General features: G+C 65.3%; 57 protein-coding genes (1 of these 57 running past the window's edge). 31 read left to right on the forward strand and 26 right to left on the reverse strand.

From position 1 onward, the window contains the following. Positions 1–768, forward strand: the 3' portion of a protein-coding gene (rnd, locus tag GDN70_RS22525) for a ribonuclease D (protein WP_038972944.1). Its footprint begins 381 nt before the window's first position; 768 of the gene's 1149 nt are visible here — the last part of the coding sequence; the start codon falls outside the window, past its left edge; its stop codon occupies positions 766–768. Between the two features lie 218 nt (positions 769–986). Here the strand turns inward: rnd and GDN70_RS22530 are convergent, their stop codons facing one another. The 5 genes from GDN70_RS22530 to GDN70_RS22545 form a co-directional block, all read right to left on the reverse strand. Continuing rightward, the gene (locus tag GDN70_RS22530) at positions 987–2369 is read right to left on the reverse strand and encodes an aspartate aminotransferase family protein (protein ID WP_028144979.1); all 1383 of its coding nucleotides are present in this window, start codon (positions 2367–2369) and stop codon (positions 987–989) included. Between the two features lie 233 nt (positions 2370–2602). After that, positions 2603–2773: a hypothetical protein gene (locus GDN70_RS35115; RefSeq protein WP_162832232.1), complete on the reverse strand. Its 171-nt coding sequence runs from the start codon at positions 2771–2773 to the stop codon at positions 2603–2605. A gap of 30 nt (positions 2774–2803) precedes the next feature. Continuing rightward, positions 2804–3367: an isochorismatase family protein gene (locus GDN70_RS22535; protein ID WP_152103055.1), complete on the reverse strand. Its 564-nt coding sequence runs from the start codon at positions 3365–3367 to the stop codon at positions 2804–2806. Between the two features lie 25 nt (positions 3368–3392). Continuing rightward, a complete protein-coding gene (locus tag GDN70_RS22540; protein ID WP_028144981.1) occupies positions 3393–4013 on the reverse strand; it encodes a GNAT family N-acetyltransferase in 621 nt (206 codons plus the stop codon). Continuing rightward, a complete protein-coding gene (locus GDN70_RS22545; protein ID WP_028144982.1) occupies positions 4000–4617 on the reverse strand; it encodes a hypothetical protein in 618 nt (205 codons plus the stop codon). Before GDN70_RS22545 ends, GDN70_RS22540 begins: the two co-directional genes overlap by 14 nt. A 70-nt stretch (positions 4618–4687) precedes the next feature. Between GDN70_RS22545 and GDN70_RS22550 the strand changes: the two genes are divergently transcribed. After that, positions 4688–5728, forward strand: coding sequence for a LysR family transcriptional regulator (locus tag GDN70_RS22550; protein WP_028144983.1), 1041 nt, complete (start codon positions 4688–4690; stop codon positions 5726–5728). A 10-nt stretch (positions 5729–5738) separates the two neighbouring features. On the opposite strand, the gene GDN70_RS22555 is transcribed toward GDN70_RS22550, so the two are convergent. Then, on the reverse strand, positions 5739–6872 hold the full coding sequence (locus GDN70_RS22555) for an autotransporter outer membrane beta-barrel domain-containing protein (RefSeq protein ID WP_173015854.1): 1134 nt from the start codon (positions 6870–6872) through the stop codon (positions 5739–5741). A gap of 379 nt (positions 6873–7251) precedes the next feature. Between GDN70_RS22555 and GDN70_RS22565 the strand changes: the two genes are divergently transcribed. Then, positions 7252–7458: a cold-shock protein gene (locus GDN70_RS22565; RefSeq protein ID WP_007591938.1), complete on the forward strand. Its 207-nt coding sequence runs from the start codon at positions 7252–7254 to the stop codon at positions 7456–7458. A 28-nt stretch (positions 7459–7486) separates the two neighbouring features. After that, complete coding sequence (locus GDN70_RS22570) at positions 7487–7771, forward strand: hypothetical protein (RefSeq protein WP_038972947.1); 285 nt, start codon at positions 7487–7489, stop codon at positions 7769–7771. 16 nt (positions 7772–7787) lie between these two features. Here the strand turns inward: GDN70_RS22570 and purN are convergent, their stop codons facing one another. After that, positions 7788–8441 (reverse strand): phosphoribosylglycinamide formyltransferase, encoded by a 654-nt coding sequence (gene purN, locus GDN70_RS22575; protein WP_038972949.1) that lies wholly within the window; start codon positions 8439–8441, stop codon positions 7788–7790. 14 nt (positions 8442–8455) lie between these two features. Then, a complete protein-coding gene (gene purM / locus GDN70_RS22580; RefSeq protein ID WP_095424291.1) occupies positions 8456–9529 on the reverse strand; it encodes a phosphoribosylformylglycinamidine cyclo-ligase in 1074 nt (357 codons plus the stop codon). A 157-nt stretch (positions 9530–9686) separates the two neighbouring features. Between purM and GDN70_RS22585 the strand changes: the two genes are divergently transcribed. The 4 genes from GDN70_RS22585 to ppx all read left to right on the forward strand — a co-directional run bounded on the left by GDN70_RS22585 (position 9687) and on the right by ppx (position 14887). Continuing rightward, entirely contained in the window at positions 9687–10229 is a 543-nt protein-coding gene (locus tag GDN70_RS22585; protein ID WP_025035876.1) for a CDP-alcohol phosphatidyltransferase family protein, read from the forward strand. Positions 10230–10340: 111 nt separating this feature from the next. Then, on the forward strand, positions 10341–11018 hold the full coding sequence (locus GDN70_RS22590; protein ID WP_038946540.1) for a DnaA ATPase domain-containing protein: 678 nt from the start codon (positions 10341–10343) through the stop codon (positions 11016–11018). A gap of 158 nt (positions 11019–11176) precedes the next feature. Continuing rightward, positions 11177–13369: an RNA degradosome polyphosphate kinase gene (locus GDN70_RS22595; protein ID WP_028144988.1), complete on the forward strand. Its 2193-nt coding sequence runs from the start codon at positions 11177–11179 to the stop codon at positions 13367–13369. Between the two features lie 15 nt (positions 13370–13384). Continuing rightward, positions 13385–14887 (forward strand): exopolyphosphatase, encoded by a 1503-nt coding sequence (gene ppx, locus GDN70_RS22600; RefSeq protein WP_152103057.1) that lies wholly within the window; start codon positions 13385–13387, stop codon positions 14885–14887. A gap of 106 nt (positions 14888–14993) precedes the next feature. Here the strand turns inward: ppx and GDN70_RS22605 are convergent, their stop codons facing one another. From GDN70_RS22605 to GDN70_RS22615, 3 genes are read right to left on the reverse strand one after another with little or no spacing between them, the layout of a single operon-like run. Beyond that, positions 14994–16373: a sensor histidine kinase gene (locus GDN70_RS22605; protein WP_152103058.1), complete on the reverse strand. Its 1380-nt coding sequence runs from the start codon at positions 16371–16373 to the stop codon at positions 14994–14996. Continuing rightward, entirely contained in the window at positions 16370–17035 is a 666-nt protein-coding gene (locus GDN70_RS22610; RefSeq protein WP_028144991.1) for a response regulator transcription factor, read from the reverse strand. Before GDN70_RS22610 ends, GDN70_RS22605 begins: the two co-directional genes overlap by 4 nt. Next, complete coding sequence (locus GDN70_RS22615; RefSeq protein WP_038946536.1) at positions 17035–17361, reverse strand: PepSY domain-containing protein; 327 nt, start codon at positions 17359–17361, stop codon at positions 17035–17037. The genes GDN70_RS22610 and GDN70_RS22615 overlap by 1 nt, the downstream gene beginning before the upstream one ends. Positions 17362–17494: 133 nt before the next feature. On the opposite strand from GDN70_RS22615, the gene GDN70_RS22620 reads away from it, so the two are divergent. The 5 genes from GDN70_RS22620 to GDN70_RS22640 all read left to right on the forward strand — a co-directional run bounded on the left by GDN70_RS22620 (position 17495) and on the right by GDN70_RS22640 (position 23587). Then, positions 17495–17770, forward strand: coding sequence for a PepSY domain-containing protein (locus GDN70_RS22620; RefSeq protein WP_028144993.1), 276 nt, complete (start codon positions 17495–17497; stop codon positions 17768–17770). Between the two features lie 11 nt (positions 17771–17781). Further along, positions 17782–18345 (forward strand): cytochrome b/b6 domain-containing protein, encoded by a 564-nt coding sequence (locus GDN70_RS22625; RefSeq protein WP_152103059.1) that lies wholly within the window; start codon positions 17782–17784, stop codon positions 18343–18345. A 725-nt stretch (positions 18346–19070) separates the two neighbouring features. Beyond that, a complete protein-coding gene (locus tag GDN70_RS22630) occupies positions 19071–20204 on the forward strand; it encodes an efflux RND transporter periplasmic adaptor subunit (protein WP_049806442.1) in 1134 nt (377 codons plus the stop codon). Further along, positions 20205–23279 (forward strand): efflux RND transporter permease subunit, encoded by a 3075-nt coding sequence (locus GDN70_RS22635; protein WP_152103060.1) that lies wholly within the window; start codon positions 20205–20207, stop codon positions 23277–23279. Beyond that, positions 23276–23587, forward strand: a complete 312-nt coding sequence (locus GDN70_RS22640; protein ID WP_028144997.1) for a DUF3240 family protein — start codon at positions 23276–23278, stop codon at positions 23585–23587. Before GDN70_RS22635 ends, GDN70_RS22640 begins: the two co-directional genes overlap by 4 nt. Positions 23588–23593: 6 nt before the next feature. Here the strand turns inward: GDN70_RS22640 and GDN70_RS22645 are convergent, their stop codons facing one another. Further along, a complete protein-coding gene (locus tag GDN70_RS22645; protein ID WP_028144998.1) occupies positions 23594–24454 on the reverse strand; it encodes a TerC family protein in 861 nt (286 codons plus the stop codon). Positions 24455–24498: 44 nt separating this feature from the next. Beyond that, positions 24499–24921: a nucleoside-diphosphate kinase gene (ndk, locus tag GDN70_RS22650; protein ID WP_018317541.1), complete on the reverse strand. Its 423-nt coding sequence runs from the start codon at positions 24919–24921 to the stop codon at positions 24499–24501. Between the two features lie 313 nt (positions 24922–25234). Here ndk and GDN70_RS22655 point away from each other — a divergent pair, with 313 nt between their 5' ends. From GDN70_RS22655 to GDN70_RS22660, 3 genes are all read left to right on the forward strand, one after another. Continuing rightward, entirely contained in the window at positions 25235–25492 is a 258-nt protein-coding gene (locus tag GDN70_RS22655) for a hypothetical protein (RefSeq protein WP_018317542.1), read from the forward strand. A 218-nt stretch (positions 25493–25710) separates the two neighbouring features. Next, positions 25711–25884 carry a hypothetical protein gene (locus GDN70_RS35120; protein WP_162832233.1) on the forward strand — a complete coding sequence of 58 codons (174 nt, stop codon included), beginning with the start codon at positions 25711–25713 and terminating at the stop codon, positions 25882–25884. A 110-nt stretch (positions 25885–25994) separates the two neighbouring features. Beyond that, positions 25995–27857, forward strand: coding sequence for an ABC-F family ATP-binding cassette domain-containing protein (locus GDN70_RS22660; protein WP_038972957.1), 1863 nt, complete (start codon positions 25995–25997; stop codon positions 27855–27857). 92 nt (positions 27858–27949) lie between these two features. On the opposite strand, the gene GDN70_RS22665 is transcribed toward GDN70_RS22660, so the two are convergent. After that, positions 27950–28918: a tripartite tricarboxylate transporter substrate-binding protein gene (locus tag GDN70_RS22665; protein ID WP_018317545.1), complete on the reverse strand. Its 969-nt coding sequence runs from the start codon at positions 28916–28918 to the stop codon at positions 27950–27952. A 161-nt stretch (positions 28919–29079) separates the two neighbouring features. Next, a complete protein-coding gene (locus GDN70_RS22670; protein WP_152103061.1) occupies positions 29080–29550 on the reverse strand; it encodes a MarR family winged helix-turn-helix transcriptional regulator in 471 nt (156 codons plus the stop codon). Between the two features lie 96 nt (positions 29551–29646). Here GDN70_RS22670 and GDN70_RS22675 point away from each other — a divergent pair, with 96 nt between their 5' ends. Next, positions 29647–30015: an antibiotic biosynthesis monooxygenase gene (locus GDN70_RS22675; protein WP_026201869.1), complete on the forward strand. Its 369-nt coding sequence runs from the start codon at positions 29647–29649 to the stop codon at positions 30013–30015. A gap of 26 nt (positions 30016–30041) precedes the next feature. Further along, positions 30042–30515 (forward strand): hypothetical protein, encoded by a 474-nt coding sequence (locus tag GDN70_RS22680; protein ID WP_038972960.1) that lies wholly within the window; start codon positions 30042–30044, stop codon positions 30513–30515. Positions 30516–30680: 165 nt separating this feature from the next. Here GDN70_RS22680 and GDN70_RS22685 read toward each other — a convergent pair whose 3' ends face one another. The 3 genes from GDN70_RS22685 to GDN70_RS22695 all read right to left on the reverse strand — a co-directional run bounded on the left by GDN70_RS22685 (position 30681) and on the right by GDN70_RS22695 (position 33291). Further along, a complete protein-coding gene (locus GDN70_RS22685) occupies positions 30681–31166 on the reverse strand; it encodes a hypothetical protein (protein WP_038946527.1) in 486 nt (161 codons plus the stop codon). A 166-nt stretch (positions 31167–31332) separates the two neighbouring features. Next, positions 31333–31785: a DNA polymerase III subunit chi gene (locus tag GDN70_RS22690; RefSeq protein WP_018317550.1), complete on the reverse strand. Its 453-nt coding sequence runs from the start codon at positions 31783–31785 to the stop codon at positions 31333–31335. 6 nt (positions 31786–31791) lie between these two features. Next, positions 31792–33291 carry a leucyl aminopeptidase gene (locus tag GDN70_RS22695; RefSeq protein ID WP_038972961.1) on the reverse strand — a complete coding sequence of 500 codons (1500 nt, stop codon included), beginning with the start codon at positions 33289–33291 and terminating at the stop codon, positions 31792–31794. A gap of 339 nt (positions 33292–33630) precedes the next feature. On the opposite strand from GDN70_RS22695, the gene lptF reads away from it, so the two are divergent. The 9 genes from lptF (at position 33631) to GDN70_RS22740 (ending at position 43727) form a co-directional block, all read left to right on the forward strand. After that, positions 33631–34800 carry an LPS export ABC transporter permease LptF gene (gene lptF, locus GDN70_RS22700; protein WP_028145004.1) on the forward strand — a complete coding sequence of 390 codons (1170 nt, stop codon included), beginning with the start codon at positions 33631–33633 and terminating at the stop codon, positions 34798–34800. Next, the gene (gene lptG, locus GDN70_RS22705) at positions 34797–35894 is read left to right on the forward strand and encodes an LPS export ABC transporter permease LptG (protein WP_038972962.1); all 1098 of its coding nucleotides are present in this window, start codon (positions 34797–34799) and stop codon (positions 35892–35894) included. The genes lptF and lptG overlap by 4 nt, the downstream gene beginning before the upstream one ends. Then, the gene (locus GDN70_RS22710) at positions 35894–38383 is read left to right on the forward strand and encodes an LPS-assembly protein LptD (protein WP_038946521.1); all 2490 of its coding nucleotides are present in this window, start codon (positions 35894–35896) and stop codon (positions 38381–38383) included. Before lptG ends, GDN70_RS22710 begins: the two co-directional genes overlap by 1 nt. Positions 38384–38452: 69 nt before the next feature. After that, a complete protein-coding gene (locus GDN70_RS22715; protein WP_028145007.1) occupies positions 38453–39388 on the forward strand; it encodes a SurA N-terminal domain-containing protein in 936 nt (311 codons plus the stop codon). Continuing rightward, complete coding sequence (pdxA, locus tag GDN70_RS22720) at positions 39388–40425, forward strand: 4-hydroxythreonine-4-phosphate dehydrogenase PdxA (protein ID WP_097668187.1); 1038 nt, start codon at positions 39388–39390, stop codon at positions 40423–40425. Before GDN70_RS22715 ends, pdxA begins: the two co-directional genes overlap by 1 nt. Then, entirely contained in the window at positions 40425–41285 is an 861-nt protein-coding gene (rsmA, locus tag GDN70_RS22725) for a 16S rRNA (adenine(1518)-N(6)/adenine(1519)-N(6))-dimethyltransferase RsmA (RefSeq protein ID WP_152103062.1), read from the forward strand. The genes pdxA and rsmA overlap by 1 nt, the downstream gene beginning before the upstream one ends. A 16-nt stretch (positions 41286–41301) precedes the next feature. Then, positions 41302–42360 (forward strand): alcohol dehydrogenase, encoded by a 1059-nt coding sequence (locus tag GDN70_RS22730; RefSeq protein ID WP_038972965.1) that lies wholly within the window; start codon positions 41302–41304, stop codon positions 42358–42360. Positions 42361–42434: 74 nt separating this feature from the next. Beyond that, complete coding sequence (locus tag GDN70_RS22735) at positions 42435–42671, forward strand: hypothetical protein (RefSeq protein ID WP_038972966.1); 237 nt, start codon at positions 42435–42437, stop codon at positions 42669–42671. Positions 42672–43007: 336 nt separating this feature from the next. Beyond that, positions 43008–43727 carry a Crp/Fnr family transcriptional regulator gene (locus GDN70_RS22740; protein ID WP_097668186.1) on the forward strand — a complete coding sequence of 240 codons (720 nt, stop codon included), beginning with the start codon at positions 43008–43010 and terminating at the stop codon, positions 43725–43727. Positions 43728–43840: 113 nt separating this feature from the next. Here the strand turns inward: GDN70_RS22740 and GDN70_RS22745 are convergent, their stop codons facing one another. Then, the gene (locus GDN70_RS22745; protein ID WP_038972967.1) at positions 43841–44578 is read right to left on the reverse strand and encodes a Crp/Fnr family transcriptional regulator; all 738 of its coding nucleotides are present in this window, start codon (positions 44576–44578) and stop codon (positions 43841–43843) included. A gap of 158 nt (positions 44579–44736) precedes the next feature. Between GDN70_RS22745 and GDN70_RS22750 the strand changes: the two genes are divergently transcribed. Together GDN70_RS22750 and GDN70_RS22755 are read left to right on the forward strand one after the other, a co-directional pair. Further along, on the forward strand, positions 44737–44970 hold the full coding sequence (locus GDN70_RS22750) for a hypothetical protein (RefSeq protein WP_028145014.1): 234 nt from the start codon (positions 44737–44739) through the stop codon (positions 44968–44970). 16 nt (positions 44971–44986) lie between these two features. Then, entirely contained in the window at positions 44987–45688 is a 702-nt protein-coding gene (locus GDN70_RS22755) for a Crp/Fnr family transcriptional regulator (RefSeq protein WP_038972968.1), read from the forward strand. Between the two features lie 50 nt (positions 45689–45738). On the opposite strand, the gene GDN70_RS22760 is transcribed toward GDN70_RS22755, so the two are convergent. Further along, positions 45739–46353, reverse strand: a complete 615-nt coding sequence (locus GDN70_RS22760) for a cupin (protein WP_097668185.1) — start codon at positions 46351–46353, stop codon at positions 45739–45741. A gap of 177 nt (positions 46354–46530) precedes the next feature. Further along, positions 46531–47811 (reverse strand): amidohydrolase family protein, encoded by a 1281-nt coding sequence (locus tag GDN70_RS22765; RefSeq protein ID WP_152103063.1) that lies wholly within the window; start codon positions 47809–47811, stop codon positions 46531–46533. A 1515-nt stretch (positions 47812–49326) separates the two neighbouring features. Between GDN70_RS22765 and GDN70_RS22780 the strand changes: the two genes are divergently transcribed. After that, on the forward strand, positions 49327–49623 hold the full coding sequence (locus tag GDN70_RS22780; protein ID WP_244429075.1) for a hypothetical protein: 297 nt from the start codon (positions 49327–49329) through the stop codon (positions 49621–49623). Between the two features lie 132 nt (positions 49624–49755). Continuing rightward, positions 49756–50985, forward strand: coding sequence for a hypothetical protein (locus GDN70_RS22785; protein WP_080670308.1), 1230 nt, complete (start codon positions 49756–49758; stop codon positions 50983–50985). Here GDN70_RS22785 and gmk read toward each other — a convergent pair. The 5 genes from gmk to GDN70_RS22810 all read right to left on the reverse strand — a co-directional run bounded on the left by gmk (position 50918) and on the right by GDN70_RS22810 (position 55597). Continuing rightward, positions 50918–51577, reverse strand: a complete 660-nt coding sequence (gene gmk / locus GDN70_RS22790; protein WP_028145020.1) for a guanylate kinase — start codon at positions 51575–51577, stop codon at positions 50918–50920. The two genes, GDN70_RS22785 and gmk, sit on opposite strands and share 68 nt — an antisense overlap. 3 nt (positions 51578–51580) lie before the next feature. Beyond that, positions 51581–52468, reverse strand: coding sequence for a YicC/YloC family endoribonuclease (locus GDN70_RS22795; RefSeq protein ID WP_038946510.1), 888 nt, complete (start codon positions 52466–52468; stop codon positions 51581–51583). 115 nt (positions 52469–52583) lie between these two features. Beyond that, complete coding sequence (gene mltG, locus GDN70_RS22800; RefSeq protein ID WP_028145022.1) at positions 52584–53858, reverse strand: endolytic transglycosylase MltG; 1275 nt, start codon at positions 53856–53858, stop codon at positions 52584–52586. A 125-nt stretch (positions 53859–53983) separates the two neighbouring features. Next, entirely contained in the window at positions 53984–55249 is a 1266-nt protein-coding gene (gene fabF, locus GDN70_RS22805) for a beta-ketoacyl-ACP synthase II (protein ID WP_028145023.1), read from the reverse strand. Between the two features lie 108 nt (positions 55250–55357). Next, the gene (locus GDN70_RS22810) at positions 55358–55597 is read right to left on the reverse strand and encodes an acyl carrier protein (RefSeq protein ID WP_008130699.1); all 240 of its coding nucleotides are present in this window, start codon (positions 55595–55597) and stop codon (positions 55358–55360) included. Positions 55598–55885: the final 288 nt, after the last annotated feature.

Genomic DNA, 55885 nt, shown 5'->3' on the forward strand with positions numbered 1-55885 from the left:
CGCCCCGACAAGACCCACCGCTTCACCGACTGGTCGCGCCGGCCGCTGACCAAGGAGCAGATGCATTACGCCGTGTCCGACGTCACGCATTTGCGCGACGTGTTCGCAGCGCTCGATGCCGACCTCAAGAAGCGCCGCCGCAGCGAATGGGTCTCCATCGAGATGGAGGTCCTGACCTCGCCCCGGACCTACGACTTCCACCCCGAGCGCGCCTGGGAGCGGCTGAAGACGCGCGTGCGCAAGCCGAAGGATCTCGCGGTCCTGATGGAGGTCGCCGCCTGGCGCGAGCAGGAAGCGCAGAGCCGCGACGTGCCGCGCGGCCGCGTGCTGCGCGACGAGGCCATCAGCGATATCGCGACCCACGCGCCGAACACGCTGGAGAAGCTCGCCCATCTGCGCTCGGTGCCGAAGGGTTTTGAGAAATCCAAATGGGGCGCGGACATCGTCGCCGCGGTCGAGCGCGGGCTGGCACGGGATTTTTCGACGTTGCCGAAGCTGGAGAAGCCGCGCAACAACAACAATGGCGCCGCCATCGTCGAGCTCTTGAAGGTGCTGCTGCGCATGACCGCGGAGCGGCATGCGGTCGCCAGCAAGGTGATCGCCACCGTCGACGATCTCGAAGAGATCGCAGCCGACGACGAAGCCGACGTCCCCGCCTTGCGCGGCTGGCGCCGCGAGCTGTTCGGCGATGCCGCCTTGAAGCTCAAGCGCGGCGAGTTGGCGCTGGCGATCGAGAAGGGCCGCGTGATCGGGGTGCAGCGGGCGTAAGGCTGCCGCCAGCTATCAACGCGGCATAATTCAGACCGTCATCCCCGCGCAACGGCGAAGCCGTTGTCTGCAAAGGCGTGCGATGCAAAGCATCGCACGGGGATCCTCGAAGGATGAGCGGCCACACTGCGAGCCAGCCGGGCCGTCGCCCTTCGAGGGCCGCTGAAGAAGCGGCCACCTCAGGGTGACGGTGTTAGATTGAGCGCCCAGACAAGAGCCTACGCCGGCGTCAGCTTCGCCACTTCCGCCTTCATGTCATTCAGCACGCCCGAAATGGCGGCGACGAGGTCGTCGATCTGCGCCTTGGTGACGATCAGCGGCGGGCAGATGGCGATGGCGTCCAGCATGTTGCGCGAGATCACGCCGCGCTCCTGGAGCATGCGGCTGGCGATGCCGCCGACGGCGCCCGGTGTCGCCGCTGCGGTCTTGCGCCCTTTGTCGAGCACGAGCTCGATCGCCGCGATCATGCCGACGCCGCGAACCTCGCCGACCAGCGGATGGCTGGTGAGCTCGCGCAGTCTGCCCTGCATGTAGGCGCCGAGCTCGGCGGCATGGGCGACCAGGCCGCGCTCCTCGATGATCTTGAGGTTTTCCAGCGCAACCGCCGATCCGACCGGATGACCGCCCGCGGTGAAGCCGTGGCCGAGCACGCCGATCTTGTTGCTCTCGTCCGCGATCGGCTCGAACATGCGATCGTTCATGATGATGGCCGAGAACGGGAAATAGCTCGAGGTAATCTGCTTGGAAACCACGAGCACGTCAGGCTTGATGCCGTAGGTCTCGCAGCCGAACATCTTGCCGGTCCGGCCGAAGCCGCAGATCACCTCGTCGGCGACGAGCAGGATGTCGTACTTGTTCAGGACCGCCTGGATCTTGTCCCAATAGGTCGCCGGCGGCACGATGACGCCGCCCGCGCCCATCACCGGCTCGCCGAAGAACGCCGCGATCGTATCGGGACCCTCCTTCTGGATCAGCGCGTCGAGCTCCTCGGCCCGGCGCGTCGCAAACGCTTCCTCGGTCTCGCCGGGGGCGCCGTCCTTGTAGAAATGCGGCGAGCCCGTGTGCAGGATGTTCGGCAGCGGCAGATCGAACGAGCGGTGGTTGTTCGGCAGGCCGGTGAGGCTCGCCGAGGCAATGGTGACGCCGTGATAGGCGCGCATCCGGCTGATCACCTTCTTGCGCTGGGGCTGGCCGAGCGCGTTGGAGCGATAGGCGATCAGCTTGAGGACGGTGTCGTTGGCTTCCGAGCCGGAATTGGTGAAGAATACCTTGCTCATCGGCACAGGCGCGAGCGCGACCAGTTTCTCGGCAAGGTCGATCGAGGGCCCGTGCGATTTGGCGGAGAACGTGTGATAGAACGGCAGCGCCAGCATCTGCTTGTGTGCAGCCTCGACCAGCCGCCTCTCGTTGAAGCCGAGCCCGACGCTCCACAGGCCGGCCATCGCCTCGAAATAGCGCTTGCCCGACGCATCGAAGACGTAGGGACCCTCGCCGCGCTCGATCACCAGGGGACCGGCCTGCTGATGGGTGCGCGCATTGGTGTAGGGATGGAGCTGATAGGCCACATCCCGGGCCTCTTGCGAATTGGGCAGCATGGACATTTGCGAGGATCCTTGAAAGCGTCACGTCGCAGGCACAGCCGGCGTCATCACTCGATGATCAAGTACCTTGGCTATTGCGACAGCGCAGAACTTGCAACGCCAATTCGTCGGCAGCAAGCGCTCAGCAGCGATGCACAAAGATGCACGCGAAAAAGCTGCACGTGACATTGCCGCACGTGACAAAGCCGCACGTGACAAATCCGCTCATGACGAAGCAACACGTGGAGCAGCTCTCATGCCGCGTCGTCGTCATGCCCGTCGTCAGTGCCGGCGGCGGCTTCCCTCACCTCCACCAGCGCCATCGAGAGCAGATAGACCGTCGTCGGCAAACCCAGCCCGCGCGCCCTCTCGGCCGCACGCGACAGATCGCTCGCCAGCTCCTTGAGCTCGTCTCCCCGTGACAATCTCTCACCCCATCCGCCGGTCGCGGCCGCCTACACCGCAACGGCGCCGCTGGTTCTGATCAGTTCGGCGCTGGACTGGATTGTAGCAAAATTCCCGATGACATTCACTACCGCATGCTTATAGGCGGCGGCATCGCCCGTACCCGGCTGCCGGCAAGCCGCGGCGTCAGCGACGACCTGGTAGCGATGGCTGCGGTGAAACCCATCAACGGCGGTGGCCAGGATGGTCTCGTCCAGGGAAAAACCGATCAGAATGCAGCGCACAGTGCGGATATTGGACATGTAGTCCACAAACCGCGACGAGCTGTAGGCCGACGGCAGCGGATGGTCGAACGTCATTTCTCCCGGCCGCGGCTTGGTCTTCGCGATCCAATCGGTCAGCCTCGATGCCGGATTGAACCACGCCGCCTGTGCGATGCGCTTCAGATGCATCACCGGCCAGAGATTGCCCCGCCACAAGGTCAGGAGTTCCAGGCAGCGCGCAGTGACGGCGTCGCCGTCGAGGACGACGTGGCGGCGCCCAGGGGTCAGATATTCGACCTGGAGATCCGCGCAGACCAGGATCGGCGGATCTTCGTGAATGGAAGCCAGCATTGTCTTGCGCAGAGCTGCACCAGTTTCAACGGTCGGCGAGCGCGAGATCCCGCAGCGGTGAGGTCACCGCCCGCCCCGCCGAAGCGTCGAGCACGCCCGGCCGGTCCCAATCGCCTTCGGGGCGGATGATCACGTAGGGATCGCTGTCCAGCGTGATCGCGTCCGGTCCCGGCTCGATCTCCAGCAGCATTTCCGTGTAGGAAAAATCCGAGAACGTGACCTTGCGATTGTGGCCGAGCGGCTTGGCGCCGAAATGGGCCCAGAAATCGACCAGCCTGTCCTGCGCCTGGCCGTAGATCTTGCGAAAACCCTTGCGCTTCACATAGTCGACGCTGGCCTGCACCAGCTTGAACGAGACGCGCGAGCGCCGGTATTGGTGGCGGACCGCGAGCCGCTCCACCTTGGCGAAATCGCCGAAGAAGCGCACCCGCAGGCAGCCTGCGGGCTCGTTGCCGACGAAGCCGATGAAATGGGCCGCGACCATGTCGTTGCCGTCGAACTCCTCCTCGAACGGACAATCCTGCTCGGCGAGATAGACCGCCGAGCGAATGGCAGTGACCAGCATGAGATCGCTTGGATCGCGCGCAAGGCGGATGGTGATGGCGCGGGAACAGGGCTTGGCGACGGGAATCCTAGTACCGTGCATCTGCAAAACTCCTTGCTTGGATGATCGCGCCTGGCATCCGCATCGGCTGCCGATGCCAGGGCCGCTCGTAGCACCAGAGGTCGGGCTGGAAGCTCGGGACCGGCGCAAAGCCGGTCGCCTTCATGATGTCGCGTCCGGCCACCGTTGACGGCTGCGCATAGCAATCGGCGCTGCGAAACCTTAGCTGTCGCAGATGTGCTGCAGCCTTGCCGAGACCGGCGATACCGCGTCCCGTCGCCGCGATCGCCCAGATGTAGATGGCAGCGACCTCTTCGTTCGCGGAAGCGAGATAGCGCGTCTCGGGCGCGGCGAGGCAGATCTCGTCGAGCAGCAGCGCATCGTGCCCGCGGTCATTGAGAAACAGGAAAGCCATGCCGCCGACGAGATCGCCTTTTCGGCGGAACGTCAGGATGCTCTGGGGATCGAACGTGAAGTAATGCGCAAGTTCGGCTGTCCCGATCCGCACGCCCGGCACCAGCCGGTGCGCCATCTGCGAAAGCGGTGCAATTTCGGACAATTGCGCGCAGCGGACATCCACATCCGAGCTCAGCGGCAAGGCATCGAAATCATGCCTTGCGGCAAACGAGCCCCTTTCCATAGCCATATCGCGCCTCTATCGTCCGGGCTTTCGTGCCCCGCTATGCCGACGAGCTTAGCGGCTGGGGATCAGGAGTATGCAGCAGTTATTGCACCGGGGTGCTGCTATGATGCAGCACCGTGAAGAAGCCCTGGGCGCGTCCTGGGACGATTTGAAACTGTTTTTAGCGTGCGCAAAATATAAAAGTTTTCGCAACGCCGCTGAGGAGCTCGGGCTCACCTCCACGACGCTGATGCGCCGGATCGACCGGCTCGAAGAGAGCATCGGCTGCAAGCTGTTCCTGCGCGACCAGAGCGGGCTCACGCTCAGCGATGAAGGCACCGCGATGATCGCCGACGTTGCGCATATGGAGCGTCATGCCTTCAACGTCTTCCGGCGCGCCTCGCGGTCGTCGAACGACACCTCAGGCACAGTGCGCGTCGCGGTGACGGAAGGCCCGGGCAATTTCTGGATCCTGCCGCGACTGATCGACTTCCAGAAGACCTACCGCAAGATCACCGTCGATCTGCGCTGCGCGATGGAGCAGGCCGACGTCGCACGGCTTGAATCGGACATCGCGATCCAGCTCGAGCCGCCGACCAATCCGGATCTGATCGTCGCCAAGCTCGGGCGTCTGCACATCTATCCCTTCGTCTCCAAGGAGTACGAAAATCTCTACGGCGTGCCGGCGACGCTGGCGGACCTGAAGAACCACCGCATCATCAAGCAGAGCGCGCCGCAGGTCGACGACGGCGCCTACGCGCGCGTGCTCGGACTGAAGTCGCTCGAGGGCATCGTCGGGATCAAGACCAACTCCTCGGTCGGCGTGCTCTATGCCGTCGAGCGCGGCGCCGGCATCGGCTTCCTGCCGACGGTCTCGATCGCGCTCGGCGCGCCGCTGATCGCCGTCGATCTCGGCGTCAGCCACCACGCCGATCTCTGGCTCACCTATCACCGGGAATTCCGCACCTCCGAGCGCCACAAGATCGTGGTCGACTGGCTGAAGAAGATCTTCGATGCCAAGACCTATCCCTGCTTCCGCGACGAGTTCATCCATCCGAACGCGCTGGTGCCGATGATGACGGCGGCGCGCGAGGGTTTTGGATTGACGGGATATGTCGCGGCGACGCCGACCTAGGAGGCTGCGCCTACCAGCGATATTCGAACCCGACCGTGCCCTGGTGCGAGGTCAGCTCGTTGCGAAACTTGCCGTCGTAATTGACGTAGAGCCGCGCGACGCTGGTCAGGCTGAGCGAAGCCGAGGCACCGGCATCCACGCCGTAACGGCTCTCGCCGATGCCGGGAACGACAATGTTCTGGGCGCCGAGGCTGACCTGGACCGATCCCAGATCCTGGTGGAAATTGTCAACGAACTTGCCGTAGCCGGACAGGTCCAGGATCTTCTGGTCGATGATGAAGTAGCGGCCGATCTCGGCCCCGATCATGATGCGTGCGCGTGAGAGCGCCGTCGAACCAACGTTGAGCGGGTCGAGGCCGCCGGCCTCCTGGAACGCCGCGCTGGTGGCGCGCACATATTCCAGTGCGCCCTTGGGCACGATGCGCATCTGGTCCTTGGTCCAGTAATAGCTGATCTCGGTCAGCGCGCCATCGACCGCGGCGCGATAGCCCGCGGTCGCAAGGCCAAGGCCGGTGTCGCGGCTGGAACGGACCTTGCCGAAACCGTGCACCACGGCAAAGGCCCAGGTCCATGGCCCCTTGTCGACCGAGCCGTTGAAGCCGATTTGCGTCAGGTCGAGCGTGGCCGACTGCAGCGCCAGCGGCACGTCGATGTCGGTGTGGCTCTGGTCGACCGAGAAGCCGAGATTGACGCCCGGGGCCACGCGCGCGCCGAAGCCTGCGACGCCGCCAACCGTCTTGCGCCTGTCGCCGACGAAGTCGCCTTGCGCATCGGTCCGGACCGAGATGCCGTAGCTCTCGAACCAGGTGCGGTAGCGCGGATCCTCGGTGCTGGCGGACGCGCCGCCGCCGCCGGGGTTGGTGCGGAACGTCCGGTTGAAACCGTTCGATGCCTGGTTGCCGAGCCGCTCCAGGAAATTCGAGCCGAGATCGAGCGCGGCGTTGCCGGCCGACGGGGACGGGATCGGGGTGGGCGACGGCGTGGGCGTCGGGGTCGGCGTAGGCGTCGGGCTTTGCGCGAAGACTGGCGACGTGGCCGACATCACGACGATCGCAAACGCCGTCGCGATCGCTGCCGCGACCCTGCGGACGCGGTCCAGCCCGATCGTCTGCCGTGTCCCGGAGGGCTGCGATGTGCAGCACATGACGACAAATCCCGAAGCAAATGGCGGCGCGCAAAAATGCAACACGCGCGGCGCACGCATGTCGCGATTTGTGCCGAACTGCCACGGAGGGTCAACCGCTTAGCCCGCGGTGACCGAGGCTATTGCCCTCGATTGTGGTTCCGCGGCCACAGGTCGGAAATTGCAGAACGGCACAATCCGCCCGCCCTTGAAATTTACGCGCAGCTTGCTAACGGGCGATTTTCATGTTGCAATGTTGGACACAATCGGAATTGGCCGCTCGGCTGTGCGTTTCGCGACATTGAGACTCAAGACTCGAACAGACTCCCGGAAGCCCGTTTGTGGCGTGGCACGCGAAAAGCGGCCGCGTCTTTTTTATATCTAGTGGAGGAGACTAGCGATGCCGCAAAAGGGCACCGTCAAATGGTTCAACCCGACCAAGGGCTATGGGTTCATCAAGCCGAACGGCAGCGACAAGGACGTGTTCGTCCACATCTCCGCCGTCGAGCGTGCCGGACTCTCGACCCTCAACGAGAACCAGGTGGTTGAATACGACCTCGTGGAGAACCGCGGCAAAGCATCCGCGGAGAACCTCAAGGTCTCCTGATATCTCTCGAGCCAAAGCGCGAGAGATCATGACGTTGCCCCCGGCTCTGCCGGGGGATTTTGTTTGTATTGGACGACATAATACCGAAGAGCAGTTGCCTGGAGCTAAGACTATCGCCACCAAGCGGCCATCGATAACGACTGACGAATACTTGCGTCCAGATTCTGCGCGCGATACCGCGCGCATTGATATCGGGGTGCAAACTGCCTTCGATGTTTTCGGCTCGGAACTTTCAGACGAGACGTTCGCGGGTGTATTCGATCAGCCCCGCCCGATCGACAAACCGGTGGATGAGCTATTCCGCGGCGCCTGAGTCCAGCAGGCCCCGCCTAGCGCACCACCGGCGCAACCAGAAAATTCTCCGACGCCGCGCTCCCCGCCGTCTTGCACACATCACCCTCGATCCGGACCTTGCCGGTCGCGAGCAGACGTAGCGCTTCCGGATAGATGCGGTGCTCGACCTCGAGGATGCGCTCCGACAGCGTATCGCCCGTGTCGTGGTCGCCGACGGGAACCGCGCCCTGCATCACGATCGGGCCGGCATCGGTCTCGGGGATGACGAAGTGCACCGTCGCGCCGGACAGCTTGACGCCGGCGCGCAAGGCTTGGCCGTGCGGGTCGAGACCGGGGAAGGACGGCAGCAGCGAGGGATGGATGTTGAGCATCCGCCCGTACCATGCCCTGGTGAACTCGGCCGTGAACAGGCGCATGAAGCCGCCGAGACAAATCAGCTCGATGCCGTGCTGGTCGAGCGCCGCCTGCAGCACCTTCTCGAAACCGGCGCGGTCCTTGCCGAACGGCTTGCTCTCGATCACCAGCGTGTTCACGCCGCTTGCCTTGGCCCGTTCAAGGCCGAGCGCATCGGCCTTGTTCGAGATGACGAGCGAAATCTCCGCCGGGAAATCCGCAGCAGTGGCGGCCCTGATCAGCGCGGACATGTTGGAGCCGCGGCCGGAGATCAGGATGGCGACGCGGCGCTTCATCACAGCGCCAGTCATTACAGTGCCATGTCGAGATGGCCGTTATAGACGACGCGGTGCTCGCCCTCGGCCGGGATCACGGTGCCGAGTTGCGCCACGGTCTCACCGGCGTCGGTGAAGACCTGCATGACCTCGTCGACCTTGTCGGGCTCGACGATCGCGATCATGCCGATGCCGCAGTTGAAGGTGCGCAGCATCTCCAGCTCGGCGATGCCGGCCTGCGCGGCCAGCCATTTGAACACCGGCAGCACCGGCAGGCGGGCCAGATCGATACCGACGCCGAGGCTGTTCGGCAGCACGCGCGGAATGTTGTCGGTGAAGCCGCCGCCGGTGATGTGGGCAAGGCCCTTCACCGCGCCGGTCTCGCGGATCGCGCGCAGGCAGGATTTGACGTAGAGTTTCGTCGGCGTCAGCAGCGCGCCGCCAAGGGTCATGACCGGGGCGAACGGCGCTGGCGCCTCGAAGCCGAGGCCCGATTGTTCCACGATCTTGCGCACCAGCGAGAAGCCGTTCGAATGCACCCCCGACGAGGCGAGGCCAATCACGGCGTCGCCAGCCGCGATGTCCTTGCGCGGCAGCAGCGTGCCCCGCTCCGCAGCACCGACGGCAAAGCCGCCGAGGTCGTAATCGCCGTCCTTGTACAGGCCGGGCATCTCGGCGGTCTCGCCGCCGATCAGGGCGCAGCCGGATTCGCGGCAGCCCTCCGCGACGCCTGCGACGATCGAGGCCGTCGCCTCCGGATCGAGCTTGCCGCACGCGAAATAGTCCAGGAAGAACAGCGGCTCGGCGCCCTGCACCACGAGGTCGTTGACGCTCATGGCGACAAGATCGATGCCGATCCCGCCATGCAGCCCGGTCTCGATCGCGATCTTGACCTTGGTGCCGACGCCGTCGGTCGCGGCCACGAGGACCGGATCCTTGAAACCGGCCGCCTTGAGGTCGAACAGGCCGCCGAAACCGCCGATCTCGGCGTCGGCGCCCGGCCGCGCGGTGGCGCGCACCATCGGCTTGATCAGGTCGACCAGGCGGTTGCCCGCATCGATATCGACGCCTGAATCGGCGTAAGTGAGGCCGTTTTTGCGGTCGGTCATGCCCGATTTCCAGTGGGTTCGCGGCTGGTTACGTCGAATTCCGGGGACGCGCAATGGCTCGCATGGCGCACCGCCGTATACTATGTAGAGATATCAACCGGTTCAGCCTCCCGAGAGGCCGGATTCGAGGTCAGACCGGGTGCCGGGAAGCGCTTTCGTGAGTATTCCGAATATCATTACCCTGGGCCGCATCATGCTGGTCCCGATCATCGTCTGGGCCATCGTGTCGAGCCAAATGGAGGTCGCGTTCGCCGTCTTCCTGATCGCCGGTATCAGCGACGCCGTGGACGGCTTCCTGGCCAAGCGCTTCAACATGACGAGCGAGCTCGGCGCCCTGCTCGACCCGCTCGCGGACAAGGCGCTGCTGGTCTCGATCTACATGGCGCTGGGCATCTGGGGCGCAATTCCGCGCTGGATCGTGATCCTGGTGGTCTCGCGCGACATCATGATCGTCGCCGCCGTGATCGTGTCCTGGCTGTTCGACCGGCCCGTTGAGATGAAGCCGTCGAAAGTGTCCAAGCTCAACACCGTGGCACAGGTGGCGTTCGCGGCGCTCGTGCTGGCAGCGCTTGCCTTCGGCTTCAAGCCGGCCCCTTATGATATCATCCTGATGGGCCTCGTCACGGTCTTCACACTCTCCTCCGTGTCGCTCTATCTGGTCGAGTGGCTGCGGCACATGAGCACGATCGAGGCCAAGTAGCACGATCGAGGCCAAATGAGAGGCGATGCGGCCCCGTAAAAGGCCAACTCCCGCTCGATACGTCCGACCTCTTCGAATGACGCCGGCGCGCCGGCATGGAGCAAAGCAAGCGTGCCAGGCCGCGTTCACCCCCGACAATTGGCGTTTTCGCTTCCGCATGCGGAGAGCCTCAGCCGGGACAATTTCCTCGAAGGCCCCGCCAATGCGGCCGGTCTCGGCCTGATCGACAGCTGGCCGGAATGGCCGAACCGGATCATGTGGCTGGCCGGTCCCGAAGGAAGCGGCAAGAGCCATCTCGCCGCGATCTGGGCCGAGGCATCAGGGGCCCGCTCCACCACGGCCAATGCGCTGACCGCTGCGGGGGTCCCGGGCACGCTCGCCACCGGCGCGCTGGTGGTCGAGGATCTCAAGGCCAGGGAAGTTGACGAACGCGCCCTCTTCCACCTGATGAACCTCGCCCGCGAGGATGGCGCCTACGTCCTGTTCACCGGACGCGAGGTGCCGGCCTCGCTGGAGATCGAGCTTCGCGACCTGCGCTCGCGTCTGCGCGCCGTTCCAGTGGTCGCGTTGCTGCCGCCCGACGACCAGCTGTTCCGCGGCCTGATCGTCAAATTCTGCGCCGACCGCCAGCTCACCGTGGACGAGAGCGTGGTCGGCTACCTCGCCACCCGCCTGGAGCGGTCCTCGGCCGCCGCCCGCCAGGCCGTGGAACTGCTCGACAGCGAAGCCCTCAGGCTCGGCCGCCCGGTCACCCGGGCGCTGGCCGCCGAGCTGCTCCGCGACGCCTGATCGGCCTCCGTGGCCGCCTCCAGACCCACGCCAAGCCCGCTTGACGCGGCGAACCGGCGGAACATCAATGTCATCGAAACGTCATCGCTCTAACACATGCTCCGGCCGGTTTTGCGCATAAGTCGCAAATTGGGGCGAACTGGATGGACCGACTTCTGATGGACTCTGCGCAAGCTGTTGAAACTAAAGAAAAAGCCCCAGAGACCGAGAGCCTGCCGGCGATCGCATCGAGTCCCGAGCGATTCATCAACCGCGAGCTCTCCTGGCTGCATTTCAACCGCCGCGTCCTGGAGGAATCGGTCAATCCCAGCCACCCCATGCTGGAGCGGGTGCGATTCCTGTCGATTTCGGCGAATAACCTCGACGAGTTCTTCATGGTCCGCGTCGCCGGCATCAAGGCCCAGGTGCGTGAGGGCATTGCCGAACGCAGCCCCGACGGCCTGACGCCATCCGAGCAACTCGCGCTGATCAACCGCACCGTCTCCGAGCTCGCCTCCGACCAGCAGGCGATCTGGCGCGACCTGCGCGGCACGCTGGCCGATGTCGGCATCGTGCTCGTCGAGGGCAAGGAGGTCACCAAGGCGGAACGGACCTGGATCGAGGACTACTTCCTCAGCAACGTATTCCCGCTGCTGACCCCGCTGGCGATCGACCCGGCCCACCCCTTCCCGTTCATCCCGAGCCTCGGCTTCACCATCGCGCTCCAGCTCACCCGCGCCGCCGACGGCAAGCAGATGAACGCGCTGATCCGCATGCCCGGCAAGATCGACCGCTTCATCCGCCTGCCGACCGAGGGCAAGGCCGTCCGGCTGATCTCGCTGGAGCAGGCGACCGCCCTGTTCATCAACCGCCTGTTCCCAGGCTACAATCTGCACGGCCAGGGCGCCTTCCGCATCATCCGCGACTCCGAGCTCGAAATCGAGGAAGAGGCGGAAGACCTCGTCCGCCTGTTCGAGACCGCGCTGAAGCGCCGCCGCCGCGGATCGGTGATCCGGCTCGAGATCGACGCCAAGATGCCGGAGGAGCTGCGCAACTTCGTTCAGCACGCGCTGTCGGCCGCCGATGACGAGGTGTTCCTGGTCGACGGCGTGCAGGCGATGAACGAGCTCTCGCAGCTCACCCGCCTCGACCGGCCCGATCTCGAATTCACCCCTTACGTGCCGCGCCACCCCGAGCGCGTGCGCGAGCATGGCGGCGACATCTTTGCCGCGATCCGGCAGAAGGACCTCGTGGTCCATCATCCCTACGAATCCTTCGACGTGGTGGTGCAGTTCCTGCAGCAGGCCACGCGCGACCCCGATGTCGTCGCGATCAAGCAGACGCTCTACCGCACCTCCAACAACTCGCCGATCGTCCGCGCGCTGGCGGAAGCCGCCGAGGCCGGCAAATCCGTCACCGCGTTGATCGAGCTGAAGGCGCGCTTCGACGAGGAAGCCAATATCCGCTGGGCACGCGACCTCGAACGCGCCGGCGTGCAGGTCGTCTACGGCTTCCTCGAACTGAAGACGCACGCAAAGCTCTCGATGGTGGTGCGCCGCGAGGGCGGCAGCCTCACGACTTACGTCCATACCGGCACCGGCAATTATCACCCGGTCACCGCGCGCATCTACACCGACCTCTCCTACTTCACCTCGGATCCGACCATCGGCCGCGACGCCGCGCGTGTGTTCAATTTCATCACCGGCTATGCCGCGCCGAGCGATCTGGAGAAGATGGCGGTGTCGCCGCTGACCCTGCGCAAGCGCATCATCGAGCACATCCAGGGCGAGACCGCGCATGCGCGCCACGGCCGCCACGGTGCGGTCTGGATGAAGATGAATGCACTGGTCGACCCCGACATCATCGACGCGCTCTATGAGGCTTCCCAGGCCGGCGTGCAGGTCGAGCTCGTGGTGCGCGGTATCTGCTGCCTGCGCCCCGGCATTCCCGGCCTGTCCGAGAACATCCGCGTCAAGTCGATCATCGGACGCTTCCTGGAACACGGCCGAATCTACTGCTTCGGCATGGGCCAGGGCCTGCCGAGCGCCAAAGCGGCTGTGTATATCTCCTCCGCCGACATGATGCCGCGCAACCTCGACCGCCGCGTCGAGGTGCTGTGTCCGCTGCAAAATCCGACGGTGCATCAGCAGGTTCTCGAACAGATCATGGTCGCGAATCTCAAGGACAATGAGCAGAGCTGGCAATTGTTGCCGGACGGGTCCTCAACGCGTATGAAGACCGCGAAAGGCGAGGAGCCTTTCAACGTCCACAACTACTTCATGACAAATCCGAGTCTGTCTGGCCGTGGAAAGTCGCTCAAGGAATCCTCGCCGCGTCGTCTCACGCGCCGGAACGAACGCCATCAATCCTGATCAGGGATGTTCGACGTGAAGCGGCCGCGCAAGCGCGGCTCGAGCGTCGCGGTCATCGATATCGGTTCCAACTCGGTCCGTCTCGTCGTCTACGAGGGGCTGACGCGGAGCCTCATTCCGATCTTCAACGAGAAGACGCTGTGCGGCCTCGGCCGCGAGGTGCAGAGCACCGGTCTGCTCGCGCCCGACGCCGTCGACAAGGCGCTGACCTCGCTGAGGCGCTTTCGCGCATTGTGCCGTGTGATGCAGGTCGGGCGCGTGTTCGCGATCGCGACCGCGGCCTGCCGCGACGCTTCCAACGGCCCCGACTTCATCGCGAAGGCCGAGCGCATCTGCGCCGTGAAGATCGAGATCCTCTCGGGCCCGCGCGAGGCGCGGCTGTCGGCGCTCGGCGTGATCTCCGGCATCCATCATCCCGACGGCATCGTCGGCGACCTCGGCGGCGGCTCGCTCGAATTGATCGACGTGCGCAGGAACAGCGTGCGCAGCGGCGTGACGCTGCCGCTGGGGGGCCTCGCGCTGCAGGACCTCGCGCATAAATCGCTCAAGCGCGCGGATCGCATCGTGCGCGAGGAGCTCGACGAGGTACCGCAGCTCACCGCCGGCAGCGGCCGCACCTTCTACGCCGTCGGCGGCACCTGGCGCGCGCTGGCGCGCATTCACATCATCCAGAGCGGCTATCCGCTCCAGGTGATGCACGGTTACTCGCTGTCGGCGGCTGAAGCGCTCGACTTCTCGCGTCGTCTCCGTCGCCTGGCGGCCGCGGACATGCTCGCCGACATCGAGAGCGTCGCCGATGCCCGCCGCCCCCTTCTCACCTATGCGGCGCTGGTGCTCGAGCACATCATCCGGGTGGCGAAGCCGAAGACGATCGTGTTCTCGACCTTCGGCGTGCGCGAGGGCCTGCTGCACGAGAAGCTGTCGGAGCCGGAACGCAACAAGGACGGCCTGATCTGCGCCGCGGAAGAGCTGAACCAGCTGCTGTCGCGCTCGGCCAAGCACGCCCACGAGCTGATCGCCTGGACCGACCGCCTCGCGCGTGTGGTGAAGCTGCGCGAGACCGAGGAGGACCGCCGCTTGCGCCACACCGCGTGCCTGCTGTCCGATATCGGCTGGCGCGTGCATCCCGATCACCGCGGCGAGCAGACGCTGAGCCTCGTCGTCAACGGCAATTTCGGCGCGATCACCCACACCGAGCGTGCCTTCGTCGGCCTGTCGGTGTTCTATCGCTATGCGGGCCTGAGCGAGGAAAACCAGCCGCCGGTCACCATACAGGAGCTGCTGACGCCGGCGCAGCTCGAACGCGCGCGCCTCTTGGGCGCGGCGTTCCGCGTCGCGCATCTGATCTCGGCGGCGCGCCCGGGCGTGCTGCCGGCCACGCATTTCCGCAGCCAGGGCCGCAAGCTGATGCTGGTGTTCGAGCACCGCCTCGGCGACCTCGTCGCCGACCGCGTCGGCAGCCGCTTCCGCGCACTCGCCCGCCTGGTCAGCCGCGCCGGCTCGATCGTGCGGCGCTAAAGCATGATCCGGAAAAGTGCGCAGCGGTTTTCCGAAAAGATCATGCTCAAACAACAACCTGAAGAGCGATGACGTTTCATCCTAATCGCATCGCGCTTTAGGGTCTTCAACCAGCAGCGGCCGTTCGATCGCGGCTGCCCTCTGGCGCGATGACGGCTTTCAGTCCGCCGAGCTCGGAATCGGTGAGGACAAGCAGCCATCCATAGGCACTGAGCACGTCCTGAACGATCGCGAGGCCGAGGCCGGCGCCCTCGCCGCGCTCATCCAGTCTCGCACCGCGTTCGAGCACGCGCGAACGTTCGGCGGCCGCGATGCCCGGCCCGTCGTCCTCGACCGTGATCGCCGGGCCCGCAATGGCATCCGCGCCAATGCGCACCTGGCTCTTGGCGTGACGGGCGGCATTTTCCAGGAGATTGCCCAGCACTTCGGCCAGATCGGTGCGATCGAGCGGCACGCTCGGTTCGCCCGTTATGCAGGCCTTGAATTCAAGCCTCTGCGCGGCAGGCGTGCGCGCCAGCGTCAGTATCAGGGACTCGACAAGCGGTCTGAGGGGCGTGGAGATACCGCCACGCTGTCGTGCCGTGCCTCGCGCCCGGGCGCGTGCCAGCTCGCGGTCGACATGACGGCTCATCGCGTCGGCGACAGCTTCGATGGCCTTGGCAACGTCCTGCTCACCTCGCTGACGCAAAAGCGCGACGTCGGCCGCGAGCGCGGCGAGCGGCGTCTTCAGCCCATGCGCCAAGTCGGCGGCGCGGCTGCGCGAACGTTCGATCTCGCCTTCCTGGGCGTCGATCAGATTGTTCACCTCTTCCACCAGCGGCTTCACCTCGGCAGGGACGTCGACGGGGAGATGCTTGCGTTGGCCTGAGCGGACGTCGGCGACGCCGCGGCGAAGTGCATCGAGCGGACGTAGGCCCAGTCCGACCTGGATCGAGGTGGCCGCCGCCAGCACCAGCCCCAGCAGGCCGAGCGCCAGTGCCAGATCCCTGGCGAATTGCGAGGCGGCGACCGACACGCGGGCAAGATCGGCCGCCACCGCGACGCGCACCGGGACGCGGCGGTCGCCCACGGTCAGCAGCACGCGGCGTTCACTGACCAGGAGCCGCGCGTTCGCCGGCCCGGGGATGACGTGACGGTGCAATTCGCGAGGCGACGGCTCGTCCTGCGGCAGGTCCAACGCCGTGTCCCACAGCGAACGTGAACGCAGCACCTGACCGCCGTCGTCCGATACCTGCCAGTACAGGCCCGAAAGCGGGTCGGCAAAACGCGGATCGGCCGGCGGCCGGCCCACCACCAGCTTGCCCTGGGCATCGACGTCGATACCCGCGACGAGCTGCTTCAAATAGATGTCGAGGTCGCTGCCGATCGTGCGCGTGACGTGGCGTTCGAACAGCAGCGTCAGCCCGGCGCCGGCAATGGTCAGCGCAACCAGGATGGCCACAACGCCGCCGGCCACCAGTCGCAGCCGCAACGAGCCCCAGCTCACGGCGTCGTCTCCGGTATCAGATAGCCGAAGCCGCGCCTGGTCTCGATCAGATCGGCGCCGAGCTTCTTGCGCACCCGGCCGACCAGCACCTCGAGCGCGTTCGACTCGTGGTCCTCGCCGTGGCCATAGACGTTTTCGTCGAGCTCGTGCTGCGACACCACACGGCCGCGGTGGTGCAAGAGAAAGGCGATCAGGCGATATTCCAACGGCGACAACGCGACGGGTACGCCGCGCAGCGTCACCTTCATCTGACGCTCGTCGAGTTCGACGTCGCCGGCGACGATCCGTGAGGAGGCATGGCCTGCCGAGCGGCGCACGATCGAGCGCAGCCGCGCCAGCAGTTCCTCCATGCGGAAGGGCTTAGGCAGGTAATCGTCGGCGCCCGCGTCGATACCATCGACGCGCTCGGCCCAGCTGCCGCGCGCCGTCAGGATCAGCACCGGCATGGAGCGTCCGTTCGCGCGCCAGCGCTTGAGCACCGCCAGGCCGTCCATGTCGGGCAAGCCGAGATCGAGGATGACGGCGCCGTAGTCCTCGGTATCACCGCGGAACCAGGCTTCCTCGCCGTTGCGGACGGTCTCGACCACATAGCCGGCCGCTTGTAACGCCCTCTCCACATCGGCCGCGATCCGTCGGTCGTCCTCCACGAGCAGCAGGCGCATCACTTCTCCTTGACGCGTTCGATCTCGCCGCTGCGCGCATCGACGTACACCTCGTAGAGGCGGCCCTTGTCGTCGACGACGCGAAACTCGTAGATCCAGCGGCCACGCTCGCGCTCTATCTCCACGCCGGCAACCTCACCCGGCAGCTTGCCGCGAATGGATGCGAGAATGTCGGCGAGCGGCTTGATCTCACCCGCCTCGACTGCACGGCGAACCGCGTCGGGCGCGCCTTTATCGTGGCCGCCTGCTGCGGCAGGCACCGGCGCGAGCAGGACCCCTGCCAGCAATGGCACCGCGAGGAATCCCAGGAGGCTGGCGGGCTGCATTCGCAAAGAATGCCCTAATCGACCTGACAGAACGCTGACGTGGATCAACAGGTGGCCGTCAGCGCTCTTCTGCCAGTGTCCGTCCATCGCCTCGCCGCATGACGCGGCCGGGCGCCACAAGCCGGAGAGAACCATGCGCAACATCACCATCTTCATCGCGACCGCCGCCTTGCTCGCAGCCACCGCGACCGCTCATGCCGGCAGCCTCGGGCGTCCCTGCACTGCGGCGCCGCAGACAAGCTGGCTGCCGCTCGAACAACTGCAGGCCAAGGTCGAAGCCCAGGGCTACAAAGTCCAGAAGGCCAAGCTCAAGAACGCCTGCGGCGAACTCTACACCATCGACAAGTCCGGCAGCCGGGTCGAATTGTTCGTCGATCCGACCAGCGGCCAGATCGTCGGTCAGCTGTAAGAGGCCGCGCCATGAGCTCGATTCACGATGCGACGGTGGCCGGCAGCGAGAAGCCGCCGGCCACCGTCAAGGTCTGGGACCCCTTTGTGCGCGTGTTCCATTGGTCGCTGGCCGGGCTGTTTCTGCTCGCGTATGCGACCGGTGACGAGATCGAGAATGTCCATATCGCCGCCGGCTACGCGATTGCGGGGTTGCTCGCGCTACGGATCTTATGGGGCTTCGTGGGGCCGCGCCATGCGCGCTTCAGCGACTTCGTGCGCTCGCCGCGCGCGGTGCTCGCCTACATGCGCGACGTGGCGCTGCTGAGGGCGCCACGCTATCTCGGCCACAATCCTGCCGGCGGCACGATGGTCGTGGCGCTGATCGTCATGCTGATCGGCACCTGCACCTCCGGTTACATGATGACGATTGGCAGCTTCTGGGGAGCAAAATGGGTGGAAGAGGTCCATGAGGCGTTCGCCAACCTCACGATCGGCCTCGTCGTCGTCCATGTGCTTGGCGTCCTCGTGGCGAGCTTCGAGCACCGCGAGAGCCTGGTGAAGGCGATGATCACCGGGAGGAAGCGTCCGTCATGAGCGAGCCCGGGGATGCCCCGGCACGAAGGCTTCTCAAACGCTCATCTGCCGACAAATCGGCTTCCGTTCCACCACAGCGTGCGGCTCGTGCCCCTCCCGTCCACGACTTCAACGACGGCCTGATCGTGGGAAGAAGACAGCCGAACGTCATGAGCGTGCATGGAAAGCACACGTCTGTAACGCCCGCTTTTCGAGACATACACCTCGTGCAGGCACCCTGCGGACCCGCAATAAACTGCCCTGTTGCGGCAACGAAAGTCGTCAAAATGGAGAGCCAGGAATTGAGCGCCCGGCACGGTCAGATAAAGAGCAAAGCGTTGGGCAGCGGCGATTGGCGCGCCGCACGCGGCATCCCATTTCCGCACGTCCGCTCGGATTTCAGGCGGCAGCATTTCGATGTGCGCAGAACTCCAGGGGTCCTGCGCCGTTCCGCTATGGGAGAGTGCCGGCTGCACAAGCCCAACCAGCGCGACAAAGCCGGTTGCCAGGATCGACGCGAATCTTGTTGGTCTCACGGCCGCCTCTCCGAAGGATGCAAAGCCAGCCTAGCTTCCCGGGCTGGGACGGAATTGAGCAAGATCAACCGAAGCCCTCCCGGGACGGCGAGCAGCCTTCCAAAGTGGTGGGCCCGCTTGAGACAGATCAACGCCCCAACGCGCTGGTGGGTTAAGCGAAATCTGCAATCGAGCAGCGCTTCGCTCGCCGGCGAATGCGGGACATTCCTCATGCGAGTCCGCCACGGACCTCTCCTTCTCACCTTCTCTGGCGGCACGCTCGCTCGTACGCTCATCGCCATTGCATTGAGCTTGTTACCTTCCGTGTCGATGGCACAGGACGAGGTGAAGCTGAGCGATGCGCAGGCGCGCAATCTCGGGGTGCGCGTGACCCATCCGGTCGCGAGCCGGACCGATCTGACGCTGCCCTATCCCGTCCAGGTCGTCATCCCGACGCAACAATTGTGGGTCGTCAGCGCGCCGGTAGCCGGCATGGTCGCCACTCTCCTGGTCGGGCGCGGTGACCGCGCCACGGCCGGCCAGCCGCTGGTCACTCTGGAAAGTCCGAGCTTCGTCTCCCAGCAACGCGACTATCTGCACGCGATCGCGCAGGAGCATCTCGCCAACCAGCAACTCAATCGGAATGCGGATCTGTTCGAGGGCAAGGCCGTTCCGCAACGCGTGCTGGAGGCCAGCCAGGCCGAAGCGCGCCAGGCCGCCCTCGTCGTCGCCGAACGGCGTCAGATGCTGCATCTGAGCGGGATGTCCGACGATGCAATCTCCCGGCTGGCCCAGCAAGCGGCGATCAGCGGGACGCTCACGGTCAATGCACCGCAAGCCGCGTCCGTGGTCGAACTCGCGGTGTCACCAGGGCAGCGGCTCGAACAATCCGCACCGCTCGTCAAGTTGGCGCGGCTCTCGCCGCTATGGGCGGAAATCGCGGTCCCTGCCGCCAATATTCGAGCGATCCGTACCGGCGCGAAAGTCGAGATCGAGGGCTATTCCACCCCGGGCAAGGTCGTGTTGGTCTCAGAGACCATCGATCCTGCCACCCAGACTATTCTGGTTCGCGCGGAAGTCCCCAACGACGGCGAGCTGCATCCCGGCCAGACCACCGCGGCCCGCATCGGATTTCTCTCGACCGGCGAAAGCGCCTGGGAGATCCCTTACAGCGGGCTAGTCCGGCGGGGCGAGCAAACGTCGGTCTTCGTCGCCTTTGACGGCGGCTTCCGGCTGGTGCCGGTCAAGCTGCTTGCGGAAGATCAGGACCATGTGGTCGTAGCGGGCGCCGTCTCGGCCCGGGATGAGATCGCGATCGGCGGCATCTCGGCGCTTCGCGGCATCCTCTCCGGACTGGGGCAGTAAATGCTCCGGCGCCTGGTCGCGTTCGCACTGTCGCAGCGGCTGTTCGTCATGCTCGGCGTGCTGCTGGTGATCGGCGCCGGCGCTGTCCTCCTGCCCGGCTTGCCGATCGATGCCTTTCCTGACGTTTCGCCGGTTCAGGTCAAGGTCATCATGAAGGCGGCGGGCCTCACTCCCGAAGAGGTCGAGCAGCGCATCACCGTTCCCGTCGAGCTCGAACTGCTCGGATTGCCGAACAAGAAGGTGCTTCGTTCGACCACGAAATACGCGCTGGCAGACATCACCGTCGATTTCGAGGACGGCACCGACATCTACTGGGCGCGCAACCAGGTCTCGGAGCGCTTGTCGAACATCTCGCGCGATTTCCCGGACGGGGTGAGCGGCGGTCTGGCGCCGATCACGAGCCCGCTCGGCGAGATGTTCATGTTCACGATCGACAGTCCCGAGCTGTCGCTCGCGGAACGCCGCACCCTGCTCGACTGGGTGATCCGCCCGGCCTTGCGGACCGTCCCCGGCGTTGCGGACGTCAATGCGCTCGGCGGCTATGTCCGCGCCTTCGAGATCGTGCCGCGCAACGATGCGCTGGCCGCGCGCGGCATTTCCTACGATTTGTTTCGCCGGGCCATCGAAGCCAACAGCCGCAACGACGGCGCCGGACGGGTGAACCAGGGCGAGGACAGCGCTCTGGTTCGAATCGAAGGCAGCATCCGGTCGATCGAGGACATCAAGGCCATCGTCGTCGACACCCGCGAGGGCGTGCCGATCCTGGTCAACGACGTCGCGAGCGTCAAAGTCGGGACGCTGACCCGCTATGGCGCCGTCACGGCGGACGGCCGCGGCGAAACCGTCGAGGGACTGGTCCTCGGCTTACGCGGCGCCAACGCGGGTCAGCTGATCCGTGACGTGCGTGCTCGGCTCGCGGAGCTGCAACCCTCGCTGCCGAAGAGCGTGTCGATCAACGTGTTCTATGACCGCAGCCGCCTGGTCAACCGCGCCGTCGGCACCGTGGTGCGTGCCCTCGGCGAGGCCACCGCCGTCGTCATCGTCCTTCTGCTGCTTTTCCTCGGCAACTGGCGGGCCTCACTGGTGATCGCGCTCAGCCTGCCGCTGGCCATCGTCATCGCCTTGATCGTCATGCGCGTGGTGGGAATGTCGGCCAATCTGATGAGCCTCGGCGGACTTGCGATCGCGATCGGCATGCTGATCGACGCGCTGGTCGTCGTGGTCGAGAACATCGTCGGCAACCTCGGCAAGCACGCCCCGGACAAGGCCACTCCGCTGATCCACCTGATCTACCGTTCGGTCTGCGAAGTCCTGGAACCGGTCGCCTCGGGTGTGCTCATCATCATCATCGTGTTCGTCCCGCTGCTGACGCTGCAGGGGTTGGAGGGCAAGCTGTTCATCCCGGTCGCGCTGGCCATCATCTTCGCGTTGGCCGGCTCGCTGCTGCTGTCGCTCACCGTGATCCCGGTCGCAACCTCCTTCGTACTCAAGTCGGCGTCACATCGCGATCCCCTGCTGGTGCGTGCGGCCCAACGGATCTACGCGCCGGCACTGGACTGGGCCCTCAACAACGAGCGCAAGGTGATGGCTGCGGCGCTGATCGGCCTCGTCGCGGCGGGCTTCGCCTATACCCAGCTCGGCAAGACCTTCATGCCGACCATGGATGAAGGCGACGTCATCGTCAGCGTCGAGACGCTTCCGTCCGTCAACCTCGACGAGTCGCTAGCGATGAATGCAAGGCTGCAGACCGCGCTTCTGGCCGTACCTGATATTGCCGGCATCGTCGCGCGAACCGGGTCGGACGAGCTCGGCCTCGATCCCATGGGCCCCAACCAGACCGACACGTTCCTGGTGCTCAAGCCGGCCGCCGAGCGGGCGACCGACAATCGCGAAGCCCTGCTGCAGAAGCTTCGCGAGGTCCTCACCGGCTTTCCCGGCATCTCGCTCAGCTTCACCCAGCCCATCGACATGCGCGTGCAGGAGATGATCAGCGGCGTGCGCGGTGACGTCGCCGTCAAGATCTTCGGCCCCGACATCGCCAGGCTGAACGAAACCGCGGCAAAGCTGTCGGCGATCCTGTCCAGCATCGACGGTGCCGAGGACGTCTACACCACGCTGAATGAAGGCGCTCAATACTACACGGTTGCGGTCAACCGCATGGAAGCCGGACGCTTCGGCCTGACCGTGGATTCCGTCGTCAACTCGCTGCGGACGCAGATCGAGGGCCGGACCATCGGGACCGCGCTCGAGGACGGACGCCGCACGCCGATCCTCGTCCGGGGCAGCGAGACGACGCGGGAAGCGCCAACGCTGCTGGCCAGCCTGCCGCTCACGCTTGCCTCCGGACAGCACGTCGCGCTATCGCAGGTCGCCCGTATCCAACGCGTAGACGGTCCGGTGAAGATCGACCGCGAGGACGGCGCTCGCATGAGCGTGGTGCGCGCCAACGTCCGCGGTCGCGACATGGTCGGCTTCGTCGAAGCGGCCCGCCAGAAGGTGGCGACCGAACTCCCGCTGCCGAACGGTTACCGGCTGACCTGGGGCGGGCAGTTCGAGAACCAGCAACGCGCTGCCGCGCGCCTATCCGTCGTAGTCCCCGTCGCGATCGGCCTGATCTTCGTGCTGCTCTTCACAACATTCGGTGCCATCCGCCAGGCCCTGCTGGTGCTCGTCAACATCCCGTTTGCCCTGATCGGGGGCGTCTTCGCGCTGGTCGTGACGGGCGAGTACCTGTCGGTGCCGGCTTCGGTCGGGTTCATCGCGCTGCTCGGCATCGCCGTGCTCAACGGCGTCGTGCTGGTCTCCTACTTCAATCAGCTCCGTGCCCACGGCCTTCCCGAGGATCGCATCGTCGTCGAAGGCGCCATGCGCAGGCTTCGCCCCGTGCTGATGACCGCGAGCATCACTGCGCTTGGCTTGATCCCGCTGCTGTTCGCCTCCGGCCCGGGTTCCGAAGTGCAGCGACCGCTCGCAATCGTCGTGATCGGAGGACTGCTGTCCTCCACCCTGCTCACCCTGATTCTCCTGCCGATTCTGTATCGCCGCTATGGCGGATCGTCGAAGGTGGCCAAATGATCGAGCAGCCGGTCTGTCTGACGCTGATTGTGCCGCATCTCCTCCGCGAGGAGGTGTTCGACTATCTCACTGAGCAGACCGACCTGGTTTCGGGATTCACGGCATCGCACGGAGCCGGTCACGGCACTGAGATCCGCTTGCATACGGCCGCCGAGCGCGTGAAAGGCCACGCCGATCAGGCCGTCGTGCAGGTGGTGCTCGCAGGGACAGATGCCGGCCGCTTGCTCGACCGTCTGCGGGTTTCGTTCGCCGGAACCAAGCTGGTCTACTGGACGATACCCGTGACGGAACTCGGCACGATCGACTGAGCGGGCCTACTCCGCCGACGCCCTGGCGTGCCGCTCGGACGATTCCAGCGCCGCGGCGGTCAGCTTGCGGCGGCGCCAGATGGTGCCGACCACCAGCACGACGACGACGCCGAGCGCTGCGCAGAAATATTCGCCGCCCGCCCCGCCATGGCCGAATTGCGGCGGGATGCGCAAGGCGCCGAGCATCGAGTCGAGCGCGGCACCGAACGGACCGTCGAACAGCGTGTGCAGCTTGGGCGCGACGCCGGGATCGGTCGCCATCACCTCGCCCGCGATCCAGCCGAGCAGCGCAGCACCCGCCCAGACCAGCACCGGCAGCTTCTCGAGCAGCGCCATGATCAGCGCCGCACCGGCGACGATCAGCGGCACGCTGATGGCAAGGCCGAGGATCAGGAGCGGCACGCTGCCATTGGCGGCGGCTGCGACCGCAATGACGTTGTCGAGACTCATGACGATGTCGGCGACCACGACGATCTGCACGGCCTGCCACAGATGCGAGGCAGCGTCGACGTCGTCCTCGTCCTCATGTTCCGGCACCAGCAGCTTGGCCGCGATCACGATCAGCGCGAGTCCGCCGATCAGCTTGAGGTACGGCAACTCCATCAGGGTTGCGACGATGCCGGTGAAGATGATCCGCAGCAGCACCGCGGCGCCGGCACCGAAGATCATGCCCCACAGGCGGTGTCGCGGCGAGAGGCCGCGGCAGGCGAGCGCGATCACCAGCGCGTTGTCACCGGACAAAAGGATGTTGATCCAGATGATCTTGCCGACCGCAATCCAGAAAGTCGGTTCGGCCATCTCGTTGCGAAACTGGGTGAAGAACGCCCCGATCGTTGCGGGATCGAAGATCTGCCAGAGCCAGCTCACAATACGTCCTTTCGCCCCGTCGATTTAACTTATCAGCCGATGGATCAGCCGACGATCTCGTTGCCCGAGAAGAACTGCGCGATCTCGATCGCGGCGGTCTCCGGCGCATCCGAGCCATGCGCGGAATTCTCGCCGATCGACTTGGCGTAGAGCTTGCGGATGGTGCCGTCGGCGGCCTTCGACGGATCGGTCGCGCCCATCGCGTCGCGGTACTTGGCGATGGCGTTCTCGGCTTCCAGCACCTGGACGACGACCGGGCCCGAGGTCATGAACTCGACGAGCTCGCCGAAGAACGGCCGCGCCTTGTGGACGGCATAGAAGGTCTCGGCCTGTTCCTTGGTCATGCGGATGCGCTTCTGCGCGACGATGCGCAGGCCCGCCTTTTCGATCACGGCGTTGACGGCGCCGGTCAGGTTACGCGCGGTCGCGTCGGGCTTGATGATCGAGAAAGTGCGTTCGATGGCCATAATCTTGTCCTTGGGAAGAAAAGCGGTGGTTGTCGAGTTGCCGGGCTTATATCGGCGCCTTTGCCATCCGGCAAGCGATCGCCGGTATGACGTCACAGGCGCTTCGCCGCAGGACCGGAGGATGCGGTTTCAACCTGGATTACGACAATTTCACCCAGATGAACCCAATCTGAAGCCCCTGTCAGGATTCGGTTCAGCCTTGCCGGCGTAGGGTTGGCCCCATCGAAACTGAAGCCCGATCACGGGCGGACCGTTTCGGCGGCCTTTCCATCGGACGCGATAGCCCCGCGCCGGCAGTATTGAGGAGATCACCATGTTGAGGAAACTTTCGCTTGCCGCCGTCGCTGCGGTTGCGCTGGGTGCCGCGCTGGCGCCGACCTCGGCTTCCGCCCACTGGCACGGTGGCGGCCCGGGCTGGCACGGCGGCGGCGGTGGCTGGCACCGCGGCCATGGCTGGGGCGGTCCGCGCTTCTATGCCCCCGTCTCCTACGGTTATGGCGGCTGCTATGTGCGCCGGTTGGTCCCGACCCCCTGGGGACCCCGCTGGCGGATGATCAACCGCTGCTACTGAGCCCGACAGCACCTTAACTTAAAGGCTACCGCCCCCCCGGTTGCCTTCCAAGAGAAGCCCCGGCGATCCCCCCGCCGGGGCTTCGCATTTTGGGCGGATATGGCGGGACTCATACAATTTTGACGAGAATGCCGGCATTCCCCCAAAAACGGCGAAACCATTTTGGGGGCCAATGACTTGGTACCGTGTCCTAACTTTGAGCACACGGAACCTGCGCGATGGCTGGCCTTTTTGCCAATGACAGTGAGCAGATCGACCGGCGGACCAGCCGTTCGATTTGCGATGCGGTGGGCGAACGGCTCCAGCAGAGCCTGCGTCCCGAACCCCAGCTCCCGACCCATCTCGAGCAGCTCATGAAAGAGCTGAGGCAGCGCGACCGCGACTCGCATTGAGCCGAGCATGATCCGGAAAAGTGTGAAGCGGTTTTCCGGAACGATCATGCTTGAACGATAACCCCGGAAAAACGGGTTGCGTTCGGCGCGCCTTGCGGTGACAAGGCCGCATGCTTGGGATCACCGACCTCTCCATCCGCCTCGCCGGACGCCTTCTGATTGACCAGAGTTCCGTGCAGATCACGCCGGGATCGCGCGTCGGCCTGGTCGGACGCAACGGCACCGGCAAGTCGACGCTGTTCAAGGTGATCCGCGGTGAGCTCGCGGCAGAGCACGGCTCGGTGACCCTGCCGCCGCGCTGGAGCGTCGGCAGCCTCGCCCAGGAAGCCCCGAACGGACCCGAAAGCCTGATCTCCGTCGTGCTCAAGGCCGACCTCGAACGCGACGCGCTGCTTCACGAAGCCGAAAGCGCGACCGATCCGCACCGGATCGCCGAGATCCAGACCCGCCTGGTCGACATCGACGCGCATTCGGCGCCGAGCCGTGCCGCCGCGATCCTCTCCGGCCTCGGCTTCTCCGCCGCCGATCAGCTCCGCCCCTGCGCCGAATTCTCCGGCGGCTGGCGCATGCGCGTCGCGCTCGCCGCGACGCTGTTCGCAGCCCCCGACCTGTTGCTGCTCGACGAGCCCACCAACTATCTCGACCTCGAGGGAACGTTGTGGCTGGAGGATCACCTCGCGCACTATCCGCGCACGGTGATCGTGATCAGCCACGACCGCGATCTCCTCGAAAGCTCGGTCGACCAGATCCTGCATCTGGAGCGCGGCAAGCTTACGCTCTACAGGGGCACCTATTCTTCGTTCGAAGAGCAGCGCGCCGCGCGCGAGCTGCTCGATGCCAAGCAGGTCAAGCGCCAGGAGGCCGAGCGCGCCCGCCTGCAGGCCTTCGTCGACCGCTTCAAGGCCAAGGCTTCGAAAGCCCGCCAGGCACAGTCTCGCGTGAAAATGCTGGAGCGGCTGAAGCCGATCACGGCGCTGGTCACCGAGGACGTGCGCGAGATCAGCTTTCCGGCGCCGGAAAAGATCCTGTCGCCGCCGATCATCGCCGTGGACAACGCCTCCGTCGGCTACGATCCGGCTAGCCCCGTGCTCAATCGCGTCACCTTGCGCATCGACAATGACGACCGCATTGCGCTGCTGGGTGCCAACGGCAACGGCAAGTCGACGCTGGTCAAGCTGCTCGCCGGAAGGCTTGCGCCGTTCTCCGGCAAGGTGACGCGCGCGGACAAGCTGTCGATCGCCTATTTTGCGCAGCACCAGCTCGACGAGCTCAACGTGGACGCGTCCGCCTATGACCACGTCCGCAAGCTGATGGGCGACGCGCCCGAAGCAAAGGTGCGCGCGCGCGCCGGCGCGATCGGCTTCTCCGGCAAGGCAGCCGACACCAAGGTCGCCAAACTGTCGGGCGGCGAGAAGGCGCGGCTGCTGCTCGGCCTTGCGACCTTCTTCGGCCCCAACATGATCATCCTGGACGAGCCTACCAACCATCTCGACATCGACAGCCGCGCCGCGCTTGCCGAAGCCATCAACGAATTCCCCGGCGCCGTCATCATGGTCTCGCACGACCGCTACCTGATCGAGGCCTGTGCCGACCGGCTCTGGATCGTCGCCGACCGCACCGTCACCAATTACGACGGCGACCTCGACGAATACCGCCGCCTGGTGCTGTCCGCGCGCAACGGCGAGCCCGCACCGCGCGAGCGCAGTGTGCCAAGCGAAAAGCCGCAGCGCGCGCGGCCCGACAATCGCGGCTCGCTGAAGAAGCGCATCACCGAGGCCGAAGCCGAGATCGCCCGCGTCAGCGACATCATCACCAAGATCGACACGGCCCTCGCTTTGCCCGACATTTTTACGCGCGATCCCAAGCAGGCCGCGCAGCTGTCAAAGGCGCGCGCCAATGCCGCCGATGCGCTGGCGCGCGCGGAGGAGCAGTGGCTCGAGGCGAGCACGCAGTTCGACGAAGCGGCGGGTTGAATCCAAATCTGGAAAACAACCCCATGCACAGGAGCGGTAGTTAATCACCCTGCCTTAGTGGCTCACCAAGCTACTCTCATGGGATTGTCCGCTCAGTCCGCGAACTGCCCGGCCGCCTTGATGATCGGGGCCCAGCGGTCGACTTCGCTCGTCAGCATCGCGCCCAGCGCCTCGGGCGTCGCCTTGTCCTGCGGCACGGGCTCGGTGTTGATGTCGTTGAATCGGGCGATCAGCGCCGGATCCTTGAGCGCCGTCTGCAGCGCGGCCGTCAGCTTCTGCACGACCGCGGGCGGAGTGCCCTTGGGAGCATAGAGGCCATGCCAGACGCCGAGCTCGAATCCCTTGAGGCCCGCCTCATCGGCCGTCGGCAGATCGGGCAGACTCTTCAGCCGCTCCTTTGTTGTGATCGCATAGGCCTTGACCTGCTTGGCCGTGATCGGCCCGGTGGTGTTGGTCGCCTGGTCGCAGGTGAGATCGATCTGCTTGCCGAGCAGATCGTTCATGATCGGACCGTTGCCCTTGTAAGGCACCGTGGTGAGCTGCTTCTGGATCGCCGTCATGAACAGCATGCCGCAGAGATGCGATGCCGCACCTAACCCGGCATTGGCGTAAGTCAGCTTGTCGCCCTGCTGCTGGGCGTAGGCGACCAATTCCTTGAGCGTGTTGGCCGGAAAATCCGGACGCGCAATGATGGTCATCGGTGCATTGGTCACGAGGCCGATCGGCGCAAACGCCGTCTTCGTGTCATAGCTGAGATTGCGATACAGCGTCGCGGCGGTCGAGATGCCGACGTGATGGATCAGCAGCGTGTAGCCGTCGGGCTGGGCGCGCGCGGCGCGGGTCGTGCCGATGGTGCCGCCGGCGCCGGTCGCGTTCTCGACGACGATTTGCTGTCCCAGCGACTTCCCCATACCTGCGGCCGTCAGGCGCGCGATGGTGTCGGTCGGCCCGCCCGCCGCGAATGGAACCAGCATGGTGATGGGCCTCGTCGGATAGTCCTGGGCAACGGCCGCGCCGAGCGGCAGAAGCAGAGCCGATACGAGGGCAATCGAGAACCGCATGGTCTCCTCCAGATTTTTATTGCTCCATATGAGCGCATTCCTGGCCGCAAGACCATCAGGAAAGCGACTCATCAGAAGCGTGCAGCAATTGTTCGGCCGCAGCGGCGTTCCGGGAACATGTCGCGAAGAGCTGCCCGTCAATTCCGCCTGCTCGCCGTGCGCTAGGTCTGGCTCTCTGTCTCGCTCTCGAGCTTCGTTCGCAGGTCCGCGACGATGCGATGAACGGTTTGCAGGTCCTTGACCGGAAGCCCCTCCGAAAGGCCGTTGACCCACGGCGCCTGCAAAGCCATGGCGGCATCGAAGGCATGCCGCCCCTTGTCGGTCAGGACGACAAGCTGCGCTCGGCGGTGATGCGGATTGGCCTCGAAAGCAACGAGGCCTTCCGCGTGCAGATCATTGACGATCCGCTGCACGTTCTGGCGATTGGCACCCAGATCGCGGGCAAGCCAAGCCACCGGCTGGGGGCGCTCCGCATGCACGATGGCGCCGAGAATCTGCCAGCGAGCGCTCGTGAGCCCGAGCTGGGCCACCAAGCGGTCCCCTGCGGTCAGGAGCAGGCTGTTCAGCCGGAACAGGTCAAGCACGAGGTTCGACAGAGCATCACCGGCCGGCGTTCGCAAGGATTTCGGCATCCGTCACCATAAACTGTTATTGACATCATGATGTCAAATAATTACTACGTATAGTACCACATTGACACCATATTGCCATCTCGAACGGAACCTGCCATGGCGCACCTACGCCCTCTGGACCCTAACTTTCCCATTGAACGTCAGCTTGGCATCGACACCAGCCCCGCAGTGCTGGTGAATGTGTTCACGCTCGACAAGACCGACGAGCAGAGCTTCCTCCAGGTTTGGCAGGACGATGCAGCCTTCATGAAGCGGCAGCCGGGCTTCATTGCCACCCAGCTTCACCGCGCAATCGGCGATAGCCCGACATATCTGAACTATGCCGTCTGGGAATCGACTGCCCACTTCCGGGCCGCGTTCACACATCCTGAGTTCAGATCGAAGATCGCAGCCTATCCCTCCTCCGCCGTCGCCTCTCCGCACCTATTCGAGAAGGTCGCCGTGCCCGGCATCTGCGTCGCGTAGCTCGCCTTAAAGAACAGCAGGACCCGATGACCAAGATCATTCATCCCGTCGCGGGCGTGGTCGCGCTGACGACCATTGCGACCTTCTGGCTTTCCACGGCTCTCTCCGAGCTATTCGCGTCACACGCGAGCGTAACCCTGGTGAAGACAGCCATCCCCTGGGGCTTCCTGTTGCTGGTTCCGGCGCTGGCGGTGACGGGAGGTTCGGGTTTCTTTCTGGCAAAGGGACGGCGCGCTGGCCTGATCGGCGCGAAGATCAAGCGCATGCCGTTCATCGCGGGCAACGGCATCCTCGTTCTCATTCCCGCCGCCTTGTTTCTTGCCTCCAAGGCAAACGCCGCGGAGTTCGACACCACGTTCTACACAGTGCAGACTCTCGAATTGTTTGCCGGCGCGACGAACATCGGTCTTCTCGACCTCAATATGCGTGACGGCTTCAAGATGAAGGGCCGCTTGCGCACTCGCCAACGCGATCGCTTCGACACCAAGCCGACGCTGTGAGGGGCGCGCGCAAAGCGGGCTGCCGATCGAATCCGCCCAGGCTCGCCCGCGTCCTTCAGAAGCACGGCATCGATGGCGTCATTTGAGCGGACGGCGATCTATGGAGCAGTACAATAACTTCTCCGATGCGCGCAGCCGATCCGTTGTGGTGCCGGCGATCCGCGCTTACGCGTGCTTCTTCGGCTTTGGCTTGGTCGCCCTCGGCACCGGTTGCGGATCGGGGTTGCCCTCGATTGACGACAGACGTCCAGCCGTGAACGTGTAGATGCCGGCGCGCGGTCCCGTGGCCCAGGTGACGACGGCAACGCGGCGGCCGACGGCATCATTGGAGAGATTGACGTTCGATGGCGCGCCGATGCCGCGCACCACGTCGCATTCGGTGTGGCCGAGCGCGACCGTGCCGCCCGTCGGCGCCGGTGCCGTCGTCGATGCATTGGCATCGGCCGGCCCGGGAGGCGGCGCCATGCCGGGACAGCCGCCGTCGGCGCTGACGAGATCCTCAGCTCCGACCGCCTTGTCGGGGGTCAGCGGCGGGGATTCGATCGAGATGTTCTTGATGAAGAGACGGCTGGGCGTGTTGAACCATTGTGCGTCCTTGGACAGCAGATCGGTCCCCGAGCAGCCCGCGACCAGCGGTGCTACGGCAGCCAACGCAATTATGAGCGACTTGGGAAGCTTTTGATGTCGCACGATAAACCAAATTCCCCGCGTGAAGGACCAGCCCTAAGCGATTGTCCCAACATCACTTTGCGGCACGAAGGTGACAAAAGCCAGCATCGCCCGAAAAGTGCAAATTATCATTAATTGCGAAGGACCCCTAATTCCGACGCTGCCATCGGCCCCGCTCGTCGGCCTGCCAATAGGTGACATCAAATCCCCGCTCCTTGCAATCCGTCCAGGCGCTGCGGGCGAGCGCGAGTGCGTCCGGATCGTCGCCGTTGAACAGCAGCACCATGCGCGCATAGCCCTGCGCGTCCTGCGGCAGGGCGGCATTGTCGACCAGGAAGCGGACATGGGCGCCGTTGGGATTGCCCTCCTCGATCGCCAGCACGATCGGCTGATCGGCGGCATCGTTCACGCGCCATGTCGCGTGCGGCAGGAAGGAATCGTCGCGATAGGTCCATAGATGCGCGTCGAGCGCATCGGCGCGCTCTTCCGAGGTCGACTGCACCACGACGCGCCAGCCGCGCTCGAGCGATTTCTCGAGAAGCGGCGGCAACACGTTCTCCACCGTCATGTTTTGCAGATGATAGAACAGGACTTCGGTCATCTCAGGTCATTTGCGCTCGTAATGGTCGGCGACCAGGCGATCGAGCAGGCGGACGCCATAGCCGCTTGCCCAGCTCTGGTTGATGTCGGTCTTCGGCGCGCCCATGGCGGTGCCGGCGATGTCGAGATGGGCCCAGGGCGTGCCGTCGACGAAACGCTGCAGGAACTGCGCCGCGGTGATCGAGCCGCCATGGCGGCCGCCGGTGTTCTTCATGTCAGCGAACTGGGAATCGATCAGCTTGTCGTATTCGGGACCGAGCGGCATGCGCCAGACCTTGTCCCCGCTCTCGATGCCAGCCGCCAGCAGGCGTTCGGCGAGTTCGTCATTGTTGGAGAACATGCCGGCATGCTCGGTGCCGAGCGCGACCACGATCGCACCGGTCAGCGTCGCCAGATCCACCATGAATTTCGGCTTCACCTTCTTGGCGACGTACCAGAGCACGTCGGCCAGCACGAGCCGGCCTTCCGCGTCGGTGTTGATGATCTCGATGGTCTGGCCCGACATCGAGGTCACGATGTCGCCCGGCCGCTGCGCGTTGCCGTCGGGCATGTTCTCGACGAGGCCGATGGCGCCGACCACGTTGACCTTGGCCTTGCGCGCGGCAAGCGCGTGCATCAGGCCGACGACGCAGGCCGCGCCCCCCATGTCGCCCTTCATATCCTCCATGCTGCCGGCCGGCTTGATCGAGATGCCGCCGGTGTCGAAGCAGACGCCCTTGCCGACGAAGCTCACCGGCGCCTCGCCCTTCTTGCCGCCGTCCCAGCGCATGATCACGGTGCGGCTCGGCCGCGCCGAGCCCTGGCCGACGCCGAGCAGCGCGCCCATGCCGAGCTTCTGCATCGCCTTGACGTCGAGCACCTCGACCTTGACGCCGAGCTTGCGGAGCTGACTGGCGCGGCGCGCGAATTCCTCGGGGAAGAGCACGTTCGGCGGTTCGTTGACGAGATCGCGCGCGATGATCACGCCGTCGACGACGTGGCCGGCCGAGGCAAACGCCTTCTTCGCGGCAGCGGCATCGCCGACAGCAAGCGTGATGTCGGCGCGCGAACCGCCCTCCTCGCCGTCTTTCTTCTTGGTCTTGTAGCGGTCGAACTTGTAGGCGCGCAGGCGCAGGCCCGAGGCGATCGCAACCGCCTGCTCGCTCGTCATGGCACCACTTGGCAGTTCCGCCATGATGGTCATGGCGGCCGCCCCGGCGGCAAGCTTGCCCGCCGCCACACCGCCGAATTTGAGGAAATCGTTCGCCTTCAGGCCGGCCGCCTTGCCGGCGCCGATCACGAGCAGACGGGTGGCCTTCACTCCTTCCGGCGCCAGGATGTCGAGCGCAGCCCCGGTCTTGCCCTTGAAGGCGGCGGCGACGGCCGCACGCTTCACGAGTTCGATAGCGCCGCCCAGGGCCTTGGCCGTCGCCGGACCGACCTTCAGACTGTCGTCGCAAAACACGACCAGGATGCCACGGGCGGCGGCAGACAACGGGACAAAGCCGACCTTGATGGCATCGGACATGGGTAACTCCTTCAAAAATCTTGGTCTTTTTGCTGGTCACGGTTCCTGGCCAGGGCCGGACCTGAACGGCGATTCACTGAGCCTTCCGCACTATGGGCCAGCGCGCCGGCAGATGCCAAGCACCCCCCGTGGCCTCAAGGCCACAACGAGGGAAATATTAACCATATTATGAGGGTGCCACGGGGCAGCCATTTTGTTGACGGATCAAAGGGATGGTAGTGAGAGAGTGAGCTGGCGGAAGAGGCGCTCGCCAACCTTGGGGATCCCCTGATCGGGGATTGGTTGGACAGCGGAGTTTCGGCCGACATTGGGGACTTGGTGGGATTCGTGCGGTAGCGCATGGGGTCGATCGATAGGTATATCTTCCGCACGACGCTGGCGTCGTTTGCGCTGATCCTGGTCAGCCTCACCGGCGTGATCTGGATTACGCAGGCGTTGCGCGGCATCGACCTGATGACGAGCCAGGGACAGACCATCCTCACCTTCCTGGGCATCACCAGCCTCGTCGTGCCGGCCCTGGTCCTGATCATCTCGCCGATCGCGCTGATGATCGCGATCTCGCACACGCTGAACAAGCTCGCGACCGATTCCGAGATCATCGTGATGAATGCCGCCGGCCTGTCGCCGTTCCGGCTGTTCTATCCGTTCTTCTACGCCACCTGCGTGGTGGCGCTGCTGGTTGCCTTCATCGCGGCCTATCTCGCCCCCGACGGCATGCGGCGGATCAAGCAGTGGGATGCCGAGATCACCGCGGACGTGCTCACCAACATCCTGCAGCCCGGCCGCTTCGCCCAGCTCGACAAGAACCTCACGATCCGGATTCGCGAACGCCAGCCCGGCGGCATCCTTGCCGGCATCTTCATCGACGACCGCCGCGATCCCAACGAGCGCGTCTCGATCGTCGCCGAGCACGGCGAGGTCGTGAAGAACGAGACCGGCTCGTTCCTGGTGTTGGAGACCGGCAATCTCCAGCGCTTCGAGGCGGGCAAGCGCGATCCCGCGCTGGTGGCCTTCGGCCGCTACGGCTTCGACATGTCGAAGTTCTCCAACCAGGGCCGCGACGTCACCCTCGGCATCCGCGAGCGCTATCTCTGGGAGCTGCTCGCGCCGTCCGACAACGACCCCGTCTACAAGCAGATTCCCGGCCAGTTCCGCTCGGCCCTGCATGACAGCCTGCTCGCGCCGATCTATCCCTTCGCCTTCGCCGTGCTGACCTTCGCCTTCCTCGGTGCGCCCCGCACCACCCGCCAGAGCCGTAATTTCTCGATCGGCACTTCGGTCGTTGCGGTGTTCGGCCTGCGCATGGCCGGCTTTGCCTGCTCGGTCATGGCGGTGAAGTCGCCGAGCCCGGTGCTGGTACAATATGCGATGGTCATGGGCGCCATCGGCGTCGGGCTGTGGATGATCATCCGCGGCGTCGTGGTCGAGCCGCCCCCGGGCCTCATGGAGGCCATCAACAGGTCGAACGCGCGCATCGCGCAGCTGTTCGGACGGCCAGCCACCGCATGAGCATGCTCACCAACACACTCGGACGCTATTTCGCCGGCCGCTTCGTGATCGCGGCGCTCGGCGTGTTCGCGGGCATTTTCCTGCTGCTGGTGCTGGTCGACTACATCGAGATGGTGCGCAAGACCTCGGGGCTGGCGTCCGCCTCGGCGCTCATGGTGGCCGAGACCTCGCTGTTCAGGGTGCCGCAACTGCTGGAGAAGCTGACGCCGTTCTGCATGCTGATCGGCGCCATGACCTGTTATCTCGCCCTCTCCCGCCGGCTCGAGCTCGTGGTTGCGCGCGCCGCCGGCATCTCCGCATGGCAGTTCATTTCACCGGCGCTCGGCAGCGCGCTCCTGATCGGGGTGATCGCAACCGTCGCCTACAATCCGATGTCGGCGAATCTGCGTGAGCTCTCCAAGCGCATGGAAGCCGAGCTGTTCGGCTCGGCGCCCGGCGGCGGCATCCAGGACGCTTCCGGCTTCTGGCTCAATCAGGTGACCAGCGACGGCCAGACCATCATCAACGCCGCGCGCAGCGAGCAGCAGGGCGTCCGACTCACCGGCCTGACGCTGTTCCGCTTTGACACAGACAGTCACTTCAAGGAGCGGATCGAGGCGCGCGAGGCGACACTGGAGTCCGGCCACTGGCTGTTCAAATCCGTTCGCCGCTTCTCGCTGGACTCCCCGCCGATCGATCAGGCCACCCTGGAGATTCCAACGACGCTCACCGAGGCGCAGGTCCGCAACAGCTTTTCCACCCCCGAGACTGTGTCCTTTTGGCAACTACCGAGCTACATCCGCTCATCCGAGAGCTCAGGCTTCGCGACAGCCGGATACCGACTCCAGTATCAGAAGCTTCTGGCACAGCCGTTTTTGCTTGCGGCCATGGTGATGCTCGCGGCCTCCGTGTCGTTGCGCTTCTTCCGGATGGGCGGCGTGCAGAAGATGGTTTTGAGTGGCGTGGGCGCAGGCTTTCTGCTCTACGTTCTGTCGAAAGTGACTGAAGACTTGAGCAAGGCTGAGTTGATGCATCCGATCGCTGCGGCGTGGTTGCCCGCGGTGGTGGGCGGCCTCACCGGCTTTTTGGCCTTGTTGTACCAGGAGGACGGTTAGTGACTGCCGTCCATCGAGGACCCGTGTCTCGTTTGACGCGCCGCATCGTGATGCGCGCGAACGGGTCCGGCTTGTCTCTTCGCAGGCTCATGATGGCCGTGGCTGCCGTGGCATCGCTCGGCGCGCTGATCGACGTTGCTGCCGTGGCCCCCGCCTCGGCCCAGAGCTTCACCTATAATCCGCTGCCGCCGCGTCCGAAGCCGCCGAAGGCCGCCAACGACAACCAGATGCTGGTTCAGGCGACCGAGGTCGACTACGACTACAACAATTCACGCGTCTCCGCGGTCGGTAACGTCCAGCTGTTCTACAACGGCACCAGCGTCGAGGCCGACAAGGTCATCTACGACCAGAAGACCAAGCGGCTGCATGCCGAAGGCAACATCCGCATGACGGATGCCGACGGCAAGATCACCTATGCCGAGATCATGGATCTCTCCGACGATTACCGCGACGGTTTCGTCGATTCGCTGCGTGTGGACACGGCCGACCAGACCCGCATGGCCGCGAGCCGCGCCGACCGCTCCAGCGGCAACTACACAGTGTTCGAGAACGGCGTCTACACGGCCTGCGCGCCGTGTAAGGACGATCCGAAGAAGCCGCCGCTGTGGCAGGTCAAGGGTGCCCGCATCATCCATGACCAGCAGGAGAAGATGCTGTATTTCGAGACGGCGCAGATCGAATTCTTCGGTGTGCCGCTCGCTTACATGCCCTATTTCTCGACGCCCGACCCGACCGTGAAGCGCAAGAGCGGCTTCCTGATGCCGGGCTATGTTTCCGGCACGACGAACACGGGCTATGGCGTCGAGGTTCCCTATTATTGGGCGATCGCGCCCGACATGGACGCGACCATCAACCCCCGCTTCTTGTCGCGGCAAGGCGTGCTGCTGCAGGGAGAATTCCGGCAGCGCCTGATCGACGGCGCCTACCAGATCCGCGCCTATGGCATCGACCAGCTCGATCCCGGCGCGTTCTCCGGGCAGCCGGGCGACAAGCAGTTCCGCGGCGCCGTCGACACCAAGGGTCAGTTCGCGCTGAACGACAAATGGGTCTGGGGTTGGGACGGCGTCCTGATGTCCGACTACTATTTCTTCTCGGACTACCGGCTCTACCAGTACCGCGATCCGCTCGGCTCGTTCCTGCTGCTGCCGACAGAGGCGCTGTCGCAGCTCTATCTGACCGGCGTCGGCAACCGCAGCTTCTTCGACGCGCGCACGATGTACTGGCTGAGCTATTCGGGTAACCAGAGCCAGGTGCCGATCGTCTATCCGGTGATCGACTACTCCAACGTGCTCAACTATCCGGTGTTCGGCGGCGAGTTCAGCTACAAGACCAATTTCGTGAACATGTCGCGTGACCAGGCGGTGTTCGATCCGATCACCACGATCGCGAACACCAACAGCCTGTGCACGACGGCGTCGGCCGATCCGCTCGCCCGCACGCCGTCGCAGTGCCTGCTGCGCGGCTTCCCCGGCACCTACACCCGCCTCACGGCCGAGGCGCAGTGGCGCAAATCCTTCACCGATCCGCTCGGCCAGATCTGGACGCCGTTCGCCAGCCTGCGCGCCGACGCGATCAACTCCTCGGTTTCCAACCAGCCGGGCGTGTCGAACTATCTCCCCGTCGGCGACACCCAGGCGTTCCGCCTGATGCCGACCGTGGGCCTGGAATACCGCTACCCTTTCATCAACATTCAGCCCTGGGGCTCGACCACCGTCGAGCCGATCGCGCAGATCATCATCCGGCCGAACGAGACCTATGCCGGCAAGCTCCCGAACGAGGACGCCCAGAGCATGGTGTTCGACGCCTCGAACCTGTTCAGCGTCGACAAGTTCTCCGGCTACGACCGCGTCGAGGGTGGCGGCCGCGCCAATGTCGGCGTGCAGTCCACCACGCAGTTCGACAAGGGCGGCGCCGTCAAGGCCCTGTTCGGCCAGTCCTACCAGCTGTTCGGCATGAACTCCTTCGCGGTCCAGGACCCCATCAATACCGGCCTCAATTCCGGCCTGGACAAGCCGCGTTCCGATTACGTCGCGAGCGCCAGCTACTCGCCCAACAGCACCTACACGTTCAGCGTTCGCTCCCGCATGGACGAGCAGACCTGGAACGTGCAGCGCTTCGAGGCGGAAGGCCGCGCCAACTTCAATCGCTGGGCGGTCAGCGTGCTGTACGGCAATTACGCGGCGCAGCCGGAGCTCGGCTATCTGACCCGCCGCGAGGGCATCCTGACCTCGGGCTCCATAAAGCTCGCGACCAACTGGGTGGTGTCGGGCTCGGCGCGGTGGGACCTCGAGGCCAACAAGATCAACCAGTATGTGCTCGGTGCCGGCTATGTCGACGATTGCTTCGTGCTGGCGGCGAACTACGTAACTTCGTATAGCTACTCGGCGGGCACCGCGCCGCCCGTCCTGAGCCATGCGTTCATGTTCCAGATCGGCCTGCGCACGCTGGCGACCTCGTCGACGACCAGCAGTTCCGCCGGCCTCCAGTGAACGGTTTGAAGTGCCGGCCGCGCTTGCCCCCATCACAGGCTCGACGCGGCTGACATGCGAGCGACAATCATGACGACCCCATTGCCCGTCTTCCGCCTTCTCCTCGCCATCGCTGCCGGACTGGTCCTGACCGGACTGCCCTCGCCGTCGCGCGCGCAGAACATCGTCGTCATGGTCAACGGCGACCCGATCACCGATTTCGACATCGAGCAGCGCTCCAAGCTCGACCAGCTGACGACGCAGAAGACCCCGAGCCGGCAGGAGGTCATCAACGAGCTGATCGACGACAAGGTGAAGATGAAGGAGGGCAAGAAGTTCGGGGTCGATCCCGGCGTCTCCGACATCAACCAGTCCTACGAAGGCATGGCGCAGCGCATGCGCATCACGCCGGACCAGCTCACCAAGTCGCTCGAATCCAAAGGCGTGCGCCCCGAGACGCTGAAGGGCCGCATGAAGGCCGAGATGGTCTGGACCAGCCTCGTGCGCGGCCGCTTCAAGGAGAAGCTGCTCGTCGGCGAGCGCGACGTCGCGCAGGCCGTGCAGGCCCAGACCGGCGACAAGCTCCAGATCGAGGGCACCGAATACAAGATGCAGCCGATCGTGCTGATCGTGCCGCGCGGCTCGTCCGCCGCGTTCCTGGAAACACGGAAGAAGGAAGCCGAGAGCTATCGCGCGCGCGTCGGAAGCTGCGAGGAAGCCAACTCGCTGTTCCGCTCGACGCCGAACGCCACCATCCGCGACAGTGTCACCAAGACCACCGCGGAGCTGCCCGAGGCGCTGCGCAAGGTGCTCGACGACACCCCGATCGGCCATTTGACGGCGCCCGAGATGACCAAGAACGGCATCGAGATGGTGGTGCTGTGCTCGCGCAAGCCGACCATGATCGACACGCCGAAGAAGCGCGAGGTCCGCGAGAAGATGTATCAGGAGAAGTACGAGAAGACCCAGAAGGCCTATCTCGACGAGCTCCGCAAGGCGGCGATGATCGAATATCGCAACCGCTGATGGCCAATCGCGCAGCCAAACCGCATACCCTTCCCCTTGCCCTGACCCTGGGAGAGCCCGCCGGCATCGGCCCCGACATCACGATCGCAGCCTGGCTCCGGCGCCGTGAACTGAACCTGCCCGCCTTCTATCTGCTCGGCGACGAGGCGCTGATCGCCCGGCGCGCCAAGGCGCTCGCCGCCGCGCTCGGTGCCGATGTCAGGACCGCGGCGGTGAGCCCGGACGAGGCCGCTTCCGCCTTCATTGACGCCCTCCCGGTGGTCGCTACCGGCGAGCGCGCGACCGCCGAGCCCGGCACGCCCGACGCATCGAGCGCGCCGGCCGCGCTCGCCTCGATCCGGCAGGCGGTCACCGATGTCCGCGAGGGCCGCGCCGGCGCCGTCGTCACCAACCCGATCGCCAAGAGCGTGCTCTACCGCTCAGGCTTCCGTCATCCCGGCCACACCGAATTCCTCGCCGAGCTCGCCGCGGAAGGCGGCCGCGTGCCGCAGCCGGTGATGATGCTGTGGTCGCCGCGGCTCGCGGTGGTACCCGTGACCATCCACGTCTCGATCCGCGATGCGCTGGCAGAGCTCACCAGCGAGCTGATCGTCTCGACTGCTCGCATCGTCGCAGCCGAGCTGAAATCGCGCTTTGGCATCGCGCAGCCGCGCATCGCGGTCTCCGGCCTCAACCCGCATGCCGGCGAGGACGGCTCGCTCGGTCACGAGGAGCAGACGATCATCGCCCCCGCACTCAAGACGTTGCGTGGCGACGGCATCGAGGCCAGGGGCCCGCTGCCCGCCGACACCATGTTCCACGAGGCCGCGCGCAGCACCTATGACTGCGCCATCTGCATGTATCACGACCAGGCGCTGATCCCGATCAAGACCGTCGCCTTCGACGACGCCGTCAACGTCACGCTCGGCCTGCCCTTCATCCGCACCTCGCCTGATCACGGCACCGCCTTCGACATCGCCGGCACCGGCAAGGCCAATCCGGCCAGCCTGATCGCGGCGCTTCAGCTGGCCAGCCGCATGGCGGCTTCGCAAAGCTGATGAGCGCGATCGACGACCTCCCGCCGCTCCGCGAGGTCATTCGCCAGCACGCGCTGTCGGCGCGCAAATCGCTCGGCCAGAATTTCCTGCTCGACCTCAATCTCACCGCCCGCATCGCGCGCGCGGCAGTGCCACTCGAAGATTCCACCATCGTCGAGATCGGCCCGGGCCCGGGCGGGCTGACACGCGCGCTGCTCGCGCTCGGCGCGAGGCGCGTCATCGCCATCGAGCATGACGAGCGGGCGATCCCGGCGTTGCAGGATATTTCCGCGCGCTACCCTGACAGGCTCGAGATCGTGCATGGCGATGCCATGACCTTCGATCCCCGCCCGCTGCTCAATGGCGACCGCGCGAAGATCGTCGCCAACCTGCCCTACAACATCGCGACCCAGCTCTTGATCGGCTGGCTCACCACCGAGCCCTGGCCGCCCTGGTACGACATGATGGTGTTGATGTTCCAGCGCGAGGTCGGCGAGCGCATCGTCGCGCGCGAGGACGAGGAGGCCTATGGCCGGCTCGGCGTGCTCGCCAATTGGCGTTGCGAGACCAAGATCCTGTTCGACATTGCGCCGTCCGCCTTCGTGCCGCCGCCCAAGGTCACCTCCTCCGTCGTGCGCCTCACGCCGCGCGCAGAGCCGCTTGCCTGCGATCGCAAGCTGCTCGAGCAGGTCGCCGCGGCCGCCTTCGGTCAGCGCCGGAAAATGTTGCGGCAGAGTCTGAAGTCGCTGGGCGTCGACCCCGCGCGGCTCGCTGCGGCCGCCGGCGTCGATGCGACGCGGCGCGCCGAGACCATTCCGATCTCGGGCTTTGTTGCCATGGCGCGTGAATTGGCCAATATACGAACCGAAACAGAGCGATAATTTCGGAGGAAGAAATATGGCGTTGATGCGTCGGCAGTCCCTGGTCAAGTTTGATGCGCCGCTGTGCGAGACCATCGTCGACACGCCGAAGCCGAAAGGCGCCGAGGTGCTGGTGCGCATCGAGCGCTGCGGCCTCTGCCATTCCGACCTGCACATCCAGGACGGCTATGCCGATCTCGGCGGCGGCAAGAAGCTCGACACCACGCGCGGCATGACGCTGCCCTTCACGCTCGGCCACGAGATTGCCGGCGTCGTCGACGAAGTCGGCCCCGACGTCGCCACCGGCCTCGTCGGCGCGAAGAAGGCCGTCTTCCCCTGGATCGGCTGCGGCCAGTGCCGCGACTGCGCCAATGGCGACGAGAATCTCTGCGTGAAGCAGCGCTTCCTCGGCGTCTCCATCGACGGCGGCTTCGCCACCCACGTGCTGGTGCCCGACGCGAAATATCTGCTCGACTACGATCCCCTGCCCGTCAACCAGGCCGCGACCTTGATGTGCTCCGGCGTCACCGCCTATGGCGCGCTCAAGCGCCTGGTCGACCGTCCGCGCCAGCGCAATCTGCTGCTGATCGGTCTCGGCGGCGTCGGCATGATGGGCCTGTCGTTCGCGCAGGCGATGTTCAAGCAGCCGATCACGGTCGCCGACCTGTCGCCGGCCGCGCGCGACACCGCGCTGAAGAACGGCGCAGCCAACGCCTACGATCCGTCCGAGCCCGACGTGATCAAGCGCATCCTGAAGGAGACCGAAGGCGGCTTCGACGAGATCGTCGATTTCGCCGGCAACGAGAAGTCGATGGCCTTTGCGGTCGCGGTCGCCGCGCGCGGCGGCAAGATCGTGGTCTCCGGCCTGATGGGCGGCCAGTTCACATTGCCGATGGTGCAATGGGTCTACAAACGCATGACCATCGAGGGTTTCATGGTCGGAACGCTCAAGGAGGCCCAGGAGCTGATGGCGCTGGCGCGCGCCGGCAAGATCAAGCCGACGCCGATGCGCGAGGAGCCGATGGGCGACGTCCAGAAATGGATCGACGAGCTTCGTGCCGGCAAGGTCGTCGGCCGCATCGTGCTGAAGAACTGAGCCGCACGCAGCGGGCCCGACGCAAGTTGGGCCCGCGTGACGGAACGCCTGCTGCCCCGCCGCGTTGGCAGCCCATGTCCATTCGTTGCACCGTCGAAAGCGCATTCTTCATCGCCTGGAGCTGCCTGGAGCAGAGCGGCGAGCTCGGTCCGCCGGACGAGAGCGCCAACGTCATTCTCGACGCCATCGAAGGTCAGCTCAAAACCGGCGAACGCCGGCAGCTGATGCTCGCCAACAAGGCGATCGACGCCTATCGCGCGCACGCGGCGCTGCACCGATCCTCGTGGAATCGCGAAGCACGCTTCGGGTGATGGTCGTCGCCGCCCCTCGGGCCGCCGGCCCAGCGGCGTTTTGGCGGATTGAGGCCGGCGGTCCTCGGGCAAAGCGCACGGAATGCGGCACTCGGCGCCACATGCTACGCCAATCCGCAAGCCCGCTATGTTCACTCCTGAACAGACCTCGCCAGATCAGCGCTGCGCTAAGAACGCGCATGCAGACTCGCCCCTACCACTTCCGGGAGTCCAAGCCCGCGCGCTAGCATCTCAACTATGCACGGCCGCTTGTGTGCACTTTGGAACCGTCGGTTCCGCTGCGGAAACGTAGGGTTCTGGCTGGCGCCGATTCCCGGCCAGCCCAGAGAAGAAACTGTGACCGGTCGGCCCCCGAACGATCTGCTCCGGCAGCTCACCCACCAGGATTTCGAACTGCTCGCGCCTCACCTCCAGCCGGTCGAACTCGCGGCGAGCCACGTCCTGCATCACGCCGGCGACGACGTGGCGGCGGTACACTTTCCCTGCGGTTCCGCACTGGTATCGTTCGCCGTGCCGGTCGAGGACGATCGCGAGGTCGAAAGCCTGCTGGTGGGCCGTGAGGGTGCGGTGGGCCTTGCCGCAGGCCGCAACCCTTCGCTCGCATATTCGCGCATCGTCGTGAAGCTGGGCGGCACCCTCGTCCGGCTGCCACTGCGCGCACTCGAGCAGGCACAGCAGCGGTCGGCCACGCTTCAGGAGGTCTTTTCGCGCTACGCCGACTGCCAATTCGCGCAGCTGCTGCAGACGGCGGCCTGCAACGCCGCTCATTCGATCGAGCAGCGCGCCGCCAAATGGATCATCTCCGCAAAAGAGAGTATCGGCGGGGCCGAGATCCCCCTCACCCACGAGCAACTCGCCGGCATGCTCGGCGTCTCCCGCAGCTATGCCAGCCGCGTCATCCAGATGTTCAAGGCAAGGCGCATCCTCGCGACCCGCCGCGGCGCCATCCTGATCCTCGACGGGACAGCGCTCGAAGCCAGAGCCTGCTGCTGCAACGATTGGGTAAGGAAGCATTTTGATGAGGTGCTGGGCGGAGCGACACCTGCCGATGGCTAAAGCGAGACGCGATCAGGATGCATCGTCATCGCGCTTCAGGTTGTCGTTCAAGCATGATCTTTTCGGAAAACCGCTGCGCACTTGTCCGGATCATGCTTTAGCGCCGTTGCGGCTCACGTCTCCGGTGGCGACTGACGCTTCAGATGCAGATAGGCCGGGCTGAAATCGCCGAGCCGCTGCAGCTCGCGCCATTTCAGGACGATGAGCTCCCCGTCGCGCAGATCCATCGCGCCGCCCCGTCTAAGGTCAGCGAGCGTCCGGTTCACCGTCGCGATCGCCATGCCCAGCGTCTCGCCGAGCTGCACCAGGCTGATCGGCAGGCGGAAGCGATTGCCGCGGATGAGCTGCGCGGCGCGGGCGCGGTAGAACAGCTCGCAGAACAGGTGCGCCATGCGCGCCTGCATCGGCCGGGCGCTGTTGTTGGTGATGGCCTCGCGGAAGATCGAGGCATCGAGCAGCGTCTCGCGCCACACCGAGAGCGCGAAAGTGGGCCGGCGCCGGAAGGCCGTGAACAATTCGCGATGCGGGATGAAGGCAACCGAGGCGTGCCCGAGCGCGGAGAGCCCATGGTCCATCTGGTCGATGAACAGGCCCTGGGAATCCGGCAGGTCACCGGAGATATGGAACGCGAGATATTGCCGCCCCCCGCTGCCGAGCAGATGGTAACGCGCCACCATGCCGGAGACGACCAGCGCCGAATGTTCGGGCTCGTCACCCTGGCGGATGAAATCCTCGTTGGGCGCGACATCGCGCTGCGTAAAGGTGAGCGCGCGGATCTCGTCGAGATCCTCCCCGGTGAGCGAGGTGTGCTCGCTCAGGTTCCGGATCAGCACGTCGTGGGCTTTTTCCATGAGACCACCAAAAATCGCGCCGGATCTATCAAATGATACTTCTGGCCTCGGTTCAGCGGACTAGAACGCGAGACGGACGCACAGGTTGCTAATCCGTTTTCGATCGTACGGGTCGCACCCACACCACACCTCGATCACCAACCGAGCCGGCCCTTCTCATGAGCCCTACGACGATCCTGGAGCGCATCCGCGGCCTGTTCGCATCCGAGACCAGCGAGCACCTCGACTGCATCAGCGATGCCTTCGAGAAAGGCACGCTCCGCGAGCCGGCGCATCCGATGTCGGATCAGGAACTCGCCCACGCCATCCGCGAGTTCCGCAGCACCGAGGTCTCCGACTGGACCATCGCAAAGCTCTCGCGGCGCTTCATCGACGTGCCGCGAGACTGCTGAAGCACGCGCGAGGCTCATGCCGCATCCGAAGTTCATCGCGCGTCTCCAGGCCATCGAAGGCCTGTCCGAGGACGAACGCCGGCAGATCGCGGGCCTGCCGTCCACGCTACGCCAGGTCGCGGACGGCGAGATCGTGCTGCGTCAGGGCGAGGCCGCCTCGCGCTGCGTCTTCGTCGTCAGCGGCTTCCTCTACCAGGCCCGCATCGTCGGCGATCGCAGCCAGATCCTCGCGTTCCACGTTCCCGGCGACATGCCCTGCCTGCACACGCTGCTGGTCTCGCCGACGGATGCGGACCTCGTCGGCCTCGGCCCGACCGTCGTCGGCTACGTCGGGCACAGCCAGCTCCGCCAGCTGCTCGACGGCTCGATCCATCTGACCCGCGCGTTCTGGCGCGAGACGCTGATCGATGCGGCGATCTCGCGGCAATGGATCGCCCGGCTCGGCGCGCAGGCGGCCTTGCCGAAGGTCGCGCATCTGATCTGCGAGCTCGCGGCGCGGCTGGAGATCGTCGGCCTTCTCAAGGACGCCTGCTTCCAGATGCCGATGACGCAGCGGCACGTCGCCGATGCCTGCGGCCTGTCGATCGTGCACGTCAATCGCACCATCCAGGAACTGCGTCATCGCGGATTGATCGCATGGGAGGGCAACGAGATCGAGCTGCTGCAGCCCGACGAGTTGCGCAGGTTTGCCGATTTCACGCCCGACTATCTGACCTGAGCGCGGTGGGTGAGCGCGAAGAATGGGTGAGCGGAGCGCTACCCCTCGCGTCACGAACGCGACCGCGCGGTCCGCCATGATGTGAGCAGCGGACCGCCGCGGCCGAGGACAGGATCCGACTTCGGCTTGCGGACCTTGGCAATGCGCTTGACGGCATCGGGACGCTCTCGCATGTCGGTGCACTCGTCGTACGTCCCGCCCTGCGGATACGCTCCGACGACCCCGAAGTCCCGGCTGGATTCGATCAACCGGTGTCCGGTGCCGGCGGGCAACACCAGAACGTCGCCGGCTTTCACGCGGAGGATGCGCCCCTTGATCCCGCCGCACTCGACCCTGGCGGTGCCGCGCGCCACGCCCATCACTTCGTGGATCTGCGAATGATAATGGACGAAGTCATACACGGTGTCCCGCCACGACCGGCCCCAGCCGTTTGTATCGAACAGCGTGTCGATGATGACCTCGGGGGGAAAGCGCCTGGACTTCAGATTCACCGCGCCGCGATAGAGCAACACCGGAAAACTCGGATTGTTCGGCACGATGCCATCGTCGCGAAAACGGATGGCTGCCGGCTTCCGGGCCCGCACCAGCGCCCGCAGCGTTGCCGCATCGGGATGCTCCTCCACCAGCTTCTTGGCGAGATTCTTGATCTGGTCCTTGATCGGCATGGCCTGTCCTCAGCCACGATTCAACGACGGCGGGGGTGAGAAGTTTCCAGGCGAACGGGCTCGATCAGGAGCAGGGCTCACCCCACCCTGCGGGCTGCAGCCTCGATGCAGCCTGGATAACTCGCGCGTCGCACTGGTTCATGCGGGTCCCCACAACAGCTGAGACCGGCCGGCTCTCTATCGCACCGCGAACGGCGCCTGATAAGGCCGGCCGAACGGCACGCCGTTGATGACAGTCTGGACCGGCTTGAGCTGGGCCTTGCCGTCTCTCTTGTTGTTGCGGGTGTCGAGGAAGCTGACCGGCCCCTCCACCAGCTCCATGATGGCGACGTCGCCGGGCGCTCCGACTTGCAGGGTGCCGATCTTCGGCGCGCGATTGATGATCTTCGCCGGAGCCGTGGTGGCCATCGCGACCACCTGCTCCAGCGTGAAGCCCAGCGTCATGAACTTGCTCATCACGTTGGGCAGGAACGGGATGCCCGGCGAGTTGCCGGAGAAGACATGGATATCGGAGGAGATCGTGTCCGGAGTGCACCCACCGGGGATCGCCACTTCCGCCACGGTGAAATCGAAGCTGCCGCCGCCGTGACCGACGTCGAACATGACGCCACGCTGCTTGGCCGCCAGGGCCGCGGGCAGCAGCTTGCCCTCTTGCACGATATTGGTGAAGACGTTGGACATGTTCGGTGCGCCCGAATAGGCATGGGTCAGCACGTCGCCCGGGCGGAGCAGGTCGAGGATCTGCGACATCAGCTCCTTGGACTCGACGCCGCCGATATGCACCATCATCTTCGCCGGCCAGCCGCACATCTCGCAAGCCTGGATGCCGCGCTTCAGCGGCTCGAGCCCATGCTTGTAGATCACGTTCTCCGACATCCGCACTTTGACCCCGAGCAGGAAATCAGCGTTCTCGGCGAGCGCCATCGCGCAGGCTTCGGTCTGGGCGACGTCGATATTGTACAGCTCCGCGACCGGGAACGCCGACAGGCCGTTATTGGCGATATGGACGAAGGCATACATCCGCGCCCGCGTCTGGGCCACGATGAACCGGCGCAGCGCCGCCAGATTGTTGACCCCGGCGTCGCCCGCGGACACGACGGTTGTCGTGGCCTGGAATTGCACCAGCTCGTCGGCGGGAATACCGATTGCCGAGCCGTAGGGGTAGACGTGACTATGCAGATCGATGAGACCGGGCATCACGAGCTTGCCTGACGCGTCGATGCTCTTCAGCGCGCGCTCGGCCGGGATCGCCTCCTGTACCGTTTCGATCACGCCCCAGCGGATGCCGATATCGCGTCTGGCGCGCAGCGACTGGCTGGGGTCGAGCACCTCGCCGCCCCGGATCACCAGATCGTACTTGTCGTTCGGCCCCATCGCGGCGCCGGCGGGCGCGGCGAGACCGACAACTGCGGCTGACGTCGACAATGCCAGGAAATCGCGGCGTGACAACACGGACATGACGGCCCCCCATGCGCTTTTATTGGCGGCTACGGCCCCGCCTTGACGAGCAGATGCGCTTCTGCCGCCAACGTACGAGACCGGAATGAATGGAATTGGAATTGAAGCATCTTCGCGCGGATGATCCAATCCTATGACTGCACACGAGCCCTGAGGAGCCGCGAAATTTTCCGGAATCGCGTGAACCTTCCTGGGAAGAGCGCCGACTAAGCGAGCACATCCGCCGGGCCGCTTGGGTCATTCGTGGCGATGGGCCGTTTGCGCCATGCAGAACGGCAAGCAGAACTGACGGCGGCTCCCGAGAGGCGTCGGGCAAAACACCCGGTCAAGCCCTTGGCGTAAAAATATTCCACTTTCCCGAATTTCGGATTTATGGCATATCCTCGCCCATCCCGGCCCCTGCCAAAGGGGCGCTTCGCGATCGTCACGAGATGCGGGCCGGGTGGCGGTGGACGCGGTAGCGCCGGCGCGGCTCAGCATGATGACAGGGCGGGCAACCGTGAGTCCTCAGGCGACGCGATACGACACGGCGCGGTCACAGCGGTTTCGTCGATGCCTGGGGGCGAGCACACGCAAGCCTTCCGGGTATTTCGGCGGGATCGTCCGCGGACGGAGAAGTCGTGTGGTCCTGACGCCCGGGGTCTGTGCGTCAAGGCTTGCGGTGATGCGGCGGCCCGACCGGGCACGCGCATCGATCATCCGCAAGGCGACGGGGGCAATAGTGCATCGCTCCCCGGGGAGAGCACGAAGGACACCGTTAAAACCAGCCGCGCAGGGAAGGCCGGGCGACCGGCATCACCTGTGGTCCACCCCGTGTGCATCTTCGTCGCGCACGGACTTGCGGGTGCCGCCGGCGCCCGGCCTTCCCTGCGCCCTTTGGTCTTCAAGGAGCGCGAACGACAGCAAGCCTCGGGCGAAACGCGCCGCGAGAGCGCGAAGGCGTGTCTGCACCACATACTCGGTGTCATCGCAGACAGCGTCACTTGGAGCGGGCTGCAACCTCATACTCCGTTATTGCGAGCGCCTCAGCCTCCTCGGCTCTCGTGCCCCGGACGCAGCGCAGCGCCCCTTAGCGGTGCGCTGCAGAGCCGGGGCCCATGTCGCAGCGGCGCGCGGGCAGCGCTGGGTCCCGGCTCTGCGCAGCAGCGTAAGAACGCTGCAGCGCGTCCGGGACACGTGTGTGGGTACCACCGTCTCTCGCACCACTTTTCGCGCGCGCCGGGCTGGTAGAGTGGCGCCATTATTTTGGGGAATTTTGATGCGCGCGAGGATTTTCAATCGCGTTTTGGGGCTGGCGACACTGGCCTTGCTTGTCGGCACTGCGGACGAGCTCAATTTCGACCCTGATACCCCCGACGGACTCACTCGCGCGATCACAAAGCTCCAGCAGCGGATTTCGATGGCGCCGAATGGAGAGCCGACCGAGGGCCTGTTGCTGCGCATGCGCAAGATGGAGGATCTCAAGCCCTGGGGCTCGATCGTCTACGGCCCGGACAACAGCAAATGGGGCATCTCGTGGAACCACGCCTCGCGGCGCGCGGCGGTGGCGGAGGTGGCGGGTTTGACGGCGCCTGGGTGGTCACCAGTGTCGGCTGCGGCGGCACCACGTCCGGTGCGGTCGTCGTCTCCTCGGGCAAGGTCATCGGCCAGGGTGTCACTGGCACCGTCAGCCCGAGCGGCTCGGTCAGCACGGTCGGTCAAGGCGACGGCGTGACCTTCACAGGCTCCGGCCGTCTCGGCGCTCGCAGCGGTTCCGGAACCTGGCGGCGCTCCGATGGCTGCGGCGGAACCTGGAGCTCGGCGAAGCAGTAACGCGCAAGGAAATGCCTGATCTCGCGGCGGAACGAACGCGCCGCAAGCCCAATTCAAGCCACATCCTCTCCGGATTTGCGGCTCATTGCCACCCAAGTCTTTGATGACAAAGGGCTGGTTAAGAGTTGCGTCATGCGTAACCGGGAGACCAGGATGGGCAACCGCACCGCAAAATTCGTATCCGCGCTAGTCGGCAGCATCATTGCCGGCGCGCCACTGGCCGCCGTGTCGCAGAACGCGCCGGCGCCATCGAGCACAGCCAACGCGGCCGCCGACTGCCTCGCCTCGCCGAAGGGCGCCGCGCCGCAGGGGCAACACTGGTACTATCGTCTCGACCGCACGACCAAGCGGCAATGCTGGTATCTGCGCGCCGCAGGCGGCAAATCCTCCCAGACCGCGCAGGCGACGACCGACACGCCCGAGGCGGATTCGGCCGTGCCGCAAGCGATGCAGAACGCGCGCGCCGAATACACCGCTCCGCAGACGAGTGCCGCACCAGGCACGCCGAACATGAGCGCGCCCGCGCCCGCTGCAACCAATGCGCCGCCGGTCGCCCAGCAGCCGCCAAGCGGCGCGCCTGCGACCAACGCGCAGCAGCCGGCTGTGACCGCGCGCTGGCCCGAGGCCTCTCCGGCCTCCGCCGCGCCCACACCGCCGCCGGCCCCCGTTGCGGCCACCGCGCCGGCGGGCGCGAAGCCGGCAAAGCCTCCCGCGCCGATGGCCCTGGCCGGCGCAGACGGCTCCGCCGACAAGCCGGCCGGCTCGGTGCAGATGCTGCTGCTCGTGATCGGCGGCGCGCTGGCGCTCGCCGGCATCCTCGCCAGCATCATCTACCGCTTCGCCGGCGGACGCCTCCGCGTCCAGGCCGCCGACCGCCGCGGACGTTGGGACGATTGGACGCCGCAGGACCATGACGCAAGCCGCGCGCCCTGGCTCGGTGCGGAGCCGGCCGTCACGCCGCGCGCACAGCAGGGCCCCGTCGACTTCGATGAAGTTCGGCCGCCGCAGACCGCGCAAATCGCCGCCTTCACCAGGGAGATCGGCAGGATCGCGGCGCAATCCGCGTCCATTCGCAACAAGGCCGCCGAGCTCGACAAGGCCGACATCTTCAACGGAAAGTTCGAGATCGAGGCATCGGCGCCCCGGCTCGCGGTCAAAGATACGGCCGACGAAGAGCCCGTCGATCGCCATGAAGATGCTCAGGTAGATGCGCAGGCTGGGGAAGCCGTCGACGTCGACGTGATCACCGCGATGCTGGAACGGCTGGCGAAGCAAGGGCCGCGGCTGCCGCAGCCTAGCCCTGAAGCTGAGCTTGCAGAGCTCGTACGAAACCAACGAGGCCAATCCGCCGCTCGCGCTTGAGGCGCTCGGCCTTCAGGATCGACTGCACCTCGGCAAACGCCTCGTCGACGTCGTGGTTGATCACGATGTAGTCGTACTCGGCCCAGTGACTCATCTCGTGGCTGGCCCGGCTCATGCGCTTGCGGATCACCTCGTCGGAATCCTGCGCGCGCGAATGCAGGCGCTTTTCGAGATCCGCCGCCGAGGGCGGCAGGATGAAGACGCTGACGACGTCGGCGCGGGCTTTTTCGCGCAGCTGCTGCGTGCCTTGCCAGTCGATGTCGAACAGCACGTCCTGCCCGGACGATAGCGCGGCTTCGACGGGGCTGCGCGGCGTACCGTAGCTGTTGTCGAACACGGTGGCCCATTCCAGCAGCTCATCGCCCTTCACCATCGCCTCGAAGCGGGGCTTGTCGACGAACAGATAGTCCTTGCCGTTGACCTCGCCCGGCCGCATCGGCCGCGTGGTCGCGGATACCGACATTTTCAGGCCGGACATGCGGTCGATCAAAAGACGCGACAGCGTCGTCTTGCCCGCGCCCGAGGGCGAGGACAGCACGAACATCAATCCGCGCCGCTCGACACCGTCAGTTCCGTGACCGCCGCTCGTCATCGATCACTCCAGATTCTGGACCTGCTCGCGGAACTGCTCGACCACGTTCTTCATGGCGAGGCCCGTATTGGTCAGCTCGATGTCGTTCGACTTCGAGCAGCAGGTGTTGACCTCGCGGTGAAACTCCTGCGCCAGGAAGTCGAGCTTGCGGCCGATCGGGCCACCCTTGCCGATCAGCTCGCGCGCCTGCGCGATGTGGGACGCGATGCGGTCGAGCTCCTCGCGGATGTCCGCCCGGGTGGCGATCAGGATCGCCTCCTGCATCAGGCGGTCGGAATCGAAACGGTCGGAGGTGTCGAGCAGGCTCGCGATCTGTTCGGCAAGCCTGGCCTTGATCGCCTCCGGCTTGCGGCCGGGCGCGGCTTCCGCCCTCTTCGCCAATTGCTCGACCTCGTCGACCCGCTGGGTCAGGATCTGCCCGAGCGACGAGCCCTCGCGCTTGCGCATCTCGACGAGATCGGCGAGCGCCTTGTCGAAAGCCTCGGCGGCGGCGATCCGCGCGGCCTTGTCCTCCTCCTCCTCGCCCTCGGGCTCGGCAACCTCGACGACGCCCTTGATGGCGAGCAGGCCGTCGATGCTCGGCGCCACCGCGTCGACCTTGCCGGCGATCATGGCGGCGGCCTTCAGCACGGCGTTGAGCACGTCCTCGTTGACGCGGACAGAGGCTGCGGCATTGGCGCGCTTGACGGTGAGATTGGCGTAGACGGTGCCGCGCGACAGCAGCTCGCCGGCGCGTTTCTTGGCATGGGCCTCGAGCTCGTCGAACCCCTGCGGCAGCCGCACCCTGAGGTCAAAGCCCTTGGCGTTGACCGACTTCAATTCCCATTCGAAGGTGTACGGCCCGCTAGCGCCGTGGCATCTCGCAAAGCCGGTCATGGACGACAGCGCCATCAGGTCAAATTCTCCAGAAACACGGGATTCGCGAGGCATCAAGCCACGCGAAACTTAAGACTATTTTGCAGGAAAGTGGAATCCGCAAAGTCCCGCAAGCAGGTCTGCAACGCGCCTAGCGCTGGACCACCGGCGGCGAGGGCTGCACCGCGCCCTGCCGCGCCGGTGCTGGAGCGGCGGGGCGTGCCGCCGGCGGCTTTTTCTGCTGGTTGGGCCGGGCCGGCGTGGTCGCCGTCGGTGTATCGGCAGCTCCGGGTGCGACGGCGGCGGGCGGCGGCGCATCCTCGGCCGGCTCCACCGTGTCGTTCTGGATCTGCTTTTCCATGGCGCGGAGCTTGGCGACGTTCTTCTGATGGGCGTCGTAAGTCTCGGTGAAGGCGTGCCCGCCGGTGCCGTCGGCGACGAAGAAGAGGTCGCGCGTGCGGGCTGGATTGGCGGCGGCCTCCAGCGAGGCGCGGCCGGGGTTGGCGATCGGACCCGGCGGCAGGCCCTCGATCACATAGGTGTTGTAGGGCGAGGGCTGCGTGATCTCGCTGCGCTTGATCGGGCGGCCCAGCGTGCCCTTGCCGCCGACGAGGCCATAGATGATGGTCGGATCCGACTGCAGCTTGATCCGCTGCTTCAGCCGGTTGGTGAACACCGCGGCGACACGGCTGCGCTCGTCGGGCTTTCCGGTTTCTTTCTCGACGATGGAGGCGAGCGTCACCAGCTGCTCCGGCGTCTTGACCGGAATGTCCTGATTGCGGCGCTCCCAGATCTCGGCGAGCACGCGTTTGTGCGCCTGCTGCATGCGCTGGACCACCTGATCACGCGGGGTGCCGCGCGGGAATTTGTAGGTCTCGGGCAGCAGCGTGCCCTCGCGCGGCAGCTCGCGCACGCTGCCGGTGAAGATGTCGTTGTCGGACAGGCGCGCCACGATCTGCTCGGAGGTCAGACCCTCCGGAATCGTGACGGCATGCTGCACCACCTTGCCCTCGACGATGGTGGCGATGACGTCGCGCAGCGATGCGTTCTTCTGGAACGAATATTCGCCCGGCTTGAGGTCCGAGCTCGCCTTCAACGCGGCAACGCTGGCGATGAACACCCACGGGTTGATGTCGGTCACGCCTTCCCGGTTCAGCGTCTCGGCGATGTCGCGCTTGCCCGCACGCTGGGGGATGTTGACGATCTTGTCATCCTTGAGTGGCCCGGGCGCCTCGAGCACTTGCCGGCCGTAATAATAGATGCCGCCGGCGCCGAGCATGGCGATCAGCAGGAGGGTGATGATGGCGTTGCCGACGACCACGAAAGGATTGCGCGCACGGTCCGATCGCTTCGGCGGCGGCGGGACCTGCTCGGGCTCGAGCGCTGCCCGCGGACTCCGGGGCGAAATGGGCGGCCTTTCACTCATCGAAACAACCTGAATCCTGCCGGTTCAATCGCGGCCCGACAATCGCTTGCCCTGCCAAATGCACGCGCCCACTTCCATGACTATCGCCGAATACGGCAAAACGGTGGATTCGTCTCAAACTTAAACTAACTGGCCAGGCGCCGGACGATCACCGACGCATTGGTACCGCCAAAACCAAACGAGTTCGACAGGGCGACGTTGACCTCACGCTTCTTCGCCGTATGCGGCACGAGATCGATCGCAGTCTCCACCGACGGATTGTCGAGGTTGATCGTCGGCGGCACGACATTATCGCGAATCGCGAGAATGGCGAAGATCGCCTCGATCGCACCGGCCGCGCCGAGGAGATGACCCGTCGACGATTTGGTCGAGGACATCGCAACCTTGGAGGCGGCATTGCCAAGCAGACGCTCGACGGCGCCGAGCTCGATCTCGTCGCCGAGCGGCGTCGAGGTGCCGTGCGCGTTGATGTAGTCGAGATCGGAGGCGGTCAGGCCGGCGCGCTTGAGCGCGGCAGACATGCTGCGGAAGCCGCCATCGCCGTCGGGCGACGGCGAGGTAATGTGATAGGCATCACCCGAAAGACCGTAGCCGATCACCTCGGCATAGATCCTGGCGCCGCGGCGCCTGGCGTGCTCGAGCTCCTCGAGCACCAGGACTCCGGCGCCCTCGCCCATCACGAAACCGTCGCGGTCCTTGTCGTAGGGACGCGAGGCCTTTTCGGGTGTCTCGTTGAAACCGGTCGACAGCGCGCGCGCGGCGTTGAAGCCGGCAATGCCGATGCGGCTGATCGGCGATTCCGCGCCGCCAGCGACCATCACGTCGGCATCGCCCAGCGCGATAAGGCGGGCGGCATCGCCGACGGCGTGTGCGCCGGTCGAGCAGGCCGTGACCACCGAATGGTTCGGTCCCTTCAGTCCGTGCGCGATCGAGACGTAGCCGGAAGCCAGATTGATCAGGCGGCCCGGAATGAAGAACGGCGACACCCGGCGCGGTCCGCGCTCCTTGAGCAGGATCGCGGTCTCGGCAATGCCGTTGAGGCCGCCGATGCCCGACCCGATCATGGTGCCGGTTGCGCATTTGTCCTCTTCGGTCTCCGGATGCCAGTTGGCGTCGTCGAGCGCCTGGCCGGCTGCGGCCATGCCGAAGATGATGAAGTCGTCGACCTTGCGCTGGTCCTTCGGCTCCATCCACTTGTCGGGATTGAAGGTGTCGTTGGTGCCGTCGCCGCGCACGACCGTGCAGGCGTATTTGGTCTGAAGATCGGAGACATCGAAGCTCTCGATCCTGCGCGCACCGCTCTCGCCGTTGAGGATGCGCTTCCAGGTCGGTTCGACGCCGCAGCCGAGTGGCGACACCATGCCGAGACCAGTGACGACAACCCGCCTCATATCCGAAAACTCCGCATCGAAAGATTCACGGCCAATAACAAGAAACCGGCTGACCGCTGGGAAGCGGCCCGTCCGGTTTCAATGTTGTCCCCGCGAAAATGAAGAGCCTTAGCTCTTCGCGTTCTTCTCGAGAAACTTCGTGGCGTCGCCGACGGTGAGAATCGTTTCCGCAGCGTCGTCCGGAATCTCGCAACCGAATTCTTCTTCGAACGCCATCACCAGCTCGACGGTGTCCAGACTGTCGGCGCCGAGGTCGTCGATGAAGCTCGCGGCGTCGACAACCTTCTCGGGTTCAACACCAAGGTGTTCGACCACGATCTTCTTAACCCGTTCGCCAATGTCACTCATTGCATAACCTCGTGTTGTTCCCTGTAGACCCGACCCCCCGGGACGATACGAGCCGTCGTGGTCGTGTTACTTGCCTTCGCTTACGAACTTTGATTTGGCCCCATCCTAACCGATACAGGGCCCGGCGAACGACGGCCAAGGCTCCGCATCGCCAATATACAGGGTTTCAAAAACCTGCAATGGCGTTCTTTGCCCATCCGTTGAGCGTCCGGTTATCATACTTCAATTGCCTTGACTACAAGCCTCATTTCCCTCCGGAAACGGCCGTTTGCCGCATCCGCACAGCCC

Origin of the sequence: Bradyrhizobium sp. TM102, assembly GCF_009176685.1 — a bacterium.
Classification (GTDB): Bacteria; Pseudomonadota; Alphaproteobacteria; order Rhizobiales; family Xanthobacteraceae; genus Bradyrhizobium; species Bradyrhizobium ottawaense.

Excerpts from the sequence above, each read along its gene's own strand:
- GDN70_RS22810 (WP_008130699.1), bottom strand. The coding sequence starts at position 55,597 with ATGAGTGACATTGGCGAACGGGTTAAGAAGATCGTGGTCGAACACCTT.
- GDN70_RS22755 (WP_038972968.1), top strand. The coding sequence starts at position 44,987 with ATGCCGCATCCGAAGTTCATCGCGCGTCTCCAGGCCATCGAAGGCCTG.
- GDN70_RS22715 (WP_028145007.1), top strand. The coding sequence starts at position 38,453 with ATGACGACCCCATTGCCCGTCTTCCGCCTTCTCCTCGCCATCGCTGCC.
- GDN70_RS22595 (WP_028144988.1), top strand. The coding sequence starts at position 11,177 with ATGGACTCTGCGCAAGCTGTTGAAACTAAAGAAAAAGCCCCAGAGACC.
- GDN70_RS22660 (WP_038972957.1), top strand. The coding sequence starts at position 25,995 with ATGCTTGGGATCACCGACCTCTCCATCCGCCTCGCCGGACGCCTTCTG.
- lptF (WP_028145004.1), top strand. The coding sequence starts at position 33,631 with ATGGGGTCGATCGATAGGTATATCTTCCGCACGACGCTGGCGTCGTTT.
- GDN70_RS22785 (WP_080670308.1), top strand. The coding sequence starts at position 49,756 with ATGCGTAACCGGGAGACCAGGATGGGCAACCGCACCGCAAAATTCGTA.
- GDN70_RS22695 (WP_038972961.1), bottom strand. The coding sequence starts at position 33,291 with ATGTCCGATGCCATCAAGGTCGGCTTTGTCCCGTTGTCTGCCGCCGCC.
- fabF (WP_028145023.1), bottom strand. The coding sequence starts at position 55,249 with ATGAGGCGGGTTGTCGTCACTGGTCTCGGCATGGTGTCGCCACTCGGC.
- GDN70_RS22535 (WP_152103055.1), bottom strand. The coding sequence starts at position 3,367 with ATGCTGGCTTCCATTCACGAAGATCCGCCGATCCTGGTCTGCGCGGAT.
- GDN70_RS22670 (WP_152103061.1), bottom strand. The coding sequence starts at position 29,550 with ATGCCGAAATCCTTGCGAACGCCGGCCGGTGATGCTCTGTCGAACCTC.
- GDN70_RS22630 (WP_049806442.1), top strand. The coding sequence starts at position 19,071 with ATGCGAGTCCGCCACGGACCTCTCCTTCTCACCTTCTCTGGCGGCACG.
- pdxA (WP_097668187.1), top strand. The coding sequence starts at position 39,388 with ATGGCCAATCGCGCAGCCAAACCGCATACCCTTCCCCTTGCCCTGACC.
- GDN70_RS35120 (WP_162832233.1), top strand. The coding sequence starts at position 25,711 with ATGGCTGGCCTTTTTGCCAATGACAGTGAGCAGATCGACCGGCGGACC.
- GDN70_RS22565 (WP_007591938.1), top strand. The coding sequence starts at position 7,252 with ATGCCGCAAAAGGGCACCGTCAAATGGTTCAACCCGACCAAGGGCTAT.
- GDN70_RS22555 (WP_173015854.1), bottom strand. The coding sequence starts at position 6,872 with ATGTGCTGCACATCGCAGCCCTCCGGGACACGGCAGACGATCGGGCTG.
- rsmA (WP_152103062.1), top strand. The coding sequence starts at position 40,425 with ATGAGCGCGATCGACGACCTCCCGCCGCTCCGCGAGGTCATTCGCCAG.
- lptG (WP_038972962.1), top strand. The coding sequence starts at position 34,797 with ATGAGCATGCTCACCAACACACTCGGACGCTATTTCGCCGGCCGCTTC.
- GDN70_RS22730 (WP_038972965.1), top strand. The coding sequence starts at position 41,302 with ATGGCGTTGATGCGTCGGCAGTCCCTGGTCAAGTTTGATGCGCCGCTG.
- GDN70_RS22690 (WP_018317550.1), bottom strand. The coding sequence starts at position 31,785 with ATGACCGAAGTCCTGTTCTATCATCTGCAAAACATGACGGTGGAGAAC.
- GDN70_RS22615 (WP_038946536.1), bottom strand. The coding sequence starts at position 17,361 with ATGCAGCCCGCCAGCCTCCTGGGATTCCTCGCGGTGCCATTGCTGGCA.
- GDN70_RS22545 (WP_028144982.1), bottom strand. The coding sequence starts at position 4,617 with ATGGCTATGGAAAGGGGCTCGTTTGCCGCAAGGCATGATTTCGATGCC.
- mltG (WP_028145022.1), bottom strand. The coding sequence starts at position 53,858 with ATGAGTGAAAGGCCGCCCATTTCGCCCCGGAGTCCGCGGGCAGCGCTC.
- GDN70_RS22765 (WP_152103063.1), bottom strand. The coding sequence starts at position 47,811 with ATGTCCGTGTTGTCACGCCGCGATTTCCTGGCATTGTCGACGTCAGCC.
- GDN70_RS22745 (WP_038972967.1), bottom strand. The coding sequence starts at position 44,578 with ATGGAAAAAGCCCACGACGTGCTGATCCGGAACCTGAGCGAGCACACC.
- GDN70_RS22550 (WP_028144983.1), top strand. The coding sequence starts at position 4,688 with ATGCAGCAGTTATTGCACCGGGGTGCTGCTATGATGCAGCACCGTGAA.
- GDN70_RS22620 (WP_028144993.1), top strand. The coding sequence starts at position 17,495 with ATGCGCAACATCACCATCTTCATCGCGACCGCCGCCTTGCTCGCAGCC.
- GDN70_RS22610 (WP_028144991.1), bottom strand. The coding sequence starts at position 17,035 with ATGCGCCTGCTGCTCGTGGAGGACGACCGACGGATCGCGGCCGATGTG.
- GDN70_RS22750 (WP_028145014.1), top strand. The coding sequence starts at position 44,737 with ATGAGCCCTACGACGATCCTGGAGCGCATCCGCGGCCTGTTCGCATCC.
- GDN70_RS22570 (WP_038972947.1), top strand. The coding sequence starts at position 7,487 with ATGACGTTGCCCCCGGCTCTGCCGGGGGATTTTGTTTGTATTGGACGA.
- purM (WP_095424291.1), bottom strand. The coding sequence starts at position 9,529 with ATGACCGACCGCAAAAACGGCCTCACTTACGCCGATTCAGGCGTCGAT.
- GDN70_RS22680 (WP_038972960.1), top strand. The coding sequence starts at position 30,042 with ATGACCAAGATCATTCATCCCGTCGCGGGCGTGGTCGCGCTGACGACC.
- gmk (WP_028145020.1), bottom strand. The coding sequence starts at position 51,577 with ATGACGAGCGGCGGTCACGGAACTGACGGTGTCGAGCGGCGCGGATTG.
- GDN70_RS22530 (WP_028144979.1), bottom strand. The coding sequence starts at position 2,369 with ATGTCCATGCTGCCCAATTCGCAAGAGGCCCGGGATGTGGCCTATCAG.
- GDN70_RS22635 (WP_152103060.1), top strand. The coding sequence starts at position 20,205 with ATGCTCCGGCGCCTGGTCGCGTTCGCACTGTCGCAGCGGCTGTTCGTC.
- GDN70_RS22655 (WP_018317542.1), top strand. The coding sequence starts at position 25,235 with ATGTTGAGGAAACTTTCGCTTGCCGCCGTCGCTGCGGTTGCGCTGGGT.
- GDN70_RS22665 (WP_018317545.1), bottom strand. The coding sequence starts at position 28,918 with ATGCGGTTCTCGATTGCCCTCGTATCGGCTCTGCTTCTGCCGCTCGGC.
- GDN70_RS22675 (WP_026201869.1), top strand. The coding sequence starts at position 29,647 with ATGGCGCACCTACGCCCTCTGGACCCTAACTTTCCCATTGAACGTCAG.
- GDN70_RS22735 (WP_038972966.1), top strand. The coding sequence starts at position 42,435 with ATGTCCATTCGTTGCACCGTCGAAAGCGCATTCTTCATCGCCTGGAGC.
- GDN70_RS22760 (WP_097668185.1), bottom strand. The coding sequence starts at position 46,353 with ATGCCGATCAAGGACCAGATCAAGAATCTCGCCAAGAAGCTGGTGGAG.
- GDN70_RS22540 (WP_028144981.1), bottom strand. The coding sequence starts at position 4,013 with ATGCACGGTACTAGGATTCCCGTCGCCAAGCCCTGTTCCCGCGCCATC.
- GDN70_RS22795 (WP_038946510.1), bottom strand. The coding sequence starts at position 52,468 with ATGGCGCTGTCGTCCATGACCGGCTTTGCGAGATGCCACGGCGCTAGC.
- purN (WP_038972949.1), bottom strand. The coding sequence starts at position 8,441 with ATGAAGCGCCGCGTCGCCATCCTGATCTCCGGCCGCGGCTCCAACATG.
- GDN70_RS22640 (WP_028144997.1), top strand. The coding sequence starts at position 23,276 with ATGATCGAGCAGCCGGTCTGTCTGACGCTGATTGTGCCGCATCTCCTC.
- GDN70_RS22625 (WP_152103059.1), top strand. The coding sequence starts at position 17,782 with ATGAGCTCGATTCACGATGCGACGGTGGCCGGCAGCGAGAAGCCGCCG.
- ndk (WP_018317541.1), bottom strand. The coding sequence starts at position 24,921 with ATGGCCATCGAACGCACTTTCTCGATCATCAAGCCCGACGCGACCGCG.